Annotated in this window: 52 protein-coding genes and 3 pseudogenes; 28 read left to right on the top strand and 27 right to left on the bottom strand. The window is 69.2% G+C overall.

Features of this window, described 5'->3' with window-relative positions; genetic code table 11:
• The 3 genes from JWP54_RS07135 to JWP54_RS07145 all read left to right on the top strand — a co-directional run.
• A partial coding sequence (locus JWP54_RS07135) for a glycoside-pentoside-hexuronide (GPH):cation symporter (protein ID WP_297369510.1) occupies window positions 1-1,082 on the top strand: 1,082 nt, incomplete at its 5' end.
• 77 nt (window positions 1,083-1,159) lie between these two features.
• A complete protein-coding gene (locus JWP54_RS07140; RefSeq protein ID WP_297369514.1) occupies window positions 1,160-1,891 on the top strand; it encodes a fumarylacetoacetate hydrolase family protein in 732 nt (243 codons plus the stop codon).
• Window positions 1,892-1,950: 59 nt separating this feature from the next.
• Window positions 1,951-2,184, top strand: coding sequence for a tautomerase family protein (locus JWP54_RS07145; protein WP_297369515.1), 234 nt, complete (start codon window positions 1,951-1,953; stop codon window positions 2,182-2,184).
• Window positions 2,185-2,274: 90 nt separating this feature from the next.
• Here the strand turns inward: JWP54_RS07145 and aztD are convergent, their stop codons facing one another.
• The 4 genes and pseudogenes from aztD to JWP54_RS07165 all read right to left on the bottom strand — a co-directional run.
• Window positions 2,275-3,489: a zinc metallochaperone AztD gene (gene aztD / locus JWP54_RS07150; protein WP_297369517.1), complete on the bottom strand. Its 1,215-nt coding sequence runs from the start codon at window positions 3,487-3,489 to the stop codon at window positions 2,275-2,277.
• Window positions 3,490-3,518: 29 nt separating this feature from the next.
• Window positions 3,519-4,466 (bottom strand): annotated as a pseudogene (aztC, locus tag JWP54_RS07155) (zinc ABC transporter substrate-binding protein AztC).
• A 5-nt stretch (window positions 4,467-4,471) separates the two neighbouring features.
• Entirely contained in the window at window positions 4,472-5,764 is a 1,293-nt protein-coding gene (locus tag JWP54_RS07160) for an ABC transporter (protein WP_297369520.1), read from the bottom strand.
• Between the two features lie 44 nt (window positions 5,765-5,808).
• Window positions 5,809-6,189, bottom strand: a pseudogene (locus JWP54_RS07165) (metal ABC transporter permease); the annotation flags it as partial.
• A gap of 49 nt (window positions 6,190-6,238) precedes the next feature.
• On the opposite strand from JWP54_RS07165, the gene aztA reads away from it, so the two are divergent.
• The gene (aztA, locus tag JWP54_RS07170) at window positions 6,239-6,913 is read left to right on the top strand and encodes a zinc ABC transporter ATP-binding protein AztA (protein WP_297369524.1); all 675 of its coding nucleotides are present in this window, start codon (window positions 6,239-6,241) and stop codon (window positions 6,911-6,913) included.
• A gap of 12 nt (window positions 6,914-6,925) precedes the next feature.
• Here aztA and JWP54_RS07175 read toward each other — a convergent pair whose 3' ends face one another.
• Entirely contained in the window at window positions 6,926-7,309 is a 384-nt protein-coding gene (locus tag JWP54_RS07175) for a DUF5655 domain-containing protein (protein WP_297369527.1), read from the bottom strand.
• Between the two features lie 113 nt (window positions 7,310-7,422).
• Between JWP54_RS07175 and JWP54_RS07180 the strand changes: the two genes are divergently transcribed.
• The 4 genes from JWP54_RS07180 to JWP54_RS07195 all read left to right on the top strand — a co-directional run bounded on the left by JWP54_RS07180 (window position 7,423) and on the right by JWP54_RS07195 (window position 9,993).
• Window positions 7,423-8,031, top strand: a complete 609-nt coding sequence (locus tag JWP54_RS07180; RefSeq protein WP_297369530.1) for a hypothetical protein — start codon at window positions 7,423-7,425, stop codon at window positions 8,029-8,031.
• 11 nt (window positions 8,032-8,042) lie between these two features.
• Window positions 8,043-8,558, top strand: a complete 516-nt coding sequence (locus JWP54_RS07185; RefSeq protein ID WP_297369532.1) for an MMPL family transporter — start codon at window positions 8,043-8,045, stop codon at window positions 8,556-8,558.
• A 248-nt stretch (window positions 8,559-8,806) separates the two neighbouring features.
• The gene (locus tag JWP54_RS07190) at window positions 8,807-9,454 is read left to right on the top strand and encodes an MFS transporter (RefSeq protein WP_297369655.1); all 648 of its coding nucleotides are present in this window, start codon (window positions 8,807-8,809) and stop codon (window positions 9,452-9,454) included.
• A complete protein-coding gene (locus tag JWP54_RS07195; protein ID WP_297369534.1) occupies window positions 9,358-9,993 on the top strand; it encodes a hypothetical protein in 636 nt (211 codons plus the stop codon). The genes JWP54_RS07190 and JWP54_RS07195 overlap by 97 nt, the downstream gene beginning before the upstream one ends.
• 94 nt (window positions 9,994-10,087) lie before the next feature.
• On the opposite strand, the gene JWP54_RS07200 is transcribed toward JWP54_RS07195, so the two are convergent.
• Complete coding sequence (locus JWP54_RS07200) at window positions 10,088-10,744, bottom strand: DeoR/GlpR family DNA-binding transcription regulator (protein ID WP_297369537.1); 657 nt, start codon at window positions 10,742-10,744, stop codon at window positions 10,088-10,090.
• Window positions 10,745-10,776: 32 nt separating this feature from the next.
• Between JWP54_RS07200 and JWP54_RS07205 the strand changes: the two genes are divergently transcribed.
• The gene (locus JWP54_RS07205; RefSeq protein WP_297369540.1) at window positions 10,777-11,370 is read left to right on the top strand and encodes an NUDIX domain-containing protein; all 594 of its coding nucleotides are present in this window, start codon (window positions 10,777-10,779) and stop codon (window positions 11,368-11,370) included.
• Here JWP54_RS07205 and JWP54_RS07210 read toward each other — a convergent pair.
• The 3 genes from JWP54_RS07210 to JWP54_RS07220 all read right to left on the bottom strand — a co-directional run bounded on the left by JWP54_RS07210 (window position 11,367) and on the right by JWP54_RS07220 (window position 13,551).
• Window positions 11,367-12,341: an IS481 family transposase gene (locus tag JWP54_RS07210; RefSeq protein WP_297369657.1), complete on the bottom strand. Its 975-nt coding sequence runs from the start codon at window positions 12,339-12,341 to the stop codon at window positions 11,367-11,369. The two genes, JWP54_RS07205 and JWP54_RS07210, sit on opposite strands and share 4 nt — an antisense overlap.
• A gap of 208 nt (window positions 12,342-12,549) precedes the next feature.
• Window positions 12,550-13,035 (bottom strand): SRPBCC domain-containing protein, encoded by a 486-nt coding sequence (locus JWP54_RS07215; protein ID WP_297369543.1) that lies wholly within the window; start codon window positions 13,033-13,035, stop codon window positions 12,550-12,552.
• A gap of 42 nt (window positions 13,036-13,077) precedes the next feature.
• A complete protein-coding gene (locus tag JWP54_RS07220; RefSeq protein WP_297369546.1) occupies window positions 13,078-13,551 on the bottom strand; it encodes an SRPBCC domain-containing protein in 474 nt (157 codons plus the stop codon).
• Window positions 13,552-13,940: 389 nt separating this feature from the next.
• Here JWP54_RS07220 and JWP54_RS07225 point away from each other — a divergent pair, with 389 nt between their 5' ends.
• Window positions 13,941-14,849, top strand: coding sequence for a hypothetical protein (locus JWP54_RS07225; protein WP_297369549.1), 909 nt, complete (start codon window positions 13,941-13,943; stop codon window positions 14,847-14,849).
• Window positions 14,850-14,876: 27 nt separating this feature from the next.
• On the opposite strand, the gene JWP54_RS07230 is transcribed toward JWP54_RS07225, so the two are convergent.
• The 3 genes from JWP54_RS07230 to JWP54_RS07240 form a co-directional block, all read right to left on the bottom strand.
• The gene (locus tag JWP54_RS07230; protein WP_297369552.1) at window positions 14,877-15,698 is read right to left on the bottom strand and encodes an MBL fold metallo-hydrolase; all 822 of its coding nucleotides are present in this window, start codon (window positions 15,696-15,698) and stop codon (window positions 14,877-14,879) included.
• A 153-nt stretch (window positions 15,699-15,851) separates the two neighbouring features.
• On the bottom strand, window positions 15,852-16,544 hold the full coding sequence (locus tag JWP54_RS07235) for a DUF4386 domain-containing protein (protein WP_297369555.1): 693 nt from the start codon (window positions 16,542-16,544) through the stop codon (window positions 15,852-15,854).
• 127 nt (window positions 16,545-16,671) lie between these two features.
• Window positions 16,672-17,220: a TetR/AcrR family transcriptional regulator gene (locus JWP54_RS07240; RefSeq protein WP_297369558.1), complete on the bottom strand. Its 549-nt coding sequence runs from the start codon at window positions 17,218-17,220 to the stop codon at window positions 16,672-16,674.
• On the opposite strand from JWP54_RS07240, the gene JWP54_RS07245 reads away from it, so the two are divergent.
• The 3 genes and pseudogenes from JWP54_RS07245 (at window position 17,213) to JWP54_RS07255 (ending at window position 19,960) form a co-directional block, all read left to right on the top strand.
• Window positions 17,213-17,908 (top strand): FAD-binding protein, encoded by a 696-nt coding sequence (locus tag JWP54_RS07245; protein WP_297369561.1) that lies wholly within the window; start codon window positions 17,213-17,215, stop codon window positions 17,906-17,908. The genes JWP54_RS07240 and JWP54_RS07245 overlap by 8 nt on opposite strands.
• A 37-nt stretch (window positions 17,909-17,945) precedes the next feature.
• Window positions 17,946-18,902, top strand: a pseudogene (locus tag JWP54_RS07250) (FAD-binding protein).
• Complete coding sequence (locus JWP54_RS07255) at window positions 18,899-19,960, top strand: SDR family NAD(P)-dependent oxidoreductase (protein WP_297369566.1); 1,062 nt, start codon at window positions 18,899-18,901, stop codon at window positions 19,958-19,960. Before JWP54_RS07250 ends, JWP54_RS07255 begins: the two are co-directional and overlap by 4 nt.
• A gap of 93 nt (window positions 19,961-20,053) precedes the next feature.
• Here the strand turns inward: JWP54_RS07255 and JWP54_RS07260 are convergent, their stop codons facing one another.
• The 4 genes from JWP54_RS07260 to JWP54_RS07275 form a co-directional block, all read right to left on the bottom strand.
• The gene (locus JWP54_RS07260) at window positions 20,054-21,151 is read right to left on the bottom strand and encodes an acyltransferase family protein (protein WP_297369568.1); all 1,098 of its coding nucleotides are present in this window, start codon (window positions 21,149-21,151) and stop codon (window positions 20,054-20,056) included.
• Window positions 21,152-21,218: 67 nt separating this feature from the next.
• Window positions 21,219-22,034 carry a DeoR/GlpR family DNA-binding transcription regulator gene (locus JWP54_RS07265; RefSeq protein WP_297369571.1) on the bottom strand — a complete coding sequence of 272 codons (816 nt, stop codon included), beginning with the start codon at window positions 22,032-22,034 and terminating at the stop codon, window positions 21,219-21,221.
• Between the two features lie 101 nt (window positions 22,035-22,135).
• The gene (locus JWP54_RS07270; protein ID WP_297369574.1) at window positions 22,136-23,065 is read right to left on the bottom strand and encodes a carbohydrate kinase family protein; all 930 of its coding nucleotides are present in this window, start codon (window positions 23,063-23,065) and stop codon (window positions 22,136-22,138) included.
• 110 nt (window positions 23,066-23,175) lie between these two features.
• Window positions 23,176-25,167, bottom strand: a complete 1,992-nt coding sequence (locus JWP54_RS07275) for a bifunctional aldolase/short-chain dehydrogenase (RefSeq protein WP_297369577.1) — start codon at window positions 25,165-25,167, stop codon at window positions 23,176-23,178.
• 287 nt (window positions 25,168-25,454) lie between these two features.
• Here JWP54_RS07275 and JWP54_RS07280 point away from each other — a divergent pair, with 287 nt between their 5' ends.
• From JWP54_RS07280 to JWP54_RS07315, 8 genes are all read left to right on the top strand, one after another.
• Entirely contained in the window at window positions 25,455-26,507 is a 1,053-nt protein-coding gene (locus JWP54_RS07280; protein ID WP_297369580.1) for a substrate-binding domain-containing protein, read from the top strand.
• Window positions 26,508-26,711: 204 nt separating this feature from the next.
• On the top strand, window positions 26,712-28,274 hold the full coding sequence (locus JWP54_RS07285; RefSeq protein ID WP_297369583.1) for a sugar ABC transporter ATP-binding protein: 1,563 nt from the start codon (window positions 26,712-26,714) through the stop codon (window positions 28,272-28,274).
• Window positions 28,271-29,299, top strand: a complete 1,029-nt coding sequence (locus JWP54_RS07290) for an ABC transporter permease (protein WP_297369586.1) — start codon at window positions 28,271-28,273, stop codon at window positions 29,297-29,299. The genes JWP54_RS07285 and JWP54_RS07290 overlap by 4 nt, the downstream gene beginning before the upstream one ends.
• Before the next feature lie 23 nt (window positions 29,300-29,322).
• On the top strand, window positions 29,323-30,429 hold the full coding sequence (locus JWP54_RS07295; RefSeq protein WP_297369589.1) for an ABC transporter permease: 1,107 nt from the start codon (window positions 29,323-29,325) through the stop codon (window positions 30,427-30,429).
• 89 nt (window positions 30,430-30,518) lie between these two features.
• On the top strand, window positions 30,519-31,001 hold the full coding sequence (locus JWP54_RS07300) for a 6-phospho-3-hexuloisomerase (protein WP_297369592.1): 483 nt from the start codon (window positions 30,519-30,521) through the stop codon (window positions 30,999-31,001).
• A 22-nt stretch (window positions 31,002-31,023) separates the two neighbouring features.
• On the top strand, window positions 31,024-32,760 hold the full coding sequence (locus tag JWP54_RS07305; protein WP_297369595.1) for a dihydroxyacetone kinase family protein: 1,737 nt from the start codon (window positions 31,024-31,026) through the stop codon (window positions 32,758-32,760).
• Window positions 32,757-33,227 (top strand): ribose-5-phosphate isomerase, encoded by a 471-nt coding sequence (locus JWP54_RS07310; RefSeq protein ID WP_297369597.1) that lies wholly within the window; start codon window positions 32,757-32,759, stop codon window positions 33,225-33,227. The genes JWP54_RS07305 and JWP54_RS07310 overlap by 4 nt, the downstream gene beginning before the upstream one ends.
• 318 nt (window positions 33,228-33,545) lie before the next feature.
• Entirely contained in the window at window positions 33,546-34,919 is a 1,374-nt protein-coding gene (locus JWP54_RS07315) for an MFS transporter (protein ID WP_297369600.1), read from the top strand.
• A 45-nt stretch (window positions 34,920-34,964) separates the two neighbouring features.
• On the opposite strand, the gene JWP54_RS07320 is transcribed toward JWP54_RS07315, so the two are convergent.
• Window positions 34,965-35,357 (bottom strand): hypothetical protein, encoded by a 393-nt coding sequence (locus JWP54_RS07320; protein ID WP_297369603.1) that lies wholly within the window; start codon window positions 35,355-35,357, stop codon window positions 34,965-34,967.
• The gene (locus tag JWP54_RS07325; RefSeq protein WP_297369606.1) at window positions 35,354-35,938 is read right to left on the bottom strand and encodes a PadR family transcriptional regulator; all 585 of its coding nucleotides are present in this window, start codon (window positions 35,936-35,938) and stop codon (window positions 35,354-35,356) included. The genes JWP54_RS07320 and JWP54_RS07325 overlap by 4 nt, the downstream gene beginning before the upstream one ends.
• 166 nt (window positions 35,939-36,104) lie before the next feature.
• On the opposite strand from JWP54_RS07325, the gene JWP54_RS07330 reads away from it, so the two are divergent.
• Window positions 36,105-36,761 carry a TetR/AcrR family transcriptional regulator gene (locus JWP54_RS07330; RefSeq protein ID WP_297369609.1) on the top strand — a complete coding sequence of 219 codons (657 nt, stop codon included), beginning with the start codon at window positions 36,105-36,107 and terminating at the stop codon, window positions 36,759-36,761.
• Window positions 36,758-37,981: a DUF6544 family protein gene (locus JWP54_RS07335; protein WP_297369612.1), complete on the top strand. Its 1,224-nt coding sequence runs from the start codon at window positions 36,758-36,760 to the stop codon at window positions 37,979-37,981. The genes JWP54_RS07330 and JWP54_RS07335 overlap by 4 nt, the downstream gene beginning before the upstream one ends.
• Before the next feature lie 20 nt (window positions 37,982-38,001).
• On the opposite strand, the gene JWP54_RS07340 is transcribed toward JWP54_RS07335, so the two are convergent.
• Window positions 38,002-38,616 (bottom strand): hypothetical protein, encoded by a 615-nt coding sequence (locus JWP54_RS07340; protein WP_297369616.1) that lies wholly within the window; start codon window positions 38,614-38,616, stop codon window positions 38,002-38,004.
• A 9-nt stretch (window positions 38,617-38,625) separates the two neighbouring features.
• Complete coding sequence (locus JWP54_RS07345; RefSeq protein ID WP_297369619.1) at window positions 38,626-39,489, bottom strand: endonuclease/exonuclease/phosphatase family protein; 864 nt, start codon at window positions 39,487-39,489, stop codon at window positions 38,626-38,628.
• Window positions 39,490-39,662: 173 nt separating this feature from the next.
• Between JWP54_RS07345 and JWP54_RS07350 the strand changes: the two genes are divergently transcribed.
• Both JWP54_RS07350 and JWP54_RS07355 read left to right on the top strand, forming a co-directional pair.
• Window positions 39,663-42,194, top strand: coding sequence for an MMPL family transporter (locus JWP54_RS07350; RefSeq protein WP_297369621.1), 2,532 nt, complete (start codon window positions 39,663-39,665; stop codon window positions 42,192-42,194).
• A complete protein-coding gene (locus JWP54_RS07355) occupies window positions 42,191-42,829 on the top strand; it encodes a TetR/AcrR family transcriptional regulator (protein WP_297369625.1) in 639 nt (212 codons plus the stop codon). Before JWP54_RS07350 ends, JWP54_RS07355 begins: the two co-directional genes overlap by 4 nt.
• Window positions 42,830-43,013: 184 nt before the next feature.
• Here the strand turns inward: JWP54_RS07355 and JWP54_RS07360 are convergent, their stop codons facing one another.
• From JWP54_RS07360 to JWP54_RS07370, 3 genes are all read right to left on the bottom strand, one after another.
• Window positions 43,014-44,246 (bottom strand): hypothetical protein, encoded by a 1,233-nt coding sequence (locus tag JWP54_RS07360; RefSeq protein WP_297369628.1) that lies wholly within the window; start codon window positions 44,244-44,246, stop codon window positions 43,014-43,016.
• Between the two features lie 128 nt (window positions 44,247-44,374).
• Complete coding sequence (locus tag JWP54_RS07365; protein ID WP_297369631.1) at window positions 44,375-45,418, bottom strand: LLM class flavin-dependent oxidoreductase; 1,044 nt, start codon at window positions 45,416-45,418, stop codon at window positions 44,375-44,377.
• Between the two features lie 101 nt (window positions 45,419-45,519).
• Entirely contained in the window at window positions 45,520-46,215 is a 696-nt protein-coding gene (locus JWP54_RS07370; RefSeq protein WP_367274191.1) for an NADPH-dependent F420 reductase, read from the bottom strand.
• 78 nt (window positions 46,216-46,293) lie between these two features.
• Between JWP54_RS07370 and JWP54_RS07375 the strand changes: the two genes are divergently transcribed.
• A complete protein-coding gene (locus JWP54_RS07375; protein WP_297369637.1) occupies window positions 46,294-46,635 on the top strand; it encodes a helix-turn-helix domain-containing protein in 342 nt (113 codons plus the stop codon).
• Window positions 46,636-46,782: 147 nt separating this feature from the next.
• On the opposite strand, the gene JWP54_RS07380 is transcribed toward JWP54_RS07375, so the two are convergent.
• A complete protein-coding gene (locus JWP54_RS07380) occupies window positions 46,783-47,541 on the bottom strand; it encodes a hypothetical protein (protein ID WP_297369640.1) in 759 nt (252 codons plus the stop codon).
• A 125-nt stretch (window positions 47,542-47,666) separates the two neighbouring features.
• Window positions 47,667-48,392: a type I methionyl aminopeptidase gene (gene map / locus JWP54_RS07385; RefSeq protein WP_297369642.1), complete on the bottom strand. Its 726-nt coding sequence runs from the start codon at window positions 48,390-48,392 to the stop codon at window positions 47,667-47,669.
• A 97-nt stretch (window positions 48,393-48,489) separates the two neighbouring features.
• Here map and JWP54_RS07390 point away from each other — a divergent pair, with 97 nt between their 5' ends.
• Window positions 48,490-48,759 (top strand): helix-turn-helix transcriptional regulator, encoded by a 270-nt coding sequence (locus tag JWP54_RS07390; RefSeq protein ID WP_297369660.1) that lies wholly within the window; start codon window positions 48,490-48,492, stop codon window positions 48,757-48,759.
• A gap of 239 nt (window positions 48,760-48,998) precedes the next feature.
• On the top strand, window positions 48,999-49,340 hold the full coding sequence (locus tag JWP54_RS07395) for a hypothetical protein (RefSeq protein ID WP_297369645.1): 342 nt from the start codon (window positions 48,999-49,001) through the stop codon (window positions 49,338-49,340).
• Between the two features lie 52 nt (window positions 49,341-49,392).
• Here JWP54_RS07395 and JWP54_RS07400 read toward each other — a convergent pair whose 3' ends face one another.
• Together JWP54_RS07400 and JWP54_RS07405 are read right to left on the bottom strand one after the other, a co-directional pair.
• Complete coding sequence (locus JWP54_RS07400; RefSeq protein ID WP_297369649.1) at window positions 49,393-50,328, bottom strand: carbohydrate kinase; 936 nt, start codon at window positions 50,326-50,328, stop codon at window positions 49,393-49,395.
• A partial coding sequence (locus tag JWP54_RS07405) for a glycosyl hydrolase family 32 (RefSeq protein WP_297369652.1) occupies window positions 50,325-51,075 on the bottom strand: 751 nt, incomplete at its 5' end. The genes JWP54_RS07400 and JWP54_RS07405, both read right to left, overlap by 4 nt.

The following is a 51,075-nucleotide window of genomic DNA, read 5'->3' on the forward strand; positions in this document are numbered from 1 at the left end:
GCTGGAAGATCGCCTTCGCCGCCGGTACCTACGCCATCTGGGGCGGTGTCTACTCCTTCGTCAACGGACCGTACGGTTCGCTGGCCTCGGTGATGACCCGCAACATCAAGGAACGCGCCCAGCTCGCGACCTCCCGCCAGGCCGGTTCGCTCGGCGCCCAGTGGATCTGCGGCATCGCCTTCATCCCGATCATGATGATGCTCGGTGGCATGACCGCCGAGAACTACATGTGGGCTGCCCTCGCCATGGCCGTTCTCGGCATGATCTCCTTCGTGCTCTGCTACCGCGGCACCAAGGAACACGTTGTCGTGAACCGCGAAGCCAACCGGGAGAAGACGGGCCTCAAGGACTACGGCCGCGCCGTGCTCACCAACCGCCCGTTGCTCGGCCTCGTGCTGATGAGCCTGTTCACCATCTCCTCGATGAACGTGAACAACATGATGATGATCTTCTTCGCCCAGTTCAACCTCGGCAACATCGCGCTGATGGCCGTGCTCAACTTCGTGATGATCGGTGCCTCCATCGTGGGCATCATGTTCATCCCGAAGCTGGTCGTGCGCTTCGGCAAGAAACGCACCGTCATGGTCAGCTTCGCCGTCGCGGTCGTCGCCAACGGCTTGAACTTCATCATCCCGACCAACCTGTGGACGTTCATGATCCTCGTCACCATCGGTTATGTTGCCTTGTCGATCCCGAACGGCATCACCTGGGCGTTCGTCTCCGACACCATCGACTACGGCGAATGGCACACCGGGGTGCGCCGGGAAGGCATGACCTACGCGGCCTTCAGCTTCTCGCGCAAGGTCTCGCAGTCCCTCGCCGCCCTGGTCGGCGCCGGCATGCTGGCCGTCTCCGGCTATGTGGCGCAGGCCGCGACGCAGTCGGATGCGACGTTGCTGGGCATCAAGGCCGTGATGACGCTCTACCCGGCCGTCGCCCTGACCATCGCCGCCATCATCATCTACTTCATCTACAACATGAGCGACGACAAGTACCGTCGGATCGCCAAGGACCTGAACGAGGGTCGTTGGGAACACGGCGTCATCGGCGAGAGCACCCGCGCCACGCTCGCCATCAAGTAGTCGAGAAAAGCGCTGTACCGCAGGGGGCGCCGCTGGCGCCCCCTGTTCCATGCCCGGCAACGTCAGGAAAGCAGCTCATGCGTATCGCTCGACTCGAAACACCGACCGGCCCCCGCCACGCTGTCGCCGACGGTGACAGCTGGAACGTCATCACCGACCCGTTCGCGGCGCCCCTCGTGTACACCGGGGAGTCCATCCCGGCTGCGGACGCCGTACTGCTCGCCGCGGTCGACCCGCGGGTGGTGGTCGGCATCGGCCACAACCGGCCGGGCAACCCCCTGCCCATGCAGGCCTGGCACAAATCGGTGCACACCGTCGCCGGCACCGGTGACGACATCTACGCCGTGCGCCACGTGGGCACCGTGAACATCGAGGGCGAGCTCGCCGTCGTGATCGGCGCCTCAGCCACGAACCTCACGCTCGACAACGCCTTCGAGGCCGTGCTCGGCTACACCGTGGCCAACGACGTCACCAACGTCGACCAGTGCCCGATCGACCCGCGCAACTTCCAGGGCAAGAGCGGCAAGAACTACACCCCGCTCGGCCCGTGGATCGAAACCGAGGTGGCCGACCCGGAGAACGTGGCCACCGAGGTGGTCATCAACGGCGCCGGCGTGGTCAACTCGGGCTCGTTCAACCTGCCCTCCTCGGTCGCTGCCACGCTCGTCTACGTGACGAAGTGGCTCACCCTCGAGCCCGGTGACGTGGTGCTCACCGGGGCCCCCGGCACCGACCTGCCCGTGCAGCCGGGCGACACCGTCGACATCACTCTCGCCGGCATCGGCACCCTGAGCAACACCATCGCCTAGGCTGCTGCCGCCGGCGCCTTGCCCGCCCAGTCAGCGGGCGACGACACTAAGGAGCACACATGCCCAACTTCACCGTTCAACTACTCGCGGGCCGCGACATCAACCAGCGCCGAGCCTTTGTTCAGGACGTCACCGAGAGCGCCGTTCTGACCCTGGGTGCGCGCCGGGGCGACGTCCGGATCGTTTTTGAGGAAATCACGCCGGACATCGTCGCGAACGGCGGCGTCCTCGCCAGCGAAGACCAGAGCCGCGCAGAGGTCGTCAATCGTCTCGTCCCCGCAGTCACCGCATAGCACCCAGCCCGGCCGGTCGCCTCGCGAGTTGCGGGCAAATGCCCCTTCAGTGTTGCTGAAGGGGCATTTGTCGGCAATCCGGTGCGGGAGTCAGCCGGTGACGACGGCGATCTCGTTCGGGGTGCCGGGCAGCCCGGCAGAGGCGGTGACCTTGCCGGTGGCCACGTCGACGGCGAAGACCGAGTCGGTGGCCGGTTCGGTCACGTAGGCGGTGCCGCCCACGACGGTGAACGCGGGGTGCGCGTCCTGCCATTCGGCCGGGCCCTCCCAGGCGGAGATGACCGGGAAGGAGTCGGTCAGTTCGCCGGTCTCGGGGTCCATCGCGTGCAGCGCGCCGTCGGTGCCGAGGATGAGTGCTCCGTCATCCGCGGTGCGGGCCACGTCGCGCCAGGTGTACTGGATGCCGTCGGGCAGGTCGATGACCTCGGCCGTCTTGGCAACGGTGTCCACGAGCAGGATCTCGCTGAGCAGGCTGCCCTCGGAGTCGGGGTTGGAGTTGTAGTCGCCGACGGCGATGGTGGACGTCTCGGTGACGTAGGCGTTACCGGTGCGGCCGTAGGCATCCGGAGCGGTGATCTTGGTGATCTCGCCCTGGTCGTAGAGGAGCACGCCGTTGCTGCAGCCGAACATCGAGACCTCGTTGGCGGCTGCGCCCTCTCCGTGCACCGATGGGCAGTCGTCATTGCGGTCGATCTCTTCACGGTCGGCGTTCAGAACGCGGATGCCGGTGCGGGCTTCTTCAGTGCCCACGGTGGTGAGCAGGGTGCCGTCTTCGAGCTCGATCGAGACGCCGTGGTGGGCGGCCTCGGCCGGGATGACCTCGGTCTGGGGCAGCGTGTCGGGGGAGGCGAGCAGGGCGGCGGTCTCATAAATGGTGGTGTCACCGGTGCCATCGGCGTAGAGGATCGTCTTGTCGCCGTGCTTGACCACGTGGCCGGCGGCCGGAGCATCCAAGACCAGGTCGGTCAGGACCGGCTCGGCGGTCTCGGAGACGCCGTCGGCGGTCCAGGTGCCGGTGTCGAGCACGCGGAATCCGTCGGCGGTGGTGACGAGCACGTGGCGGCCGTCGCCGGCGGTGTTCACCCGGTTGAAGCCGGCCAGGGGCAGGTCGGCTTCGAGATCGAGGGTCGTACCGTCCAGAACGAGCAGGCCCCCGTCGTAGGTGAGGGAGACCCGCGGGGTGGCGGCGGCAGCGGGGCTGGTGCTGCCGGTCGGGGTCTCGTCGGCAGGGGCGCAGGCCGAGAGGAGCAGGGCCGAGGCGGCGATGATCGCCGCGAATGCGGTGGTGCGGTGCTGTGTTTTCATCTTTTCTTTCATGGTGAGGAGGCCTTCCGTCAGGGAGAGAGCCCGGTGGTGATGCGTTCGGTGTTGCTGCGCATCATGGTGAGGTAGGTGTCGGCGTCGCCGCCTGCTTCGCTGAGTGACTCGGTGAAGAGCTCAACCACGGCCACGTCCAGGCCGGCCTCGTCGGCCAGAACCTGCACGAGCCGGTCGGGTTGGGAGGACTAAGCGAAGATCGTGGGCACGCCGGCCGTGTCGATGGCGTCGACGAGGCTGCGCAGGTCGGATGCGCTCGGAGCGGCGAGCGTGGACCCGCCCGGGATGACGGCGCCCACCACGGTGAAGTCGAACCTGTCGGCGAGGTAACCGAAGACGTGGTGGTTCGTGACCAGGTTGCGTCGTTCGGCGCGAATTCCCGCGAACCGGTCGGTCATCTCCGTGTCCAGGGCTTCGAGCTCGGCGGTGTAGGCCGCGGCGGACTGGTCGATGGCGCCGGTGTCGACGCCGGCGACCTCGTCCCGGACGGCTCCGGTGACGGCCGCCACGACGTCGAGCATCCGCTCCGGATCGGTCCAGAAGTGCGGGTCGTCTGCACCGGTGTCCGACGCGGTGGAGGTGTAGGCGAGCGTCTCGATGATTTCGCCGGCGGCAAGCATCGGCACGCCGGCATCGGTGGCGCTATCGAGCTGCTTCTGCAGACCCTCCTCGGGGCCGAGCCCGTTGGAGATCACCAGGTCTGCGGAAAGGATCCGGGCCGCTTCCTGCGCGGAGATCTCGAACGAGTGCGGATCGGAGTTCGGCCGCATCAGGGTCATCACCTCGACCTGGTCGCCGACGATGTTCTCCACCACGTCGCCGAGGATGTTTGTGGTCACGACGATGAGCGGGCGATCGGCGGTGGCGGGCGTGCAGCCGGCCCGGGCGCCGAGGCCGAGGGCCAGGGTGAGCGCAAGACTGCGGTTCCGGTGACTGGGGGTGCGGCGGGAGCTCGGGGCGCGCATCCGGGTCACCGACCCGTCTCGACGAGGAAGCGGGGTCTGCCGTCGATGGGGAAGGTGCGGGCCAGGCGCGCGGAGTCGGCGAAGTCGATCTCGTAGACCTCGCCCTCTGCCGGCGCGTTGAGGTAGGCCCGGTTGGTGTCCACGGTGAGCGTGACACCGTCGGGCAGAGCGCTGCCCGACCCGCCGCCGGGCGCGCCGTCGGCCAGGGTGGCGGCCAGGAGCGGCTCGGTGGCGGCGGTGGTGGCGCCGCTTTCTGCGTCGAACACGAGTACCCGTCCGTCGCGGGTGAGGGCCACGACATTCTGGTCGGGGTCATCGACGGCGGCCACCTGCGCCAGGGCTGTGTCGGTGGAAAGGAGCGTCCAGGTGCGCTCGCGCGTGTCGAGCAGCCAGGCCCCTCGGTCGCCGGCGACGGCGGCCACGGTGGGCCGGCCGGCGCGGTTGTCGAAGGACATCGCCCGGTCCGTCGTCGCTATGCCGGCGGGGTAGGGGATGCGCTCGAACTCGACCTGGACGTCGGGGGCGGGCAGGCCTGCGGCGGTGGCGAGCACGGCCCCGTCGGCGCAGCCGAACACCACGCCGACCCGGGTGGTGATGGTGCCGGCCGGGTCAAGGCACTCGATGGCTTCGCCGGCGACGACGTCACCGGTGGCGTCGAGAACCTGCAGGGCCGAGGCGCCGTTGCCGGTGCTGGTGGTGATGACGCGGTCACCGAACGGGACCAGCAGGCCGGCGCCGGGCTCACCGCTCACCCGGCCGAGTTCGGTGACGATGCCGTCGCCGAGGGCGCCGTGGTTGAGGATGACGCCCGTGCCGGAGTCGGCGAACCGCACCGTCGTGAGCGAGCCGCCGCCGGAGACGGCGCCGGGTCCCGCATCCGTCACGGTGCCCGCGACGCCGGGGGTGCCGCGGTAGTAGTGCTGGTGGTCGTCGTGGTCGACGGTCCACACGCCGGTGTCGACGATGGTGACGGTGCCCGTGTCGGCCGCGGAGGCGAACAGGTAACGGCCGTCGGTGGCGACCGAGCTGACCCCGTCGACGGTGGCGATGGTCTCCGTGGCGCCGCCCTGCAAATCGAGCACTGCCACCTCACCGGTGGGGTTCACGGTGGCCAGGTGCAGCTGTGGTTCGGCGGCCTCGGTCGCGCCCTCGACGTAGCCGTGCGGCACGGCGTCGTCGGTGGCGTCGGGGGAAGCGGAGGGGTTGGCTGCCGGGCCGGCGCAACCGGCGAGGAGGGCACCCGTCGCTGCGAGGGCGGCGAAAGCGGGACGGGGAAAGTGGGACTTAGGGGAATTCACTGACGACTTTCTGGGCTGGAGCGGATGCTGCGGAAACCAAAGCGGACGTCACCGAACAGGATCGCGGTGAGGTCGGTGGCGAAACTGCCAGAGTGCGAGACGATGATCACCCCGAGGGCGAGCATTCCCACGAACAGCAACCCGATGCTCGTGTCGTGGGAGAGCCGGCCCCGCCGGGTGATGCGCCCCACCCCGAGGCTCATCGCCATGGCGCTCACGGCCGCGCCCAGGATCACGGGCAGGCCCAGCAGGGACGCCAGGGCCACGCCCGGCAACATGCCGTGCGCCATCGCCTCACCGAGGAACGCCATGCCGCGCACGACCACCCAGGTGCCCACGACGGCGCAGAGGGCGGCCACGAGCACGCCGCCGAGCAGGGCGCGGAGCATGAAATCCGCGGTGAGCGGGTCGGTCAGCCAGGTCATGGAAGCGACCCTAACTGATAACGGTTCTCATTCTTGATAAGCTGGCGCCATGCAGTCGACCCAGAACGAGCCTCAGAACCGCGGAATTCCGGCCCCGATCACCCTCCGGCAGATCCGGGTGAATCACGGCCCGGCGGTGGCACTGGACGGCGTGTCCGCCGTTGTCGAGGCCGGCCGGGTGACCGCCCTTGCGGGAGCGAACGGGTCGGGCAAGTCCACCTTGCTCGGCGTCGCGGCGGGCATCCAGCCGGTGCAGGGCGGCGAGCGGATGCTGGCGGCACACGTGAGCATCGCCCTGGTGGTGCAGCGTGGCGCTGCGCCCGACACGTTGCCGCTGACGGTGCGTGACGCCGTGAACATGGGCCGGTGGGCCGCCCGCGGCATGTGGCGGCCGCTCAGCCGCGCCGACCGGGTGATCGTAGCGGAGAGCATCGCGGCGCTCGGCCTCGAGGGGCTGGAGCGCCGGGCGTTGGGGGAGTTGTCCGGCGGGCAACGGCAGCGCGCGCTGGTGGCCCAGGGCCTGGCCCGCCGCGCCGACGTGCTGCTGCTCGACGAACCCGCCGCCGGGCTCGACGGTGAGGCGCTCCTGCTGATCGACCTGGCCATCCGCCGGGAGGCCGCCCGCGGTGCCGCGGTGCTCTGCGCCACCCATGATCCCGAGGTGGTCCGGCGGGCCGACCGGGTGATCCGGCTGGCGGCCGGGCGGGTGGTCGCCGCCGCCTGATTCACCGAGGCGTCAGCCGGCCTTACTCCACGCTTCGCGCAGGCAATCGAAGACCTCGTCGTCGAGTTCTTCGGCGCGCCGCAGCTCGAGGTGGTGCATGAAGTGGTTGAGGGTGGGCTCCGCCACCTCCTTCCACCGGGGCGAGGTGTCGAACCGGTCCAAGTCGATCGAGAGCACCAGCGGGGCCACCGCGCCGGAGAGGTACTGGCCGGGCAGCCAGGTCCACGCGAACGAGCGGAGGCGGCGGAACGCGATCTGGCTCTTCGTCACCCGCATCTCGGTCTCACCGATCGAGAGGATCCTCGAGCGCACCGTGTCGAAGAGCACCGGAGCCAGCGGATCGCACCCCTCGAAGAACTCCTCGAGGGGAATGGTTTTCGCCAGTGCTGCGGTCATGTGCGCCACGGTAGTCCCGTCTGCCGATTCCTGCCCGACCGGAGTATTTTGGGCGGCTGCGGACCGGGGGACCCGCGCATCCGGCGCTTTCACGAACCGAGGAAACACCCGCCATGTTGCGAAAACTGGGCGTGAGCGTCGCCCGCCACCGCCTCCTCTCCCTGCTGTGCTGGTTGCTGGCGCTCGCCGCCTGTGTAACCACGGCCCTGCTGGTGCTCGTGCCGGCGCTGCTCGGCTACCTCGGCGAACGGTTGCTGCAGCCCGGCCTGCTCACGCGCATCCCCGGCGTGGGGCGCTGGCTCACCCGGTTCGGCGACATCGCCCCGGACGAGGGGGTCTTCTCCAAACTGGCCCGCGGGGTGCAGCGCGCCCCGGCGCTCGTCACGCTAGCCGGCACCGCCGTGCTGCTTGTGCTGGGTAGCCCGGTGCTCGCGATGACGGTGTCGAACAGCGCCGCCGACGCCATTCCGCGCTCGTCCACCCAGTACGACTTCCTCAGCACGCTCACCGAGGAATTCCCGCTGGCGACCGCGCCCCGGGTACAACTGGTGTCCGGCAGCGACGAGGCCGCCGCGGCCGCGTGGGCCGCCGACGTCGCCGGCCTGCCGGGCGTGACGGATGCCGCCGCTCCCGTCGACGTGAACGGCTACTGGGTGTCCACGGTCACCGTCGACCCCCACCAGGGGCCCGATGTGGTGCGGGAGATCCGCTGCTGTTCCTGATGACCGGGTCGGTGGTCATCCCAGTCACCGCCCTGGTGATCAGCGCAATTTCGTTGGGCGCCGCGGCGGGCGTGCTGGTCTGGGGCTTCCAGGAGGGTAACCTCTCCGGCCCGCTCGATTTCGACGCTGCCACCGTCGCCGGCGTCGACGCGCTGGTGCTCACCCTCGTGCTTACCTTCGGCTTCGGCCTGGCCATGGACTACGAGATGTTCCTGCTCGCCCGCATCAAGGAGCACCACGACCGCGGCGAGAGCACCCGGCTGGCCATCGAGACCGGGCTGCAGAGCTCGGGCCGCATCATCACCTCCGCCGCGTTGATCATCGTGCTGGTCTTCGCGGGTTTCGCCACCGGTGAGCTGATGCAGATGAAGCAGATCGGTACCGCTCTGGCCGTGGCGGTGTTGCTGGATGCGACCCTGGTGCGCGTGATCCTGGTGCCGGCGGTGCTCACCTCCCTCGAGCGCACCCTCTGGTGGGCCCCGCGCTGGACCGCCCCGCTGCACGCCCGTTTCGGCCTCAGCGAGTAGCCCACCCGGCCCGCCCGCAACCGTTGCCGCACCGGACAATTGCGCCCGGTTCGCGGGACGCAGTTGTCCGCACGGGCACCAGTTGCGAACGGATGCGTGCCCACCGGCATGGTTGACTGGCGCCATGGCTACTCGGGGGGCGCGCGGCGGCGAAGCGTGCGCCGGGCGTCGTCCTCTCCCGATCCGGCCCGTCCCCGTCGGGCCCGTTCGCGTTTGCCCCGTTCCGTTGGCTCCTCACCGCGCGCACCATCGCCACCCTCGGCAACGCCGCCGCCCCGATCGCCCTCGCCTTCGCGGTGCTCGACCTCACCGGCTCGGCCGTCGACCTGGGCATCGTTGTCGCCGGCCGCTCCATTGTCAACGTCGCCGTCCTGCTGTTCGGCGGCGTGATCGCCGACCGGCTGCCCAAGCATGTGCTGCTCGTCGGCACGTCCCTCGCCGCGGCGGCCACCCAGGCGGCAGTGGCCGGGCTCGTGCTCACCGGCTCGGCGACCATCCCGCTGCTCGTTCTCCTCAGTGTGCTCAACGGCGCCGTCGCGGCGGTGAGCTTCGCAGCCTCGGCGGCGATAGTGCCGCAGACCGTTCCGATGGCAGAGCTGCGGCCCGCCAATGCCCTGCTGCGCCTCAGCCTCAACGGCGGGGCGATCCTCGGCGCCAGCCTGGGCGCGCTGCTCATCGCCGGGGTCGGGCCTGGCTGGGGGCTCGCGCTGAATGCCGCATCCTTCGCGCTGGCCGGGTTCTTCTTCGCCCTCGTGAGCACCATGCCGGCCGCCTCGGCCGCCCGGGCGACGTCGCACCGGTGCCGGCCAACGTGCTGCGGGAGCTGCGCGAGGGCTGGGGCGAGTTCGCCGGCCGCACCTGGGTGTGGGTGGTGGTGGCCCAGTTCGCCCTGGTGAACGCGGCCTTCGTCGGCGCGATCGCGGTGCTCGGGCCGCTCGTCGCCGACGTGAGCTTCGGCCGCGCCAGCTGGGGACTGATCATCGCCGCCGAAACCGTGGGCCTGGCGCTCGGCGGGCTGCTCGCCCTGCGCTGGCGGCCCCGGCACGCGCTGGGCATCGGCGTCGGCCTCGTCACGGTGACCGCCCTGCCTATCGTGGGCCTCGCGTTGGTGCCCGTTGTGCCGGTGCTCGTGGTCGCATTCCTGATCGGGGGTCTGGCCATCGAGCAGTTCGGGGTGGCCTGGGACCAGTCCCTGCAGCAGAACATCCCGCCGGCCAGGCTGGCCAAGGTCTACTCCTATGACGCCGTCGGGTCGTTCATCGCCATCCCGGTGGGGGAGGTCCTGGTCGGCCCGCTCGCGCACGTCTTCGGCACCACGCCGGTGCTGCTCGGCTGCGCCGCCGTGATCGTGGCCGCCTCCCTGGCCGCCCTTTCCACCGGAAGCGTACGCCGCCTCACCGTGGGCGTCCCCGCGGTCCCCGCACCCCAGGGCTGACTGTTCCCACTGCGGACAATTGGTCCCGGCACACCGGGTGCAGTCGTCCGGAGCGGTAACAGTTGCGGCCCATCGCCGCGCCGCCGACGGGCGGTCAGGCGCGGGGGGTCAGGATGGCCACGCCTTGGTCGCGCAGGTCGGCCACCGCGCGGGCGTCAGTGGCGGAATCGGTGATGACGCCCGCGATGTCGCTGAACGGCAGCACCCGGTAAGGAGAAGCCACCCCGATCTTCTCGGCGCTGGCGAGCGCGTAGGTGTCGGCGGCCCGTCCGGCCAGGGCCCGCTTCATCGCGGCCTCCTCCACCTCCCCGGTGGCCAGGCCGGCGGTGGCGTGCACACCGGTGACGCCCAGCAGGAACAGGTCGGCCGTGATCGCCTGGGCGGCCTCGACGGCAGCGGCGCCGCAGGTCACCATCGAGTGCTTGAACAGCCGTCCGCCCAGCAGGAACACCTCGATCGCCTCGTGCCGCAGCAGCGCGGCGGCGATCGTCGGGCTGTGCGTGATCACCGTGCAGGCCACGGTGAGGGGCAGGGCCTGCACCACAGCGAGGGTGGTGGTGCCGCCGTCCAGGATCACCGTGGTGCCGGGCAGAATCAGTTCCGCCGCACGCGCGGCAACCCGGTCCTTGCTGGCCGGTTGGACGAGGGTTCTGTCCGGGTACCGGGCCAGTGCCGGCGACACGGGCAGGGCGCCGCCGTAAACGCGCTGACATAGGCCCGCTGCCGCGAGCTCACGCAGGTCCCGGCGCACACTGTCGTCCGACAGGCTGAGTTCTGCGCGGCATGGATTCGCCGGATGGCCGCGGGCGCACCGGGTTGCACTCTGTGGGTCTCGGCCTGGACGGCAACCCGGCGGTCACCGTCGAAGGGGTGGAGGTCACCAGCGACGGCTGGCACGTGCTGCGCCGCACCATTTACCGGTATCGCAGGCACGACGGCCGGGTGGAGACGCATCAGCGCGAGACCTATGACCGGGGCAACGGGGCGACGATCCTGCTCTACGACCCCACTCGGAGAACCGTGCTGCTCACCCGTCAATTCCGGTACCCCGCTTACGTCAACTCCCACCCGGACGGCATGCTCATCGAAGCCGCGGCTGGCCTGCTCGACGATGACGCTCCCGAGGTCGCGATCCGCCGCGAGGCCAGCGAAGAACTCGGCGTCACCGTGGGAGAACTGCACCACGTTTTCGATCTCTATATGAGCCCGGGCTCGGTCACCGAACGGGTGCACTTCTATGTCGCGGAATACGGACCGGCCGATCGGGTGACGGCCGGCGGCGGCCTGGCCGAGGAGGGCGAGGACATCGAGGTGCTCGAGATCTCCGCAGCCGACGCGCTGGCCATGGTGACCGACGGCCGCATCGTGGATGGCTAGATGTTGTTCCCACTGACGTTGTGAGCACGGTCGATGGGTGATTTGCCGCCGATGCCGGTATGGGGTCTGTGGTGATTGTAGCTATGGATCCAGTCTTGGTAGGTCGCTGCTCGGGCGGCGTCTGAGTTGTAGTGATGGGCGTAAGCCCATTCCGCGGCGAGGGTGCGGTGGAAGCGTTCGATCTTGCCGTTGGTTTGGGGTCGGTAGGGCCGGGTGAACTTGTGGGCGATGTCGCCCAGGGCGTCGTTGAAGAACTTCGAGCGGTAGCAGGAGCCATTGTCGGTCATCACACGCAGCACGGTGATGTCGTGGGTGGCGTAGAACGCGTTCGCCCGGCCCCAGAACCCGGCGGCGGTTTCCTTCTTCTCGTCGGTGAGGATCTCTGAATAGACCAGGCGGGAGTGGTCATCGATCGCGGAGTGAAGAAACGAGTGGCCAACGCCAGCTTGTCGGTTGCGTTTACCGACCTGGCGGCCGAGGGTGCGGTGGCCACCGCCGTCGGGGATGCGGCCGAGTTTCTTCACGTCAACATGCACCAGTTCACCGGGGGTTTTCTTCTCATACCGGATCGGTTTGGGTTTGCGCACCGGCAGGCCCGTGTTCTGGTCCAGATGACCCAACAACGGCATCCGGTACCGGTTGAGTACTTTCGAGACCGTCGATTGCGGCAGCCGCAGGTGATAGCCGATGCGGTGCGGTCCCCAGCGTCGGGTGAAGCGCAACGCGATGATGCGCCGCTCGGTGCGCCGGGCGCATTGGTTCGGCGACAAGTGCGGGCGAGACGACCGGTCGAGGAGCCCGACGGCACCGTGGCCTCGATACCGGGACACCCATTTGGCGACGGTCGCGCGGGAGACCTGCAGACGTTCAGCGACGCGGGCTTGGGCCCAGCCGTCGTTCACGACGAGCTGGACCAGCTTGAGGCGGCCTTCGGGAGTCAGTGGGGCGTTGGCATGAGTAACGTAAGAGATGAGGGCCTCCGTTGCATCGGCTTGAGTGTGGTAACCCAATCGATACCGGAGGTCCTCACCTTTTTAGCTCACGCCACGCTCACAACCTGTGTGGGAACAACAGCTAGACCGTCATCCTGCTGCAGTGGGCCGCCCTGGCCGGACTGCTCTGACGACTCGGTTCCGACGTGGCGGCACGCGGTCAGGATGCTCCGTCCCGGCATCGCCCCTATCGCGCCGGATGCTGCCCGCGGGTCACGGCCTCGCTCTCGGCCAGCTCGCTGAGTTTGTCGAGGGACCGTGGCCACATGTCCTCGAACATGTCCGCCTCCTCCTCGTCGACGTCCAGGTCCACGATGAGGGTGGTGACCCCGTCGGTCTCAGTGAAGGTGTAATTTTCGTGCGTGCCCCTGAACTTCTGGGCGTACTCGCTCTCGGTGTCTACCTCACCATTCATGATCAGGCCGGTGTATTCGATGGAAACGAACTCGTGCGGGCGGTGTTCCGCGACCACGCCGACCAGGCCGCCCATCGGTTGAGTGTCATCACTGTCGCCGAGGAACCGGATTTCGCTGCCCGGCAGCCAAGACCCCTCGAAATAGGAACCGGGGCTGAAAACGCTGGTCCACTGACGGTAGCCGGCATCGCCGAGCATGGTTTCGGAGACGACTTCGGCGGGCGCATCAATCTTCGTTGAGAAATGCAAGGTCTTCATGGTTGGAGCCTAGCGCCGCTGAGCGCGGGCCGACAGGGCTGCTCAGGACGCATCGGAGTCGCGGACGGCGGCCTCGGCGAGGTCCTTGAGCTGCGCCAGGCCCTGGGGCCAGAGCTCGCCGAAGAGCTCCGCGTAGGTGTCGGCGGTGTCCACATCGATGGTGATGGTCGTCGCCCCGTCGGTCTCGCTGAACGAGTAGGATTCCCGCGCGCCGATCAGCTGCCGCGCCTCCCTGCTGGTGGTGTCATCCACGTCGTTCACGATCTGGCCCTGATATTCGATCTGCACGAACTTGTACGGCCGGTGCCTCGTGATCACCCCGTACATGCCGCTCATCGTGCCGTCGTTGTTGGTGCCCAGGAACCGGATCTCACTGCCGGGAAGCCAATCGCCCTCGAAGTACGAGTTCGGGTTGAACGCGCTGGTCCACTGCCGGTAGGTGGAGTCATCGAACATGGTCTTCCAGACGACGTCAGCGGGCGCATTGACTCGGATTGAGAAATGCTGCGTCTCCATGCCGCGAGTGTAGCTCCGCGCCCCCCGCGCTTCTAGGGACGCCTCCCGAGCCTCGGGCGCGGCCGCGCTGGGCATTTATTCGAAGCTTTCTTCGGTGGGAAACCTGTGGATAACCCTGTGTACAGCGTGTGGAAACCACCGGGATGACGGGCCGGAGGCTGTGGATTGTGCTGTGGAAAATCTGGGGAGAGCGCTGTGCACTCCGGCCAGGAAAGGTCGGCGCGTCGGGAGCGGGTTGGACCCTCCGCATGTTGGAACTCTCGAAAGTGATGTCGGGCCACCGCCGCGCATCCGCCTGTCAGTTGCTGGTGCCGTCACGGTCTAGCCTGATCATCAACGGCATCAACAGCCGCGGAGCTCGCACCGACGCGAGTCCCGGAAGGCAGCAAGTGAGCGCGACGGATGCAACGAGATCGGCGGAGTTCGACGCCTTCGGCCCGTGGGTGGACGAGGTGCGCACCGCCGGCGAGGTTCCCGGACTCTACCGGGATTATCGGGTGGACTTCGATGCCAGCCGAATCGTGCTCAAGATTCCCCGCAATATCAGCCGCCGTGATGCGCTGCCCACGATGGACCTCTATGACCACCTGATTATCGCGGCGCCACAGGCACTCATCGTACTGAGCCGCGGTGTCGACACGTACAGCGAGAGTTCCATCGCCTATGGCGACATCGTCGCGGTCGCCGACACCGTCGACCTGGTCGAGGGCCGCCTCAGCATCCTTGCCCGGTCGGGGAGAACCCACACCGTGCCATACAACGGGTCGTCACAGCAGGTGATGACCCGTTTCACCGATGTGCTGGCTGAACTTTCGCTCGCGGTGGTGCGTCCAACGCCCGCCGTGGTGTTCCCCGCGACGGATTCCCGGCCTTCCCTGGACCTCCTCGACCTGGGCAAGCAGGACGTGGGCCTGGTCACCGCATATTTCGACCTGACCCGCCATGAGTTCGGCGCAACACTCCTCGCCGCCCACGGGCGTACCGGCCTCGACCCGCTCGGGGGAGTGCTCCGCCGCGCTATGCACGTCCTCTATCCGATGACCCTGCACGGTGCGGTGCTCTGCCGCACCGAACACGCGCTGCACATCCTCGGCCGCAAGGCCTGGCTGGTGCGCGGAAACGCGCCGGACCTGTCGCGCTCACACACGACGATCCCGCTCGCCGCCATCGAGAAGATCAGCGTGGCAACTCATCCCACCTACCGCGCCGCAGTGATCCTCACACTGCATTCGGGACAGGCCCGATTCGACGTCATCCTGCCGGAATCGTCAGCCGCTCAACGAGCCCTGACGGGGTAGCCCGGGCCGACGACGCGGCCCACCCGCTCAGGTGAGGTCGTCGAAGTCGCCGCGCACCCACCCCTGGTGACGGTCGGCCGACCGGCGCACCACCGCACGGGCATCCGCCACGATCACGGTGTCAAAGTTGGCGTACAGCCGGTCGAACTCGAAACGTTCCAGGGTGCGGGCGATGCGCTCCGCCACCGGGCCGGACAGCGGCAGCCGGTTGGGGAAGCTGCGCATGAAGCTCACCGACGTGCGGTCCGGGTTGGCGAAGACGGTGTCACCGCTGAGCAGCACGCCCCGTCCGGCCGCACCGGCCTCCCAGTGGATGACGGCGCTCCCGGGGAAGTGGCCACCCACCTGTACCAGGGTCACGCCCGGTAACAGCCGCACCTCGGACGACCAGGTATCGATCACCGGGTCCGGGCGGGCCACCCAGGCCAGATCGGCCTCGGCCACGAGGACCGGAGGGCCGCCGAGCGCCCGGCTCCACTCCACCTGCGCGCCGAACATGTGCGGATGGCTGGCCACGATCGCGCGCACCGGCCCGTGCTGGAGCACCCGGGTGGCGATGTCGTTGTCCACAAAGCCGATCGGGTCCCACAGCACGGTCCCCCCGGGGGTGCAGAGCAGCTTGGCCTGCTGCCCGATGCCTACCGCGGGGGAGCTCTGGATGCCGTGCAGGTCGGGTTCGAGTTCGCGGAGGTCGGCGTGGCAACCGGCCTCGTGCAGGTCGGCCAGTGTCGTCCACTGCTGGCCGGCGGCGGGTACCCACTGGCGTTCGTCGGCGCAGATCGCGCAGACGCCGGCGTTGTCGGCGTGCTCGACGCCGCAGGTGGCACAGATCCAGAAGCTCACGGGCATCCCCTTCAGACTTCACGTCGCTCGCCGCCAGTATGCCCCGCTCTGCCCCTCGATGTCCCGACGCCGACTTGCCCACCTGCGGACGAGTTGCCCCGCTACACCGGGGCAACTCGTCCGGAACGGGGCAACTCGGGGCGCCCGGCGGCCGGTCGGTCACAACAACAGCGCCACCCCCGTCGCCACCAGCCAGAGCGACCAGACGATGTACGTCATCGGAGTGAGCCGGGCCGCGAGCGGCCAGCCGTGGTTTTCGAAGGAGCCCACGAACTCGAACGAGCACAGCGCAAGCACGGTCCCGACCACGATTCCCACGATGCCCAGCCAGTCCGGCAGCAGATAACTCTGGATGCTGGCGGTGCCGATCAGCATGCTCCACGCGCCGGTGAAGAGCAGGCCCAGATGCTCGCCGACCGCCACGCCCAGGTAGCGGTGGAAGGCCTGGAAGACGACGTCGACCGCCTGTTTGCGCCCGGGCGGGGCGTCCTGGTCGGCGAGGACCCGCGCGAGGTATGGCACCAGGAACGGCCACCGGATCAGTCCGAGAAACTGGACGAGCCCGGCCAGCACGCCCACGATCGTGCTGATCGACAGCACCGTGGCGTCGGCACCCCAGAGGGCGGCCGGCAGCAACCCGGCCAGTACGGCGAGGAGGGCGGGTGTCATCGCGAACGCCCACCAGAGCAGGACCAGGCGAGACCCGCCCCGCCGGAACCGGGAGAGCACCTCCGCGGTGGGTCGCCGCAGGATGTCGGGGTAGTCGAACGAAATCGCGAGGGCCGCGAAGAGCGCATTGAAGACCAGCGGAAGGACGATCAGCAGCACGGCGGCCGCGACGATGTCGGTCATGGGTCCATCTCCAGGGCGCGATCAGCTGAGAAGCGCGATCAACTGTCGTTGGGAGCGTAGGCAGGCCGCGGGACGCCCGCAAGACCCTTGCGCGTGGGCGGCTCGGGACGGGCGGCGAACCGCGAGGCTAGCGCGGGGTGAACGCCGCGTGGAAGAGCCTCCAGGCCCGGCGGGCCACGTCGGGCCGGTCGGGGGCGTCGCTGCGGGCGAGGATTCCGGCCAGCATCGACACCGCGAGGATGACGTCGGCCGTGCTGACGTGCTCGGCGATGCGCCCGGCCGCCTGCTCGCGGGTGAGCAGCCGCGCCACGATGCCGTCCAGCCGCTCGGCCAGATGCACCGCCCGGGGGTCGTGCCGGTCGGCGGTGACCAGATCGATGAGGGCGATCGAGGCCAGGGCCTGTTCGATCACCCGGTCGAGCAGGTCGTCGAGGGTGCTCCCGGGCAGTGCGACGAAGACCTCCAGGACCGTGATGTTCTCGTCGAAGATCTCGATCGCGAGGGCGGTGCGGTCGGGGAAGTGGCGATAGAGGCTGCCCTGCCCCACGCCGGCCCGCCGGGCGACGGCGCTCAGCGGCGCCGAGAAGCCCTCGGTGGTGAAGACTTCCCGCGCGGCGGCCAGCAGGGCCCGGCGGTTCTCCGGGCCGGATCGATTCGAGGAGGAACTTATGGCCACTCAGTGGGATCGCGAAGTGAATGTACTCGTGGCAGGTTCGGGGGCCGCGGGATTGACCGCCGCCATCACCGCCGCAGATGCGGGCCTGACCGCCCTCATCGTGGAAAGCACCGGCCGCTGGGGCGGCACGACCATGCTCAGCGGTGGCGGCCTGTGGATGCCGAACAATCCGCTGATGCGCCAGCTCGGCATTCAGGACTCGCGCGCCGACGCCCTCGAGTACATGGAAGCGGCGATCGGGGATGCCGGCCCGGCCAGCTCTGCCGCCCGCCGGGAGGCATTCGTCGATTCGGTGCCGCGGGTGTTCTCGTTGTTGGCCCGGCTCGGTGTGCGCTGGTGCGCGGCCAAGGACTATCCCGACTACTACCCCGACCGGCCCGGCGGCCGGGTGGGTCGCGGCATCGAGGTGGAGCCGTTCGACGCCAAGCGGCTCGGTCAGTGGGTCACGTTGTCCCGGGCCGACGAAGGACTGCCGGCGCCGCTGAAGACGGATGACGTCTGGCTGCTGTCCCGCGCCTGGTCCACGCCCACGGGGTTCGTGCGCGGCGCCCGTTTCGTCTTTCGCACCATCGGTGGCCTGGCCAGCGGAAAGAAGCTCTACGGCCTGGGCACGGCCCTGGTGATGACCCTGATGGAGATCGTGCAGCGGCAGGGCACCGAGGTGCTGCTGAACTCCCCGGGTCAGTGAGCTGGTGCTCGAAGACGGCCGGGTGGTCGGCGCGATCGTGGCCACCGAGAACGGCTCGGTGCGCATCCGGGCCCGGGCCGGTGGGATCCTGGGCGCCGGCGGGTTCGCCCAGAACAAGGAATGGCGTCAGAAGTACCACGGCATGCCGGGCAACAGCTCGGCAGCGGCCGGCGACCAGGGAACCGCCATCGGCGTGGGCGCCCAGGCCGGCGGCGCGCTCGCCCTGATGGACGATGCCTGGTGGGGCTCGGCCGTGCCGATGGCCGACGGCACCGCCTCGTTCTCCGAACGGTCGATGCCCTACGGCATCATCGTCGACCAGGCCGGCTCCCGATACCTCAACGAGTCCGAGAGCTACATCGACTTCGGCCACGAGATGATCGAGCACCACCGCGAGACCCCGACGATTCCGTCCTGGCTGATCCTCGACATCCGGCACCGCCGGCGCTAGCTGTCGTCGTCGCTGTTGGCCGGCGGCAAGAGCCTGCGGGCCAACGGCACCGTCGTCTCAGCGGACACGATCGAAGAACTCGCCGTGCGGCTGGCGATCGATCCCGCCGCCCTGCGCGCCACGGTCGACCGGTTCAACGGCTTCGCCAGGAGCGGCATCGACGCCGACTTCGGCCGCGGTCGCACCGTCTACGACAACTACTACGGCGACCCGAGCGTGAAGCCCAACCCCAATCTCGGGGCGCTGGAAAAGGGCCCGTTCACCGCGGTCAAAGTAGTACCCGGCGACCTGGGCACCAAGGGCGGGCTGCTCACCGACGAGCACGCCCGGGTGCTCGACGAGGCCGGCGCCCCGATCGCCGGGCTGTACGCGGCCGGCAACACCACGGCATCCGTGATGGGCCGCACCTATCCGGGACCGGGCTCCACCATCGCCCCCGCGGTGGTGTTCGGTTACCTCGCCGCACTGCACGCGGCCACCTACTCCGCTCCCGTGACCCCATCGGCAGTGGATCTCCAGAAAGAAAAGGAACCTCTCGTATGACACAGACCCTCAGCGCCGGCTCCTCCGTCGGCACCTGGCTCGACGACCCCACCGGCGGCCCGATCCTTCGCGACCTTCTCGCCCAGGCCGGCCAGAGCGCCGACGTGCTTCGGCCGGTGCGGAAACTCGCTCTCAAGCGCCTGGTCACGCTCAGCAAGGGCAAGTTCCCGCCCGAGCTGATCGACGAACTCGTGCGGCGGGTCGCCGCCGGCGACGTGCCCGCCACCGCTTCGACAACGGATGCGGCGCCCGTCCCGGCCGCCGGGCCCGTCTCGGTGGCGGCGGCCGAGCGCCCCGAGTGGGTGGAACGGGTCAGCACCGGCCGGTTCACCGGCAAGACCGTCATCGTCACCGGGGCCGGTTCCGGCATCGGTCGGGCCACCGCATCCCGGGTCGCCCGCGAGGGCGGCCGGGTCGTCGCCGTCGACATCTCCCAGGAGCGGCTCGACGATTTCGTGGCCGAGCACGCCGCCGCCGACATCGTTCCCGTCGTGGCGAACATCACCGATGACGACGCCATCGCCGGGATTATCGCCGCCGCGGGCGAGCAGATCGACGCCCTCGCCAACGTCGCCGGCATCATGGACGACATGACGCCGGTGCACGAGGGCAGCGATGCCGTCTGGAAGCGGGTCTTCGCGATCAACGTCGACGGCACCATGAAGCTCATGCGCGCCGTCGTGCCCGGGATGCTCGAACGGCAGTCAGGCTCGATCGTGTATGTGGCCTCTGAGGCGGCGCTCCGCGGCTCGGCGGCGGGCGCGGCCTACACGGCGTCCAAGCACGCCGTCGTGGGGCTGACCAAGAGCAGCGCCTACATGTACGGGCCCAGTGGCATCCGGGTGAACGCCGTGGCGCCGGGCCCCACCATCACCAACATCGAGGCGAACTTCGCCTCCGCGCTCGGGGCCGAGCGGGTGCGTGCCGGCATGGCGCTGCTGCCCAACGCCGTCGAGCCGGATGCGCTCGCCGCGTCGATCACCTTCCTGCTCAGCGACGACGGCGTGAACGTGATCGGCCAGGTGCTGGCCAGCGACGGCGGCTGGTCGGTCGCCTAGCCTCGAACCGGCGCATCCGCCCGCTCCGTGTGGCGGATGCGCCGCGGCACGCCCCAGTCCCGGCGGCACGCGTTCGTACGAGTGCCGCCGCGCTCAAAGCGTGCCGCGAGGATCGGGCGCGGCCGGGCGCGACCGGTACCGGCCGGAGACCACGCCGATCAGCCACTCGATCGGACCCTTGCCCAGGAACCGCCACCAGAGAATCCCCACCAGCGGCACCCCGAGCACCAGCACCAGCCAGGCCACCGGGTCCGTCGTGCCGTAGCTGATGCCGTTGGCATTCATCACCGCAACCACCCCCACCTGGAACACGTAGAGCGACAGCGAGATCGACCCGATCGCCTTGAGCGGCAGGAAGACGGCGTGCACCACCGTGGCCGCGGGCCGCGCCCGAATCGAGGCGAGCAGCATGATCACGCCCAGCGTCAACAGCACCAGCCCAGCGTCGTGCAGGGTGTCCAGATAGCTGCCGGAGGGGCTGAACGCCTGACCGGTGGCACCGCGCCAGAGCGGACCCAGCCACCAGGCCGGCAGCGAGATCGCGAGCATGATCCATGCCGCCGTGCGCCCACCGAACCGGATCCGGAACAGGAGGGCCCCGAACAGGAACCACGGCAGCAGGTTGGTCACCCGGTAGTGCGGGCTGAGGAACAGCCACTCCAGCAGGAAGCCGCCCGGGGTGCGTTCCCCGGAGGTGATGAGCGGGCCGGCCGCCGTCAGGGCGAATTCGTTCAGCGGCGCGCCCAGCACCAGCACCACGGCGAGCACCGCGATCAGGGCGCGACTGCCCAGCAGCACCAGCGGCGTGCCAACAGCGAGGACGATCCCCAGGAACGAGAGCACGACCGCGATCCAGCTGCCCCAGGTGGACAGCAGCAGCCCGAGCAGCACCAGGATCAGGCCGCGGATGACGTTCTGCACGATGACCGTGCGCCGGGCACCGGCGCTGGTCCCGGCCTTGGCCAGCACGATGGCGGCGGCCGCGCCCATCGTCACGGCGAACAGCGGCGAGGCCACGTCGTTCAACTGGCCCTGCACAAACGCGGTCGCGGGCGGCTGGCTCACCAGCAGCGGGCCGGCGTGGGCGATGAGCATCGCCAGGATGGCCACTCCTCGGGCGACATCGGGCACGAGATAGCGGTCTTTCTGCAGGCGCGGCGCGACCGGCGTGACTATGGCGGACCCGGTCATGCGGTCACCTCTCGACAAGAGTCGGGCGGAAGCGGTGCTAGTGCGACCATCGTCCCATGACTCTCCCCTATGAAGCCACCAAGACAACCAGGCCGGCCTCCTCGAAGCTTTTGACCACGGTGCCGTCGACCTTGTCGTCGACGATCACGTGGGTGAACTCGTCGATGCCGCCCAGTCGGTGCAGCGCGCCGTGGTCGATCTTGCTGTGGTCCACCATCAGCACCCGGGTCTGAGCGGCGGCCATCATGGCCCGCTTGGCCGTGACGATGCGCTGGTCCTGGTGGTAGACATCCAGCCCCCGCACGGCCGACGACGACGCGAACAGCACGTCGGCGTAGAGGTCGGCCAGGCTGCGCTCGCACATCATGCCGAGGAAGGATTGGTACCGCGGCGTGAACTCGCCGCCGAGCGCGATCAGGTGCACATCGGGGTGGTTGCTCACCTGCTGTATCGCCGGCAGGAAGTTGGTGATGATCGTCAGCGGCGGCCGGGCGATCAGCAACGGCACCACCTCGAGCGAGGTGGTCGAGTCGTCCACGATCACCACGTCGCCCTCGGAGACCAGCTCGACGGCCATCCTGGCCATTTTCTTCTTCTCGTCGATGGCGCTCATCGCCCGGAACTGCAGGTCGCTCTCGAACTGGGTCGAGCGGTGAGCGGATGCGCCGCCGCGCACCTTGCGCAGCGTGCTCATGCGCTGCAGCTCTTCGAGGTCGCGGTGCACGGTCATGCGGCTCACGCCGAGCTGCTCGGTGAGGTCGTCCACACTCACGAAGCCGCGCTGGTTGACCACCTCGCCGATCAGGCTCAAGCGGGCCGCCTTGGTGCGCGCCCGGTGAGGGGCGTCGTGCGGTTCGGGACCGTCGACCGGGGTGTCAGACATGGCTCACGGGGTGGATTATCGGCATGATCAGCATCCGTCCTTTCCTTGTCGCCAGCTGCATCGCTAGCTTGGCACAGTGCGGGTGGGGGTGACGGGCAGGCTCAGGCTGCGAGCCGGGGCTGGCTGCGCTGGAATTGGGCGACCTGGTCGCGGTCGACGATGCCGGCATCCGAGCCGAGTCCGGTGGCCACCAGGCTGCCGCAGGCCAGGCCGCGCTCGGCAGCGCCGATCACGTCGAGGCCGTCGAGCAGGCCGGAGATGAGCCCGGAGGTGAAGGCGTCACCGCAGCCAGTGGTGTCGACCACGTCGATCTCGTAGGCCGGCAGCACCGTTTCGGTGTGGCCGTTCGCGGCGATGCTCACGCCGTTGCCGCCCATGGTGAGCACGGTGTGGCCGGCGCCCTGGCCGTGCAGCCAGGTGATGATTTCCTGCCGGTCCTCGCTGCCGACCAGCCAGCCGGCCTCCTCGATGTTGGGCATCAGGTAGTCCACGTACTGCAGCGACGGCCCGATCAGGCTCTGCGCGTCGTCACGAGGGCTCATCAGGAAGTCCATGGTGACGGTGAGGCCGATCTCCTTCACCCGCTTGAGTACCCGGGCCATCGGTGCGCCGTCCAGGCCGGGCAGGATGAACGCGCCGCCGAGGTGGAAGATTTCGGCCTTCTCCACGACCTCCCAAGGCACATCCGCTTCGGTGAGGCCGGCGTTGGCGCCGATCACGTGCAGTGCCGGCCGGGAGCCGTCGCGGCGGATCGGCAGCAGGCTGGCCGAGGTCTGCCGGGTGGGGTCGACCACCAGGTGGTCAGTGTTGACGCCGTAGGCGGTCATGGTGGAGCGCACGAAGTCGCCGATGGTGTCATTGCCGATCCGGCCGACAGCGGCTACGTCGACGCCGAGCTTGGCCAGGTTCACCGATGGGGCGGCGGCGGTGCCGGCCACGGTGAACTTGATCTGCTCGATGAATTCGAGGTGCTGGCCGGGCGGTACGGCCGTGAACGGCCAGCCGAGCGCATCGGCGATGTGCGCTCCCATGGAAATCACTCGAGACGTCATTGTTCCTCCGTTGGGTTCGGTGCAGTCAATCTTGCTGGTTCGGTGCCGCCCCGCCGACGACCGGGCGGCGGCGGGGCGGCGGGTGCGATTTAGATGACCCTGTCGTTGCCGCCGTCCACGGGCACCTGAGCGCCGGTGGTGGATTGGAACGTGGCGGTGACCATCGCGCCAACCATGTGGGCCACGTCGAGGCTGGTCACCTCGGTGGAGAGCAGGTTGCGGCGCTTGTACTCATCAATGCTCACGCCGTACTTGGCGGCGCGCTCGGCGAGCAGCTCCGGCGTCCACAGCGCGGTGTCGAAGACCGCGTCCGGATGCACGGTGTTCACCCTGATGCCGTCGCCGGCCCACTCCAGGGCGGCCACCCGGGCCAGCTGGGTGAGGGCGGCCTTCGAGGCCGAGTATGCTGCGGCGCCGGGGCCGGGGGCGGCGAAGTTCTTCGAGCCGATCACGACCACCCGGCCGTAGCTGGGGGACTCGGCCAGCAGTGGTTGGGCGATCGCGAACAACGTCTGCACCGAGCCCACGTTGATGGCCAGGGTGCGGTCCCAGACGGCGCCGTCCAGCGCGGTGATCGGGGCGCTCTCGGCGAAGACCCCGGCGGCGACCACGAGGATGTCGAGCCCGCCGAACCGGGCGACGGTCTGCCGCAGCGCGTCGGCCAGCGCTGCCCGGTCACGCACGTCGACCGGGATGCCCAGCCAGCCGGCGCTGGCGAAGGTGTCGGTGACGCCGGGGGAGATGTCGATGCCGACGACGCAGGCGCCGAGGTCGAGCAGGTGTTTGGCGATGCTGCGGCCGATGCCGGAGGCCGCGCCGGTGACCAAGGCCACCTGGCCGGTGAGTTCGGCGGGGGCGCCACCCATGCGCAGCTTGGCCTGCTCGAGGTCCCAGTATTCGATGTCGAACAGTTCGCCTTCCGGCAGGGCGGTGTAGCTGCCGAGCCGTTCGCCGGCCTCGATCACGTCGAAGGTGTGCAGAGCGATGTCGCGCACGATGTTGGCGTCCTTGATGGTCCTGCCCACCGTGAACATGCCCTGCTCCGGGTCGAGGATGAACCGCGGGGTGGGGTCGAGGATGTCCAGCGGCACCGGCGAGCGGCCCCGGTTGCGGTCGAAGTAGGCCTGGTAGTCGGCCACGTAGCCGTCCACCCCGGCGGCGTCGGCGCCGCTGGCCACCAGCGGCAGGCGCTTGGTGCGGATGATGTGGTCGGGGGTGGCGGGTCCGCGGGAGGCGATCTCGGTCAGGTCGGAGCGGCCGACGAAGTCCCAGACCCGCTCGTCGGTGTGGTGGCCCATGATCATCGGCCGGCCGGCGTGGGCGGAGATGGCGCGGCGCAGCCGGGCAATCGCGAGCGGGTCGACCGTGGCCGGCGCGGGTGTGGCCGGGGCAGCGGATGCGGCGGGCTCCGCGTCGTCGCCGGCGACGGCGGCCTCGGCAGCCGAGATGAACTCGAGGTGCCGGCTGTAGGCCTCGGCCATGGTGTCGCCGAAGGTGAACAGGCCATGGTTGAGCAGCACCATGCCCCGCGTCTTTTCGGTGGCAAGCCTCGGCCAGAGTTCGTTCGCCACTCGGGCCAGGTCGAAGCCGGGCATGACATAGGGGATGAGTACCACGGAGTCGCCGAAGAGTTCGGTCACGGCGGCGGCTGGGTCGGGCTGGTTGGTGAGCGAGACGATCACGTCGGCGTGTGAGTGCAGCACGGCTCGGTATGGCAGAAGGGCGTGCAGCAGTGATTCGATCGACGGATCCGGCGCGGACGCATCCACCAGTGCACAGCGCAGTTCGTTCACCAGCGCGGCGTCGGTGATGCTTTCGACCGTGAGCAGTTCCCGCAGCCGGCTGAGCCGCAACGGGGCGAACCCCTGCGGCTTGATGGTGGCCATGTCCCACCCGCTGCCCTTGACGTAGATCACCTCGAGCTCAGCACCTGTGACATCGGTGATGGTGTCCTTGATCGAGGAGTTGCCGCCGCCGTGCAGCACCAGGGCGTCGTGCGCCCCGATGGTGCGGGACCCCTGCACGCACTCGTCGAGGGCGCTTTGCCCGCCGGATGTGGTCGTCTGCCACAGACTCTTCACTGGAACCCCTTTGTTCGTGTCGCCGCCCCGGCTGATATCTAACCGTTACAAACAGTACGACTGGGGGCGATATAACGAAATGTATCAGAAATGTCACAGTCCGTACTCCTCGGCTTGTGCCCGGACCAGCGCGTAGTGACGGCGATCCAAACGGTTCGCCGTTGTGATCTCGGTAAAAAAGGATTTGCTCGCTTTCGTGACAATCTGTGCTTTACTGTTACAACTGCCCCGGCCAGTGTGACTGCAGGGGCGTCTTGTAACACAGCCACGTTCAAAGGAGAACAGTAATGAAGCGTCCAACCAAGCTTCTCGGCCTCACGGTGACCGCGATCGCGGCAACCGCCCTGCTGGCCGGATGCGGCACCGTGGGGGAGACCGGGGGCGCCACCGCCGCCGGCGGTTCCGACGATGGCGTGTTCCGCATCGCCACGGTGTCCAAGGTCGAGGGCATCTCCTGGTTCGAGGCCATGCGCACCGGCGTCGACCAGTTCAACGAAGACAACGGCGACGTCGTGGAGGCGTGGCAGACCGGCCCGGACACCGGTGACCCCGCCAAGCAGGTGCAGATCGTCGAAGACCTCATCGCGCAGGGTGTCGACGCCCTCGTCGTGGTGCCGAACGACCCGCAGTCGATCGCCCCGGTGCTCAAGAAGGCCCGCGACGCCGGCATCGTGGTCATCACCCACGAGGCCCCGGCGCTGGCCGCCACCGAGAGCGTGGACTACGACCTCGAGGCCTTCGACAATGCCGAGTTCGGCGAGAAGATGTTCGAACAGCTCGCCGACCAGATGGGCGGCAAGGGCACCTTCGTCGGCGAGGTCGGCTCGCTCACCAGTGAGACCCACATGGCCTGGTACAACGCTGGCGTCGCGTACCTCGAGGCCAACTACCCCGACATCACCCCGGTGTCGGCGCAGCCCTACGAAGACGACAACGACGACTCCAAGGCCCGCGACAACGCCCTGGAGATCCTCAAGGCGTACCCCGACCTCGGCGGCTTTATCGGCACCTCGGTCTCGGCCGGGGCGAACTTTGCTGCCGTGCTCAAGGAGAAGAACCTCACCAACATCGCCACCTCGATGCTGAGCCTGCCCTCGGTGGCCGGCCCGTACCTCGAAGAAGACGTGGTGGGTTCGGCCCAGGCGTGGAACCCCGCCGGCGCCGGCTACGCGGCCAACGCCGTGGCCCTGGCCGTGCTGCAGGACCAGGCCGTGGAGTCGGGTAACGACCTCAAGTTCGAGGGCTACGACGACGTCACCGTCGACGGCAAGCTCATCACCGGCGCCGCGATCCTGATGATCGAAAAGGGCCAGTACCCCGGCGGCGAATACCCCTTCTAAGCAATACCCGTTCCCCGCAGCGAACCGCTGCCGCACCACCCGTTTCACCGGATGCCGGTGGTGGCGTCCAGTTCCAGCTGACGCCGCCACCGCCCCGGCCACGCCCGGCCTCACCCCGCTGCGCGACACCCCTCTATTGCGACCCTCCTCTCGAAAGTTTCGGGACCCGGCCGCACTTTTCTTCTACTCACGAATAGAGCGATCATGGGCAACCCCATCCTCATCGCGGAAAACCTCTCCATCGCCTTCGGTGGGGTGACCGCACTCGACAGCATCAACCTCTCGATCGGCGAGGGCGAGATCCTCTGCCTCGCCGGCGAGAACGGCTCGGGCAAGTCCACTTTCGTCAAGATCGTCTCCGGCGTCTACGCGCCCAGCGCCGGCAGCGTCGCCATCGACGGCGGCCGGGTCGACAGCCAGGGCCCGCGAGCCGCGATCAGCGCCGGTGTGCAGGTCATCTACCAGGATCTCTCCCTCTTCGACCACCTCTCGGTGGCCGAGAACATCGCCATGAACCGCATGATGCACGACGGCTCCAAGCTGGTGAAGCGGTCCACGATGCGCACCATCGCCGCCGAACAGCTCGCCCGGGTGGGCGTGGAACTGCCCCTCGATGACCGGGTCTCCACCCTCTCTGTTGCCAACAAGCAACTCGTGGCCATCGCCAGGGCGCTGAGCATGGATGCGCGCATCCTGTTCATGGACGAACCGACCACCGCGCTCACCACCAACGAGGTGAAGCGGCTGCTCAAGATCGTGCTCGAGCTCAAGAGCCGCGGCCTGTCGATCGTGTTCATCAGCCACAAACTCGACGAGGTCTTTGCCATCGCCGACCGCATCACCATCTTTCGCGACGGCCACAAGGTGGGCGACTTCACCGCCGCCGAGCTTGACGAGGAGTCGTTGAGCTTCCACATGACCGGCCGCCGGGTCTCCTACGCCCGCTACCACCGGCAGATCGACGACGAGACCCCGCTGCTGCAGGTACAGGGCCTCGGCCGCACCGGCAACTACCAGGACGTCACCTTCGACCTGCGCAACGGCGACATCCTCGGTCTCACGGGGCTGCTCGGCGCCGGCCGCACCGAACTCGCCCTGTCCCTCTTCGGTCTCAACGCCCCCGACTCCGGCCGGATCCTGATCGGCGGCAAGCCGGTGAGCATCCGCTCGCCCCTGCAGGCGATGGAGCACGGCATCGCGCTGGTGCCGGAAGACCGCAAGACCCAGGGCCTGTTCGGCGCCCAGTCGATCCGCAACAACGTCTCGTCCAACGTGATCGACTCGCTGCTGGGCCGCACCCGCCTGATAGACCGCAAGGCCGAGCAGGCGCTCGCCGTGGCGACGGTGCACGAGATGAACGTGAACAACAAGAACGTCGACACCCTGGTGCAGAACCTCTCCGGCGGCAACCAGCAGAAGGTGGTGATCGGAAAATGGATCGCCCGGCACCCCACCATCTTCATCCTGGACAGCCCCACCGTCGGCATCGACATCGGCTCCAAGCAGGAAATCTACGACCGCATCCACGCCCTCGCCGCCAGCGGCATCGGCGTGATCGTGATCTCCGACGAACCCGAGGAGATCATCGCCAACTGCAACCGGGTGCTCGTCATGCACGAGGGCGCGGTGCTCGACCGGTTCGAAGAAGCCGACCTGCGCGCGCCCGAGTTCAAGGACCGCCTCGCCACCATCATCAGCGACCCGGAGGCGCACGTGAAACATGCCACCGCGGCGCTCACCACGATCACACCTGGAGACCAGCGATGAAGACCTCCCCGTTCCGCGCCGTCTTCAACCGGCGTTCCACCGCGATGGAGAAGTACCTGCTGGCCATCATCATCGGCTACATCGTGATCGTGGCCCTGAAGAACCCGCTGTTCTTCAGTGTGGAGACCCTCTTCGACATGCTGCGCAGCGGCTCGGGCGTGATGATCCTCGCCATCGGCGTGCTCATCGTGCTCGTCTCCGGCGGCATCGACGTATCGTTCACCGCCATCGCCGTGGTTTCGGGCTACACCTCGGTGAAGCTGATGCTGGCGCTCGGCATCGACAACATCCTCTTCGCCTTCATGGTGTCGATCGTGGTCGGGTGCCTGCTCGGCGCGATCAACGCGCTGATCATCTACCGGTTCAACCTGCCCACCCTGATCGTGACCCTCGGCACCGCCAGCGCCTACCACGGACTGATGGCCACGGTACTGGGCACCAAGTCGTTCCCCACCGGCGCGATGCCGCAATCGCTGGTGAACTTCGGCTCAACCGACCTGATCGTGATCAACTCCGACACCGGCCGGTACGGCCTCACCGTGTTCCTGCCGATCGTGATCGCGGTGCTCGTGCTCACCTGGTTCATCCTCTACCGCACCATGCTCGGCCGGCAGGTCTTCGCGGTAGGCAGCAACGAGGAATCAGCCTCCCGGCTCGGCATCAACATCTTCCGCACCAAGCTGTTCGTCTACGCGTACTCCGGCGCCCTCTCCGGCCTGATGGGCATCATCTACTTCAGTGAACTGAAGTACGTCAACCCGGTCTCGCTGGTGGGCACCGAGCTGATGATCATCGCCGCGGTCGTCATCGGCGGCGCCAAGCTCACCGGCGGTGAGGGCACCATCCTCGGCACCATTCTGGGCATTGTCGTGGTGCAGCTGTTCCAGTCCACCCTGGTCTTCCTCGGCCTTGGCTCGTCGTGGAACGACCTGTTCTTCGGCGCCGTGCTGCTGATCAGCCTGGGCGTCATGTACTACCGCCAACGCATTCAGGACCGCAAGAACCTCGTCTTCGCGACGGCCTAACCGGGAAGCCAGAGAACCAGACCATGAACTCCATTGCCCGTCTCGTCGCCCGAGACAAGAACCTGTCCGTGCTGCTTGTGATGACGGCCGTCACCCTCATTGTGCTCATCACCCTGCTCGGCGGCCGGTTCCTCTCCGCCGGCAACCTGCAGTCAATGTCGTCCCAAGTCAGCGAATTCGGCTTCCTCGCCCTCGCCATGGGCCTGGCGATGCTCACCGCCGGCATCGACCTGTCCATCGTCTCCGCCGCGGTGCTCTCCGGCATCGTGGGCGCCACGGTCATGAGCGGTCAGCTCGTGCCGATCACGGCGTCGAACTCGAACACCCTGATGCTCGTGGGCATCCTCGCGGCCCTGGTCACCGGCATGCTCTGCGGCCTGCTCAACGGACTGCTGATCGCCAAGGTGTCGATTCCGCCGATCCTGGCCACCCTCGGCACAATGATCCTCTTCACCGGCATTGGCATGGTCATCACCAACGGACAGAGCGTGCCCATCGCCATCAGCAGCTATTCCGCCCTCGGTGCCGCCACGGTCGCGAACATCCCGATTATCTTCCTACTCATGGTGGCCGCGTTCCTGGTGGTGGGATTCATGCTGCGCCGCACCCGGTTCGGCCGACGCATCTACCTGTTCGGTGAGAACGACGTGGCGCTGCGCTTCTCCGGGGTGCGCAACGATCGGGTGATCATCCTCACCTACGTCAGCATCGGCCTGCTGGTGGGGTTGGCGGCGGTGATCATGGTCTCCAGGGTCAACTCCGCCCGGGTCGGGTTCGGCGAAAGCTACCTGCTGCAGGCGATTCTCGTGGTCGTGCTGGCCGGCTTCAACCCCTACGGCGGCCGCGGCCGGGTGGTCAGCGTGGCCCTCGGCCTCATCCTGCTGCAGTCCCTGCAGAGCGCCTTCACCATCCTGCAGTTCAACCCCTACGTGAAGAACCTCATCTGGGGCTCGATGCTGCTGCTGGTCATGGTGGTCAACTACTACGTGGCCCGGTGGAACCCGCGCGGCGCCGCCCCGGCGAAGGGGCCCGGCACCACCACGGTGATCCCGCCGGAATCGGCGCCGTCGGCCGCGGCCGAGACGCACCGGTCACCGGATGCCGTGTCGACGGGCGGGCGGGCACTGTGAGCACCTTCCGGGGCGCGACTTTTCACGGTCGGGCCGCTACCATCGCGGCGGAACTCGCCGCTACTGTGGCCCGAGTCGACACCGACGACGTGGAGCGCACAGTCGGGGTCCTGCTGGCCGCCGACACCGTCTTCGTGATCGGCGTGGGCCGGGAAGGCCTGGCCGCCCGCGGCTTCGCGATGCGACTGGCGCACCTCGGCCTCACGGTGCACTGGGCCTGGGACGACACGACCCCGGCCGTCACCGCCAGCGACGTGCTGGTGATGGTGAACGGTCCCGGCACCATCGGCCACCTCGACTATGTCTTCGACCGGGTGCAGGAGGTGGGCGCCACGACCATCGTGGTGTCGGCCATCAGGGAGGCACGCACCCCGGCTCTGGCCGACGTGGCGCTGATCGTGCCCGCCACCGTCTACCGTGGCGAGGGCGACCTGGTGCCGTCGATCCAGCCGATGGGCAGCCTGTTCGAGCAGGCCACCCAGCTGGTCTTCGACACCCTGGTGCTGCAACTGGCCGAACGCCTCGGCGTCGCCTTTGCGGACCTCGCCCCGCGGCACCGCAACTTCGAATAACCACTCAACGAGGAGTCCCCCCATGACCCGCATCCACAACGACCCCGCCGACTTCGCCGAAGAAGCGCTGGCCGGGTTCGCTCTCCTGCACGGTAGCTACGTGCGCCCGGTACCCGGCGGCGTCGTGCGCCGTCATCCCGGCCCGCGGGGCAAGACCGTGGTGATCTTCGGCGGCGGCAGCGGGCACTACCCGGCCTTCGCCGGCCTGGTCGGCCCTGGTTTCGGCGACGGGTCGGTGGTGGGCAACATCTTTACCTCGCCCTCGGCCCAATACGCCTACTCGGTGGGCCGGCAGGCCAACCGCGGCGGCGGCGTGATCTTCAGCTTCGGCAATTACGCCGGCGACGTGATGAATTTCGGCATCGCCTGCGAACAGCTCGCCGCCGAGGGCATCGACGCCCGCAACGTGATCGTCACCGACGACGTGCTCAGCGCCTCCGTCGACGAGAGCCACAAGCGTCGCGGCATCGCCGGTGACGTCGTGGTGTTCAAGGTGCTCTCCGCGGCCGCCGAGACCGGAGCCGACATCGACGAGGTCGAACGGCTCGGCCGCCTGGCCAACGACCGCACCCGCACCGCCGGAATCGCCTTCGACGGCTGCACCTTCCCCGGCGCGATCGACCCGCTCTTCACCGTGGCGCGCGGCCAGATGGCGGTGGGCCTGGGCATCCACGGCGAACCCGGCCTGGAAACCGTGCCGCTGCAGACCGCCGCCGAGATCGGCGAACTGCTCGTGCGTACGGTCTTGGCCGAGGCGCCCGCCGAGCATGCCGGCCGGGTCGGCGTGATCCTCAACGGACTCGGCGCCACCAAGTACGAAGAACTCTTCCTGCTCTGGGGCGAGATCGCACCCCGTCTGGCCGCCGCCGGGTTGCAGCTCGTGGACCCGGAGGTGGGCGAACTGGTCACCAGCCTGGACATGGCCGGCGTCTCCCTCAGCCTGGTCTGGCTCGACGACGAACTCGAACCGCTCTGGCGGGCCCCCGCCGACACCCCGGCCTACCGCAAGGGGTCTGCGCTTGCCTGGGGTGATGACGGTGATGACGACGGCGCCGTGGCAGACGAGGTCGCCGACGCCATCGAACCCGGCAGCCCGGTCTCGCAGCAGGCGGCCGCCCAGGTGGTCGCCCTCGTCGCCGCGGCCTCCACCACGGTGCGGGAACACGAAGACACCCTCGCCCAGATGGACGCCATCGCCGGCGACGGCGACCACGGCCGCGGCATGGTGCGGGGCCTGGACGCCGCGCTGACCGCCGCCACGGTGACGGCCGGGCAGGGCGCCGGCGCCGGCAGCACCCTCGCCCGCTCGGGCGACGCCTGGGCCGAGCACGCCGGCGGCACTTCCGGAGTCCTCTGGGGGTCCGCGCTGCGCGCGGCCGGCCAGGTGCTCGGCGACGAGACCGCGATCGACGCCGCGGCCATCCTCGCCGCCGCCGACGCGTTCGCCGGCACCCTCACCCGGCTGGGCAAGGCCACCGTGGGAGACAAGACCATGGTCGACGCCGTCACCCCGTACGTGGCGCAACTCCGCGCCGCCGTCGAGGCCGGCATCCCGGTGGCGGATGCCTTGACCCGGGCGGCCGACGCGGCCTCCCGGGCCGCCGCATCCACCGCCGACCTGCTGCCCAAGCTCGGCCGGGCCCGGCCGCACGCCGCCAAGAGCCTGGGCAGCGCCGATCCCGGCGCCACCTCCTTCGCCCTCATTGTCACCACCCTGGCGACCGCCAACGGACCCGCACGAAAGGTGCACGTCTCATGACTCTTCAGCCCCTCACCCTCATCATCGGCGCGGACGACGCCGGCTACGCCTACAAGGAGATCCTGAAGGCCGACCTTGAGGCCAGCCCGCTGGTCGCCGCCGTGATCGACATCGGCGTGGACGCCGCCAGCCACACGCCCTACCCGAGCGTGGCCATCGAAGCGGCCACCCTGGTGGCCGCGGGCACCGCCGACCGGGCGTTGCTCATCTGCGGCACCGGCCTGGGCATGGCGATCGCGGCCAACAAGGTGCCCGGCATCCGTGCCGTGACCGCCCACGACGGCTACTCGGTCGAGCGCGGGGTGCTCAGCAACAACGCCCAGGTTCTCGCCTTCGGCCAACGAGTGATCGGACTCGAGGTGGCGCGCCGGCTCACCCAGGAGTGGCTGCACTACCGCTTCGACACGGCGTCGGCGTCGGCCGACAAGGTGCAGCTCATCACAGACTTCGACGAAACCACCGCTTGACCTCGCCGCGGACTGGCGTGGTTTGCGGCTCATCAGCTCCGGCGTCGTGGGAAACGGGCGGCGTGGGCGATGGGCATGGACCGTTCCTGTCGGCACCTCCGGACTGAGCCGACGAGAGCAAGTCGACGGAAGCGAGTCGACGGAACTGAGGGGCACGGAGACAGGCCCTGCCGGTACCTGCCCCGGCAGAACCTGTACGGCTTCGGGCGCCACCGCTTGACTGGGACGTAGCCTCACCCGTTCCCACGAAAGCAGAAGCATGACGACGACAAACCCCACGTCGAACCCCCGTCGAGCACCATAACGCCCCCCGGCAGGGTGGGCACCGGCGCGATCCTGGCGATCATCCTGGTCAGTTACTTCATGGTCATCCTCGACAACTCGATCGTGTTCACCGGGCTCGCGCGCATCCGCGACGACCTCGGCTTCAGCACCGCGGGGCTGTCCTGGGTGCAGAACGCGTACACCCTCGTCTTCGGCGGCCTACTGCTGCTCGGCGCCCGCGCCGGCGACATCTTCGGCCGCCGCCGTATGTTCATGGTCGGGCTGAGCATCTTCGCGGCGGCCTCCCTGGCCATCGGGGCGGCGCAATCCGCCGAGTGGATGTTTGTCGCCCGGGCCGTGCAGGGCGTCGGTTCCGCGATCCTCGCGCCGGCCACCCTCTCCCTGCTCACCGCCAGCTTCGCCGAGGGGCACGCCCGCACCCGGGCCGTCGCCGCCTACGGCTCGGTGGCCGGCATTGGCGCGAGCGTGGGCCTGGTGCTCGGCGGCGTGCTCGCCGACCTCACCTCCTGGCGGGTCGGCTTCCTCATCAACGTGCCGATCGGTGTGCTGATGATCATCGCTGCGCTGCGTTTCATCCCCGCGTCGACGCGCCAGTCCGGCCGGTTCGACGTGCTCGGCGTCATCACCTCCACCCTGGGCATGACCGCCCTGGTCTACGGCTTCGTGCGCTCCGCGGAAGACGGCTGGGCCGACCCGGTCACCTTGCTCGCCGTGGCCGCCGGCGCCGTGCTGCTCGCCCTGTTCGTGCTCGTCGAGTCCAAGGCGAGCCAGCCGATCATGCCGCTCCGACTCTTCTGCAACCGGCAGCGCTCCGGCGCGAACGGCGCCCGGATGCTCTTCCTCGGCGCCATGATGGGCTACTTCTTCTTCATCACCCAATACCTGCAGGGCGTGCTCGGCTTCAGCCCGTTACAGGCCGGCCTCGGCTTCCTGCCAATGACCGTCGTCAACTTCGCCGTGGCGCTGGCCATCCCGCGCCTGACCCGCCGGTTCGGCAACTCGGCCCTGCTCGTGACCGGCATCGCCGTCACCTTCGCCGGGATGCTGTGGCTGGGCCGGGTTGGCGTGGACAGCGAGTACCTCACCGCCGTCGCGCTGCCCATGGTGCTGATCGGGTTCGGGCAGGGCCTGGCCTTCGCCCCGCTGACCGCGGCCGGGGTCGCCGGTATCGAGCCCCTCGACGCGGGCGCCGGCTCCGGACTCGTCAACGTGGCGCACCAGCTCGGCGGCTCGCTCGGCCTGGCGGTGCTCGTTGCCGTCTCCGCCGGCGTGACCGGCGGCGGCGGCAGCGCGGCAGCCGTCGCCGCGGAGGCCTCCGCCGCCCTGACCACCGGGGCCCTGCTACTCGCGCTGTCCCTCACCGTCGCCGCGGTCTTCGTCACGTCCCGGAAGCGCGCCCGCAACTGAGGCACCTCACGAGCGCCCTGGGGTTTCGCCGCGACGTCCGGGCGCTCAGCTGAGCGCGACGATGATCGTGAGCGCCGCCAGCACCGCGGAGAGCGGCGCCATCGTCCACCGCTCCGGCCGGGACTTGGAGAGAGCGTTCAACCCGACGCCGAGCACAAAATAGCCCGCCAGCACCCAGGTCGCCACCGCGAGCGCGGCCGGCCAGGGGATCACCTCGGCCAGGCCGGCGCGCTGCAGCACCACGACACCGAAGACCACGTAGAGGCCGATCGAAATCACGCTGCCCACACGCTTCTGAACCGGCAGCACCCGGTCCTGCCCGCCCCAGGCGAAGCGCCCCAGAGGCGCGCCGGCAATGAGGGCCATCTGGAAGAGCGCAAACCCGGCCATCAGCACGCAGAAGAGGACGGCCGCGGCGGTCACGAGGCCTGTGCTCATCGGGACTCCTCGATCCGGGTGGGAGCAGACGACGGCGTCGCCGAAAGGTTGTCGAGCAGCTGAAGCGCCTCATCCGCCCAGGCGATCGAGGCGCGGGCGGAGTGCTCGCCGGCGAGCACGGTGAGCAGGATGTACGGCGCATCCGGGGCGGTCTCGGCCACCTCGGCCGGCAGCTCGGTGCGGATGCGCTGCATCTCAGCGAGCTCGGCCTCGGCCCGGGCCCGGGCATCCAGCACCAGTCGGCGGCAGGTATCGGCGCCCAACTGCCGCCCGAAGAACAGCCGCAAGAGCAGGCCGTTGCGCGGCTGAGCGGTTTGCGGCGCCTCGGCCAGCAACTCGCGCAGCCGGATGCTGCCCGCCGGGGTGATGGTGAACGTGGACGAGCCGGCCCGCAGGGCGGCCTGTCGTTCGATGAGGCCGCCCTGCTCCAGCAGCGACAGCGCGGGGTAGATCTGCCCGAAGCTTTCGGACCAGAAGTGCCCGAGGGCCTCCCGGATCTGCTCCCGCAGGGCATAGCCGGTCATCGGCGCGATACTGAGGCCGCCGAGGACGGCCATCTGGGTCTGCTCGGAAACCGCCATCTGCCACCTCATCTCTCTAGTTGATATATCTATCAGATGGTAGGTGCAGACACAAGGGATTCGCCACGCAAGCGGCCGAGCGTGCTATAACGCTACTGGCAGTAACGAAAAGAGCAGTGACCCACCGAGCAGCAGCACGAGACGGGATGCGATGTCGAACGCAGGCGTGGCCGTAAGCCGGCCGGACGGACAGGAACTGGTTCGGGGGCGCCCGCGGCACCCCGATGTGGACGCGGCGATCATCGCGGCGGCGCTCTCCGTGCTCGTTGACGTGGGGTACCCCCGGTTCACCATGGTGGAGGTGGCCCGGCGGGCCGGAGTGGGCAAGCCCACGCTGTACCGGCGCTGGGCCCGGAAGTCCCAGCTGGTGGTCGAGGCCATGAGAACGCAGATGCCGGGGGAGGCCGCGTTGCCGCCGGATAACGTCTCCGATCAGCTGCTCCACTACGCCACCCGGTTGTCCGAAACGCTCACGCACACGCCCCTCGGCCGGGTGCTGCCGGGCTTGGTCGCCGAGATGGCGACCGACCCCGATCTTGCCGCCGCCTACCGATCTCTGATCATCGAGCCCACCCGGCAGTTGTGGCGGGAGGCGGTCGAGAGGGGCATCCGGACCGGCGAACTACTGCCGGACACCGACGTCGATTTTGTGCTCGATGCCCTCGCCGGCCCGCTCTACGTGCGGCTGCTCATCACCGGTGCGCCCGCCGACCCCGACGCCCCGTGGCTGGCGGTACAACTCGTGCTCGCCCGCTATTCAGCGTCGCCGGCCGTCGGCGCGGCGGACCCGCGCCGCACCATCAGTGCCGGGCCGGCCTCATGAGCGCGGCCCTCGCCGTCACCGCCGGCGACAGGATCGACGCCACTCGCCACTCGGCCCGTCGGCGCGCCGAGGTCGCCCGGGCGGCCGCGCTGGCCGGCGCGTTCGCGCTTGCTGGCCACGGGCTGATCCACCTCATGGGCGTCGCGCTGTTCTGGCGGCTGGGCCAGGCGGGCGAGCTGCGCTATGCGGATGCGCTGCCGGCGGCAGGTTCTCCCGGCGGCATCGCCGTCGGAGGCCTGTGGCTCCTCGCGGCGACCCTCTTCCTGGCCGCTGCCGTGCTCCTGCTGGGTCACTCGGCCCGGTGGCTGCCGGTGGCGGCCGCTGCGGCGGTGGTATCGGTACCGGCCGTGCTGTCCATGGCGGCGGCTGCCGGAGCCGGGCTGGTAGCGGACGCTGCGGTGCTGGTAGCAGTGATCCTGGCCTGGTGGTTCCGACGAGCCGACTCGACGCGGGCTCCCGTGAGCCGCGTGCCGGGTGAGGCGTGGCGGATCCGACAGGCCTGGCTCGATCTGGCTGTGCGGCCGGCGCCATCCGACGTCTTCGCCGCCGAGCTCGTGGCGGAGCTGCCCGAGCCTGCGCAACGTTGGCTGATCCACGCGATCCCCGCCGGCACGCCGCTGTGGAGAACCGCGGACGTGACGATGAGCGGCGAGATCAAGCTCGGCGCCTGGCGCAGGTTCAGCGCCCGGCAGATCGTCGCCCCCGACGCCGGGTACGTCTGGGCCGCGACGGCGTGGGTGGCCGGGCTGCCCGTGCGAGGGTTCGACAGGTTCAGTTCCGGCACCGGCGAAATGCGCTGGCGGATGCTCGGCCTCTTCCCCGTCGTGACCGCTCGGGGACCCGACGTGAGCCGCAGCGCCGCCGGACGGCTGGTGAGCGAGATCGTGATCTCCCCGACCGCCTTCAGGGCCGCTACCTGGACATCCGGTCGCACCAAGGATCACGTCGTCGGCACCTGGCTGCTCGGCGGCGAACAGGAATCAGTGGAACTGGAAATCGGCGAAAGCGGCCAGGTGACGTCGGCGCTGATCTCCCGCTGGGGCAATCCCGACGGGCAGCCCTTCGGCCGGTACCCCTTCGGATGCACGGTCCACTCCGAGCGGGACTTCCACGGAGTGCGAATTCCGGCCACGATCAGCGCCGGCTGGTGGTGGGGCACCGACCGCCAGGCGCAGGGCGAATTCTTCCACGCCCGGATCACCGCGGTGGTCCTGCGCTAGACGCGGCAGAGGCGACCGGCTCAGCCCGGTGACGGTGGCGCTGACGATGCCGCTGTCGATGCCGCTGTCGGGCTGCCGTTGAGGTACCGCATGCAACAGCCGGCGAGCACGGCACCGGCCCCGCCCCACACCAGGTCGCCGATCGAATCGGTGTAGCCGACGTAGATCTCCGGGTCGAGGAAGGTGTGCCCGATCCACTCGAAGATCTCCCAGAACACGCCGAGGGCCAGGCCTAACGCCGTGGTGACAACGACAGTGGAGAGCATCGGCCGGGGCAGGGTGGCGGCATCCGCGACGACGCTGAACTGCACGAGCACGATGTAGAGCAGTGCGGCGCAGAGGCCGTTGGTCACCAGGTGCACCGGCAGGTCCCACCAGCGAGTCGTGATGTAGATGTCGAGCACGCTGCTCCACACCGCCACGAGCACCACGACGCCGAAGGCAATGTCCACACTCGGCCGCACGCCCAGGAGCCGGGGCAGCAGCATCCCGCCGGCGACCAGCGCGAGGCTCGCTCCGGGGATCGGACCCCACCCGACGCTCGCCACGACGATGCCCACCAGGGCCACCGCCCGCAGCGCATCGGCGGTCACCTCCGCGACCCCCGACGGGCGCCGCAGCGGGGTGTTGATCATGCCAGCACCCTAACCGGATCGGCCCGGTGGCGGCGACGGGGCGGGCCGCACAACCGCCTGTACGGGTTCATGGTCCGACGCGGCCCGGCCGTCGTACCGGGCGGCGTTGATGCCCGCGCTCCGCACGTCGACGTCGGGACCCACCAGCACGAAGTCGATGCGCTTGCCGCCGCGATGACGCGGTTTGTAGTGCGAGAGGGTGCCCCATTGCGGCGTCAGTTGCTCGGCTGCGGCGGTCCAGGCGTCCCGCAGTGCGCCCTCCGCCGTGAGCCGCCGGTGCACGGCCGAGTCGGCGCCGGCGTTGAAGTCGCCCGTCACCACGATCATCGCCTCCGGCTCCGCGGCGTGCGCCAGGCGTACCCGGTCCAGCAGGAACGTCGCCGACCTGAGGCGGGACCGCCAGGAGATGTGGTCGAAATGCGTGTTGAATGCCAGCACCCGGCCGCCCGTCGCGATATCGGTGAAATCGGCCGACACCAGCACCCGCCGGACCAGATTGCCCCACGACCGCGACCCGGGGGCCTCCGGCGTAGCCGACAGCGCCCACTGCCGCCAGCCGGTCAGCTCGAGGCGCCGGCTGTCGTAGATGATCGGGTTGCGCTCATCGCGACCGGCCTTCTGGCGGCCGTATCCCACCCACCGGTAGGCCGGTCCGAGTGCGGCGGCGACAACCTCCACCTGGTCGGCCAGCGCCTCCTGGGCGCCGAGCAGGGTTGGTTGCTCGGCGGCGAGCAGCCGGCGGAGCAGCGGTTTGCGGTTGTCCCAGCGGTCGGGGCTGTCCGGGCGCAGGGTGGGCAGCCGGCGGCGGATGTTGTAGGTCATCACGTGCAGGTCGGGTGCCACCACCGCACCCACCAGCGCCGCATCCGTCATGGGTTCACCGTACCCGGGGCGGGCGGGTAGTGGCGGACCGGACCGGCTTCGGATTGCGATAGGATTAGTTGTTGCACTCAGTGCTACGTTGCACCGAGTGTCACTCCGGTGCGCGTCTGTCGAGGGCTGCCGCCGACCACCCGCCGCACCTGCTCCACAAGGAATCGAGAGTCATGGCTTCGCTGCTGTACCGCCTCGGACAGTTTTCTGCCCGCCGCGCCTGGATTGTCATCGTCTCCTGGCTGGTGATCCTCGGCCTCGCCGTGGCCGGCTACCTCTCCTTCGCCGGTGCCCTCGGCTCGGCCGTGACCATCCCCGGCACCGCCACCGCCCAGGTCACCGACCAGCTCGCCGAGAAGTTCCCCAGCGCCAGCGGTGGATCAGGTGCCCTTGTCTTCTCCACCACGGATGGGTCGGAGTTCACCGACGAGCAGCGCGCCCAGATCAGCGAGTTGCTGACCAGCGCCACCGAGGTCGACGGTGTCTCCGCCAGCACCGACCCGTTCGCCACCCAGACGCAGATCGACGAGCAGAACCAGCAGGTCACCGACGGCGCCCAGCTGGTCGCCGATGGCCGCACCCAGCTTGAGGCGGCCCAGGCGCAGCTCGACGCCGCCGCCCCGCAGCTCGCCCAGGGCCAGGCGCAGCTCGATGCCGCGCGTGCCCAGGCCGAGCAGGCCGGCGCTCCCGCCCAGGCGCTCGGGCAGATCAACGCCCAGCAGGCCGCGCTGGACGCCCAGCAGGCCCGGGCCGACGCCGGCCAGGCCACCATCACCGAGAGCCTCGCTGCGCTCGAGGAGCAGAGCGAGACCCTCGAACTCGGCGCCGACCTCCTGGCGATGTCCTCCGGCATCCGCACCGTCTCCGAGGACGGTACCGCCGCCGTGGCCAACATCGTCTTCGACGAGGCTCAGATGGAAGTGACCCCCGAGACCAAGGACGCCGTGGTCGAACACGTCGAGGCGGCCCTTCCGGCCGGGGTCAAGGCAGACTTCTCCAACGAGCTCACCCAGGGCATCCCCGAGATCTTCGGCATCGGCGAGGCCATCGGCCTGGTCCTGGCCGCCGTGACCCTGCTCGTGATGCTCGGCACCGTTCTCGCCGCCGCGCTGCCCATCGTCAGCGCGCTCGTGGGAGTGGGCGTGGGAGTGGTGTCCTCGCTCGCCCTCTCCGGGGCCGTAGAGATGATGTCGATCACTCCGGTGCTCGGTGTCATGCTCGGCCTTGCGGTCGGCATCGACTACTCGCTGTTCATCCTCAACCGGCACCGGCGCCAACTCCTGCAGGGCGTCGAACTGCGCGAATCCATCGGCCTGGCCAACGGCACCTCCGGCAACGCCGTGGTCTTCGCCGGGTCCACCGTGCTGGTGGCCCTGCTCGCGCTGAACATCACCGGCATCCCGTTCCTGGGCATGATGGGCACCGTCGGCGCGGTCTGTGTCGCCGTCGCCATCCTGATCGCCATCACCCTCACCCCGGCGCTGCTCTCACTCACCGGCATGAAGGTGCTCAGCCGCAAGGCGCGCGCGAAGATCGGCCACCCCGACGTCTCGAAGCTGCCCACCAAACCGATGCACACCGGCCGGGCCATCTTCACCCTGATCGCCGGCGTGATCGTGCTTGTCATCGTGGCCCTGCCGGCGCTGTCCATGCGGCTGGGCCTGCCGGACGGTTCCTCCGAAGCGCAGGACTCCACCCAGTACCGGGCGTTCAGCCTCATCCAGGAGAAGTTCGGCGCCGGCGTGAACGGCCCGCTGCTGGTCGTGGCCGAACTGCCGGAGGCCATCACCGATGACGAGCTCCTCGCCGAGCAGGTGCGGATCGGCAACCAGCTGCTCGCCCAGAACGATGTCACCGCCGTCGCCCCGATCGGCGCCTCCGAGGACGACACTCTCATCGCGTTCCAGGTCATCCCCGGCGACGGTCCCAACAGCGAGTCGACCGAACAGCTCGTGCGGGACCTCCGCGACCTGTCCCCGCTGGACGGCGATGTGACCCTCGGCGTGGCCGGCAGCGCCAGCGGCAACATCGACATCTCCGAGAAGCTCGCGCAGGCGCTGCCCGGCTACCTCGCCGTGGTGATCGGCCTGTCGCTGATCATCATGGTGTTCGTGTTCCGCTCGATCCTGGTGCCGATCACCGCCACGCTCGGCTTCGTGCTGTCGCTGTTCGCCACCTTCGGCGGCATCACCGCGATCTATCAGTGGGGCTGGCTCGGCGCGGTCTTCGGCGTGCACGACCCGGCGCCGATCCTGAGCTTCCTGCCCACCATCCTGGTCGGCATCCTGTTCGGCCTCGCCATGGACTACCAGCTGGTCCTGGTGTCCGGCATGCGGGAGGCCTACGCCCACGGTGCGCCCGCCCGCCTCGCCGTGCAGCGCGGTGTGCACGCCGGCCGCACGGTGGTGATCGCCGCGGCGATCATCATGATCTCGGTGTTCGCCGGGTTCATCTTCTCCAACTCCGCCATCATCCGCACCATGGGCTTCGGCCTGGCGTTCGGCGTGCTGGTGGACGCGTTCGTGGTGCGGATGCTGCTGATCCCCGCCGTCATGCACCTGATGGGTGAGTCCGCCTGGTGGCTGCCCAAGTGGCTGGACCGAATCCTGCCGGATGTCGACGTGGAGGGCGCCTCGCTGGAGCGCACGCATCCGCACGCCGGGCAGGCCCCGGTGCCAGAGCCGTCGTTGGTCGCCCGCCGATGACCGTCGCGCCGGCCCCGGACCGCCGAGTCGCGTTGAAGGAGCGCCACCGCCAGGCGATCATCGACGCGGCCAGGCTCCTCATTGCCGAGCGCGGTTCGCCGCGGTTCAGTGTCGACGAGCTGGCGGCCCGGGCCGACGTGTCGAGGCGGACTGTGTTCAACCACTTCGCCTCGATCGACGACGTGGTGCTCACGGTCTGCACCGATGTCCTCGGGGTCGTCATCGACGCCTTCGCCGCGGCCGCTGCGGCCACCCCGGTCGGCGACGGCTCGCGAGCGTCGATGTTCGACGAGATCGCGCAGACCCTCCGGGCCGCCGACCTGGTCTCCGCCATCGCCGCGCTCGCCCCCGCCGTTGGCCTGGACAACGGACCCCGAGCCCAGCAATTCATGCAGGAGGCGTTCGCGCGCACGGCGACGACCCTGGCCGTCGAGGTGGAGCGGCGCACCCCCGGCGCCGACCCGCTGGACGTGGAACTGTTGGTCTCGTCGTTGTTCAACGGTGTGACCGTGATCGCCCGGCACTGGGCGATCCGGACCGGCATGGCCGTGGACGCCCAGTCCCGGCAGGCCTGGACCGATCTGCTCGACCACCTGATCAGCAGCGTGCAGAGCGGCTACCTGCGCACGCCGTAGCCCCTCCGCTGCGGATGCGCAGCCCGTCTCGGGCGCGCGGGGTGGCGATGCGCGGGTCAGGCGCCGTTACGCGGGTCGGGCGCCTTCCTGCGGATGACGGATGTGGCGATGCGCGGGTCAGGCGCCGCTAAGCGGGCGGCGCGCCACCCGCGTAACGGCGCCGCACCCGCGTGGCACGGTGAAACTAGTCGGTCACGCCAATCCGCGTACCCGGGCGCGGCTTAATGCTCACGATCCGGGTGGCCTGGGCGAAGGTGTCGATGGCTGCCAGGAGTTCGTCGCTCCGTGCGGCGGGAATGTCGTCGGCGGTGATCAGCACATCGATGCCCTTCGCCCGCCGGGCGTACCGGGCGGTGAGCATCGGGTTGTTCTTCGAGCGGTTGGCGCCGTCGTTGTGCAGCGAGTGGATGCCGGTGCCGAGCGTCGGCGTGACCCGGGGCTTGATGCTGGCGGTCCCGGTCGGCGCATCCGTAGCAAGGACCTGTTCGAGCGAGAGCTCAGTGCGGGATTCCCCGTGCCGCACCCTGACGAACACCAGCGGGAGCACCAGGTCGGTGCTGTAGATGAACCGGCTCTCGTTCTCCGGGCACTCGGCGGCGATGGTGCGCAGCTCGGCGACGAGCAGGCGGGCGGTCGCCTCGTCGACACGGTTCGCCGTGGCCAGGTTCTCGCCCACGAAGGTGGCCCAGTCGTCCGCGTCGGGGTAGTCCCAGCCGGCCACCGGCCACGGCCAGTATTCCGGTACCTGGATCCAGGCCAGGTAGTCGTAGCGCACGCGGACGCTCGCCACCCTCGTCGCGCTCCCTCCGGCCGCCCCGGCCGCCCCGGCCGGCCCGGCCGGACCGGTTGCGCGGAAACCAGTCACCGTGACCGGGTGCAGAACGGGCGGGGCCGGCTCGGGCAGGTCCGGCCGCCAGGACCAGGGCACGAAGTCCAGGCTGCCGAGGAAGTTGCGCACGTGGAAGAGCACCCCCGCGACCACCAGCAGGCCGGCTGCGACGAGACCCACCAGCGCTCCCGCGCCGGCATCCGGCGCATCCTGGAAGGCGATGCTGGCCAGGAAGCCCAGAACTGCCATGCCGTAGCTCGTGACATACAGGGTCGGGCGGTCGACGGCGCTCCCGCTCCCCATTCCCATCGGCATCGTCACGACGGACAGGACGAACATGGTCACGGCGGGCGGCACGAGCAGCCAGGCAGCCTGCGGGTGGAACACCGGATAGCCCTCGGCGGAGGCGAGCAGGTTCCAGGGGTCGGCGGCCGACGTCCTGCCGGTGACGAGACCGATGACCATCACCAGAACAGTGGGCAGCAGGCACACGACGACGAAGAAACCCGCGGTGCCCAGGGCGATCCGGAATACCAGGCCCTCGGTCTTGGCGACCTCGGCCTCCTTGGCCTTGCGGGCGCTCACCATGACGCGTCGATGTCGAACATGCGTGCCGTCGGCTTTCCAGTTGGTGTCGGCCGGAGGGAAACAGCGGTGCTCGACCGCTCGGGAGCGACCGACCCCCGTCAGGTGCAACCCTAGCGACTCCCGGGCTCCTATTTGGCGGCGAGCAACCGGGCCACCCGCGGCTTCACCTCGGTGGCAAGCAGGCTGATCGACTCCAGCAGGTGCTCCTGCGGCAATCCGCCGAAGTCGGCCTGGAAGAAGTGCCGCATGTGGCCCAGGTAGCCGTGCAGGTGCGCGATGCGCTCGGCCACGTCATCCGGGTCGCCCACGTAATACGCGCCGGGCGCCGCGGCCTGGGTGTCGAACTGCCGCCGGTCGGGCGCGCCCCAACCGCGCAGTCTGCCCATCTCTACGTTGAGGTTGTGCCAGCCGGGGTAGAACCGCTCCAACGCCTCGTTCTTCGTCGGCGCGACGAGGCCGAACGTGGCCACCGAGACCTTGATGTCCTCGCCCGTGTGCCCGGCCTGCGTGGCGGAGCGCCGGTACAGCTCGGCGAGCGGGGCGAACCGGTGCGGCTCGCCGCCGATGATGCCATACGACACCGGCAGGCCGAGCTTGCCGGCCCTGGCCGAGGAGGCCGCGTTGCCGCCGGTCGCCAACCAGATCGGCAGCCGCCCGCGCACCGGCCGGGGCACCACGGCCAGGTCGGTCAGGGCGGGCCGCACGGTTCCCGACCAGCTGATGCTCTCGGTGGGGCTGTCGTTGATCGTCATCAGCAGGTCGAGCTTCTCCGCGTAGAGCCGGTCGTAGTCGGCCAGGTCGTAGCCGAACAGCGGGAAGGTCTCCACCGAGGAGCCGCGGCCGGCGGTGATCTCCACCCGGCCGCCGCCGGAGATCGCGTCGGCGGTGGCGAGTTGCTGGAACACCCGCACCGGGTCATCCGTGCTGATGATGCTCGCCGCGCTGCCCAGGATGATCCGGTCGGTCGCCGCGGCCGCCGCCGCGATCATCGCGCCCGGCGAGGACGCCGGCATGCTCACGGTGTGGTGCTCTCCGATGCCGAAGTAGTCGAGCCCGACCTTGTCGGCGGCGACGATGGCGTCGAACAGGTTGCGGATGCCTTCCGCGGTACTGCGCGGGCTGCCGTCCGGGTCGAGCGGGGTATCGCCGAAGCTGTAAGCGCCGATTTCCATGGTGGTGTCCAATGTCTGGTGAAGCGGGTGAGCGTGGAAATGTGCCCGAAGCGGACTTCTGCGCCCGGCACAACGGCCGCAAAAGTCCGAACGGGGAACAGCTAGGCGGCCTCGGCCAGGCCCAGCTCGATGGCCAACTCGTCAGCGGTGTGCCGGCCGCCGAAGATCGGCGAGCCCGGCTCGAACGCCGCGCCGGCCACGAGCGGGCCGGCGTACACCGGGTCGAACCCGAACCGGTTGAGGACCTCGGCCACCACGGCCGCGGTCTCGGCCTCCCCGGCGAGGGCGAGTCCGTGCCGCTGCGGGTCGCCGGCGGGCCTGGCGTCGGTTTCAAGGTCGTGGTAGCCGATGTGGTTGAGCGTCTTTACGAGGTGGGCGCTGGCGAAGTAGTCGGCCACGACCTCGCTACTGCTGCGGGCATCCGTCGTGAACTCGTCGAGTGTGCCGTCGATCGGCTGCCAATAGTTCATGGTGTCGATCACGATCTTGCCGGCGAGGGTGCCCGGGTCCACGGTGCGGAACTTGTGCATCGGCACGGCGAGGATCACCAGGTCGGCGGATGCGGCCACCTCCGCGGCCGTCATCGCCACAGCGCCGGGAATGACGATGTCCACGATCAGTTGGATGTCGGCGGCAGGTCCGGATCCGGAGATGTGCACGGCATACCCGGCCTTGAGTGCGGTGCGGGCGACGGCGGAGCCCACGCGGCCCGCCCCCAGGATGCCGATCGTGGTGACCATGGTGGCCTTTCTGCGGTTGTGCCGGCGGCGCCCAAGTTCGACCCGCCGAGGTCTCAACTATGCACGCTCGCGCGCAGAATCACCACCGGGCGGTAAGCTGCTAACCATTAGTTAGCGAAACAGGAGGTGGAGCGGATGAGCGATTCGAATCTCGCCCTCGAGGAGGAAGAGTGCCGACGGTTCCAGATCTCCGTGGAGCTGGCCGGTCGCAAGTGGAGCGCCGCGATCCTGATGGCCGGCGCCCGCGGCGCTCGCCGCTTCTCGGAGTACCGCGCTCTCGTGGAGGGCATCTCCGACCGGCTGCTCGCGGCGCGGCTGAAGGAGCTCGAGCAGGAGGGCCTCATCGAACGCGACGTGCAGCCCACCACCCCGGTGTCGATCAGCTACAACCTCACGCCGTCCGGCCGCCAGCTGATCTCCCTGCTGCACCCCCTGGTCACCTGGAGCCGCACCCGACAGTCCGCCACAACCCACTAGTTCCCGTCGCTGGTCGAGCTCGTCGAGACCCCTCGACCTACCCACGCGTCGCTCCCAGGCTGCTACTTCTTGCGCGCCAACGCCGCCGTGGACCACAGCGCCCAGGCAATCAACGCCGGCTGCCCGATCGCGTCGACGGCCGCCTGGCTAACGCAGGCCCGCGATCCGCTCCAGCCCGGCACGCAGAATGAGTTCTTCCGGATCGGCCAGCAGGTGGTGGTTCAAGTAGAGCCCCTCCAGCCACTCGAGAACCTCCTGCTCGGGCAGGCCCACGACATCCCAGTTCACGAACGGTTTGGCCAACACGGCCGGCTGACCCGTGGTGGGGTCGGTCCAGGCGGTGGCCAAAGGTTCATTGGGCTCGGCGTGATCCACGTTCCACAGCAGCGCGATCGGGTGGTTGGGACCGTCGATGTGGTCATGGCCCACGTGGCCGGCGCCCAGCCAGGGCAGCATCAGCTGTTCGCCCTCGAGTTCCAGGTCGACGACTTCCAGCTGCACGGGTTCGGGCGGGCTGGTGGCGTAGACAGTGAGCCCGAGCGCGCTCCATTCGGCGGCCTCCGCGGCATCCATGGTGAGTTCTTCGAGCAGTCCGGCGACGTGCTTGACGAACGGCACGGCCCAGGCCAGCAGACCGGCGGTGTCGGCGGGCGGCCACGGGCTGTTGTCGGTATCGGTGCCGTCGGCGTCGTGGAAGTGGTGCTGGATGGTCGTTTCCGAGACGTCGAAGTGCAGCTCACCGCCTTCGAAGCCGATGTAGACCGCGGCGCCGTCTTCAAGCCACTGGGCATCCAGAACGGGGTGCGCGAACCGCGGCGGCAGCGGCGGGGCCTCGAGCGGCAGCGCCCCCAGGTTGAGGACGGCGCAGAACTGCGTGTTGGGCAGGCGAAGGCTGGGGTCTGACACGATCTCGTCTCCGGGTAAGGGGCGGGCCGTCGCCCGCAGTCCAAGTATGCCGCAGCCCCACGACATGCCCGCGAGTCGGCCGCCGCCGCCGCCGGCCGCCGACCTGCCTGTGGCGGCCGAGGGGATCAGCCGGTCAGCACCATAGGCCCCTCCGGCGTGACGGCGATGGTGCGCTCGGTGTGCGCGGCGCGGCTGCCGTCAGCCGACCGCACCGTCCAGCCATCCGGGTCCATGCGGATGCGCGCGGTGGTGGCGGCCCACCAGGGCTCGAGGGCGAAGACGAGCCCCGGGCGGATGCGGAAACCCCGGTTGGCGCGACCGTCGTTGCAGATGAAGAGATCGCCGTGCATCGTTCGCCCCACACCGTGGCCGCCGAACACGTGATTGACCGGGTAGCCATAGGCTGCTGCGACGGCGCCGATGGCCGCGGAGATGTCGCCGATTCGGTTGCCCGGCTGTGCGGCGGCGATTCCCGCCGCCAGGGCCTCCTGGGTGGAGCGGATCAGTCGCTGGTCTGCCGGATCGTGGCGCCCGACGATAACGGTCACGGCGGCATCCGCCACCCAGCCGTCCACCGACACCGCGAAGTCCAGGCTCAGCACGTCGCCGTCGCGCAGCCGGTAGTCGTGCGGGAGCCCATGCTGGGCGGCGTCATTCACGGACAGGCAGATGACGTTCCGGAACGGGCCATTGCCGAACGATGGCGCGTAGTCCCAGTAGCAGGAGACCGCGCCGCGGTCGGTGACCGCCCTGCGAGCGGCGAGTTCGAGGTCCAGCAGGTTCACCCCCACCGTGGCCTGCGCCGGCAGGGTGGCCAAAGTGTCTCGAACGAATGCGCCTGCGGCGCGCATCTGCTAGATTGCTGCAGCTGTGTGTATCTCGACCATCTTGGTATAATAATACCGACGGTATAGTAATACCAACCTGGGTCGATGGAGGAGCACAATGATGGTTCGCGCGCCGCTCACGCCGCAGCAGCTGGAGGCCGGCCGTCGTTTGGGCGAGACCCTTCGGCGGGCCCGGGGTGCTCGTGCGCTCACCGAGGTCGCGGCTCAGGCCGGGATCTCTCCGGAGACGCTGCGGAAGATCGAGACGGGTCGGCTGCCGAGCCCGGCCTTCGGTGTGGTTGCGGCCCTGGGCGGCGCCCTGAGCCTGTCGCTGGACGACCTCGCCGCGGACTGGGCCGGCGTGATGGACCGGGCCGACCGCATCGCCTGACCCGCCGCCGCCCGCCTCGCAGCGCTTTGTCCTTTCGCCGAGAACGGTTTCATGAGGTGACCCGTGAGGTGTCTCGTTCTGGGTGGCACCGGGATCAGCGGTCGCAGCCTGCCCGGCATTCCTGGAGTCTTGTTGAACGGCCGGACGCTGACGTATGGTGTTAGCGAGAATCCTAAAGACACCTATCGAGATGTCATCTTCATGCGGCACAACGCAGATGTGTGAGGCTCAAATTGGGAATGTTGATTTACGGAACGGAAACCGCAACGCTCGTGGTCGACGACCGCACGTTGTGGCACCTGAAGATCGTCATTCTCGACAAGCTGCGCAGAGGTGAGAGCCACACGTTCACCTGGACGACGTCCCACGGCGACCGTGAAGGCATGGACTGCGTCTGGTTGAACTCGGCTACTCCGTTGCATTTCATATTCGACGACAGCACCGAGATTCCGCTGAATTGGTTGTGGATCGAAGCGCTCGTGCGAGCGGCGAACTCTCCGACCGGCCTGCAGATCCTGCCCGAAGTGCCGGCAAAGCCGAAGCCCCGGTCAGCCCACGAGGAGGAGACCGGGGTTCTCTAGCTGCTCAGGTGATGCACTTGTTCGGATGACGCGCGCGTTCAGGCGCCACGCCCTACGGCCGCTGTTCCGGCGTTGCGCCGGCCGCATCGAGTTCGGCCAGCGTCGGCGGATCCGCTCCGGGCCGGGAGACCGTGATCGCCGCCGCGTCAGCGCTTCGCCGAAGGATGCGCTCGAGCACCCCCGCAGGCATCTCCCGCAGGGCGTCGCGCCGGTCGGCGCCGATCAGGTCGGCCTCGAGCAGCCCGTCGAGCAGCGCGCCCATGAAGGTGTCGCCGGCACCCACGGTGTCGACCACCGTGGTCGGCGGCGCCGGTAGTGCGATCCGCGCCGAGGCGGTGAGCGCGAACGCGCCCGCACCGCCGAGCGTGACGACCACGAGGGCCGGCCCGGCGGCCAGCCAGGCGGCCGCCCCTTCTTCCAAGCTCCGTTCTGGGTGCAACCAGTGCAGGTCCTCGTCGCTCACCTTCACCACGTCGGCCAGGCCCACAAGCTGCTCCACCCGGGCCCGAGCGGCCGCGGCGTCGTCGATCAAGGCCGGGCGGATGTTGGGGTCGAAGCTGATCGTGGCCGTCTCGCGCCGCTCGGCCACCAGGCGGGCCACCTCGGTGGCACCCGGCTCGATGACGGTGGCGATCGACCCGACGTGCACCACGTCGGCCGGGGCTGCGAGCCTCGCGTCCACCGACCAGGCCAGGTCGAATTCGTACGTGGCGGCCCCGCTCGCGTCGAGCACCGCCGTAGCGGTGGAGGTGCGCCCTGCGCTCGCGGCGGTCACCCGCACCCCGGACTCCTCGAGCCAGGCGCGCACAATGCGGCCGCGGTCGTCGTCGCCCAGGCTGGTGAGAAGCTGCGGATGCCGGCCCAACCGGCCCAGGGTGAGCGCCACATTGGCGGGGCTGCCGCCCGGCGCTTCGTCGACGGAGCCGTCGACCCGCTGCACGAGGTCCACGAGGGCCTCGCCCACTACCAGCACCGGGCGGCCGGTCATGCCTGAACCGCTGCCAGATCCGCGTCGCGCTGCTCCAACGCCTGGGAGGGCCGATGCACGAGCCCGAGAACCGGGTCGGCGGTGACCGGAATCGGATCGCTCAGCGTGCCGACGAACTCCCCGTCGACCATGTTGAGGAAGCCGAGCAGTGCCCAGCCGCCATCGGCATCCTGCAGCAGCCGCGCGGCGTAGAGGTCGGTGCGGTCGAACAGCACCGAGCCGGTGAAGTCCACGCGATCGAGCCGGGCATCCACGGCCACGCTGTACACGCCGCCCACCTCGCCCGCCGCCTGCCGTTCGGGCGAAAGTTCGGAGACGCCGCAGCAGAAGAGCAGGATCGGCACGCCGTCCACGATCTCGAACTGAAACACCTCGAGCTGGCCGAAGCCCTGGCCGGGCTGGCTGAGCGGCGGTTGCACCGTCCAGGTGCGCAGGTCGTCGCTGGTGGCGTGGCCGAGCACGCCGCGTACGCGCGGGTCGCCGGATGCCGCGCGGGCGGTGATCAGCATCTGCCAGGTGCTCTCGCCGGGAAAGCGGAACACCCAGGGGTCGCGCCAGGCCTCGTCGTGCCAGATCGACAGGTCGAGCTTCTCATAATAGGCGGGGTCCGCCTCCACGAGCGGTTCGGTGGAGACCTTGGTCCAGGTGAGCAGGTCGGCCGAGGTGGCCGCGCCCACCCGCTGCACCATGGTGTTCTCGGCGCGGGAGGTGCCGGTGTAGAACATCCACCAGAGGCCGTCGTCGGCC

It is taken from the genome of Cryobacterium sp., assembly GCF_025463825.1.
In the GTDB taxonomy this organism is placed as follows: domain Bacteria; phylum Actinomycetota; class Actinomycetes; order Actinomycetales; family Microbacteriaceae; genus Cryobacterium.

Coding starts and splice junctions, on each gene's coding strand:
- JWP54_RS07140 (WP_297369514.1), top strand. CDS start 1,160: ATGCGTATCGCTCGACTCGAAACACCGACCGGCCCCCGCCACGCTGTC.
- JWP54_RS07145 (WP_297369515.1), top strand. CDS start 1,951: ATGCCCAACTTCACCGTTCAACTACTCGCGGGCCGCGACATCAACCAG.
- aztD (WP_297369517.1), bottom strand. CDS start 3,489: ATGAAAACACAGCACCGCACCACCGCATTCGCGGCGATCATCGCCGCC.
- aztA (WP_297369524.1), top strand. CDS start 6,239: ATGCAGTCGACCCAGAACGAGCCTCAGAACCGCGGAATTCCGGCCCCG.
- JWP54_RS07175 (WP_297369527.1), bottom strand. CDS start 7,309: ATGACCGCAGCACTGGCGAAAACCATTCCCCTCGAGGAGTTCTTCGAG.
- JWP54_RS07180 (WP_297369530.1), top strand. CDS start 7,423: ATGTTGCGAAAACTGGGCGTGAGCGTCGCCCGCCACCGCCTCCTCTCC.
- JWP54_RS07205 (WP_297369540.1), top strand. CDS start 10,777: ATGGATTCGCCGGATGGCCGCGGGCGCACCGGGTTGCACTCTGTGGGT.
- JWP54_RS07215 (WP_297369543.1), bottom strand. CDS start 13,035: ATGAAGACCTTGCATTTCTCAACGAAGATTGATGCGCCCGCCGAAGTC.
- JWP54_RS07220 (WP_297369546.1), bottom strand. CDS start 13,551: ATGGAGACGCAGCATTTCTCAATCCGAGTCAATGCGCCCGCTGACGTC.
- JWP54_RS07230 (WP_297369552.1), bottom strand. CDS start 15,698: ATGCCCGTGAGCTTCTGGATCTGTGCCACCTGCGGCGTCGAGCACGCC.
- JWP54_RS07235 (WP_297369555.1), bottom strand. CDS start 16,544: ATGACCGACATCGTCGCGGCCGCCGTGCTGCTGATCGTCCTTCCGCTG.
- JWP54_RS07245 (WP_297369561.1), top strand. CDS start 17,213: ATGGCCACTCAGTGGGATCGCGAAGTGAATGTACTCGTGGCAGGTTCG.
- JWP54_RS07255 (WP_297369566.1), top strand. CDS start 18,899: ATGACACAGACCCTCAGCGCCGGCTCCTCCGTCGGCACCTGGCTCGAC.
- JWP54_RS07260 (WP_297369568.1), bottom strand. CDS start 21,151: ATGACCGGGTCCGCCATAGTCACGCCGGTCGCGCCGCGCCTGCAGAAA.
- JWP54_RS07265 (WP_297369571.1), bottom strand. CDS start 22,034: ATGTCTGACACCCCGGTCGACGGTCCCGAACCGCACGACGCCCCTCAC.
- JWP54_RS07270 (WP_297369574.1), bottom strand. CDS start 23,065: ATGGGAGCGCACATCGCCGATGCGCTCGGCTGGCCGTTCACGGCCGTA.
- JWP54_RS07280 (WP_297369580.1), top strand. CDS start 25,455: ATGAAGCGTCCAACCAAGCTTCTCGGCCTCACGGTGACCGCGATCGCG.
- JWP54_RS07285 (WP_297369583.1), top strand. CDS start 26,712: ATGGGCAACCCCATCCTCATCGCGGAAAACCTCTCCATCGCCTTCGGT.
- JWP54_RS07290 (WP_297369586.1), top strand. CDS start 28,271: ATGAAGACCTCCCCGTTCCGCGCCGTCTTCAACCGGCGTTCCACCGCG.
- JWP54_RS07295 (WP_297369589.1), top strand. CDS start 29,323: ATGAACTCCATTGCCCGTCTCGTCGCCCGAGACAAGAACCTGTCCGTG.
- JWP54_RS07305 (WP_297369595.1), top strand. CDS start 31,024: ATGACCCGCATCCACAACGACCCCGCCGACTTCGCCGAAGAAGCGCTG.
- JWP54_RS07310 (WP_297369597.1), top strand. CDS start 32,757: ATGACTCTTCAGCCCCTCACCCTCATCATCGGCGCGGACGACGCCGGC.
- JWP54_RS07320 (WP_297369603.1), bottom strand. CDS start 35,357: ATGAGCACAGGCCTCGTGACCGCCGCGGCCGTCCTCTTCTGCGTGCTG.
- JWP54_RS07325 (WP_297369606.1), bottom strand. CDS start 35,938: ATGGCGGTTTCCGAGCAGACCCAGATGGCCGTCCTCGGCGGCCTCAGT.
- JWP54_RS07335 (WP_297369612.1), top strand. CDS start 36,758: ATGAGCGCGGCCCTCGCCGTCACCGCCGGCGACAGGATCGACGCCACT.
- JWP54_RS07340 (WP_297369616.1), bottom strand. CDS start 38,616: ATGATCAACACCCCGCTGCGGCGCCCGTCGGGGGTCGCGGAGGTGACC.
- JWP54_RS07345 (WP_297369619.1), bottom strand. CDS start 39,489: ATGACGGATGCGGCGCTGGTGGGTGCGGTGGTGGCACCCGACCTGCAC.
- JWP54_RS07350 (WP_297369621.1), top strand. CDS start 39,663: ATGGCTTCGCTGCTGTACCGCCTCGGACAGTTTTCTGCCCGCCGCGCC.
- JWP54_RS07355 (WP_297369625.1), top strand. CDS start 42,191: ATGACCGTCGCGCCGGCCCCGGACCGCCGAGTCGCGTTGAAGGAGCGC.
- JWP54_RS07360 (WP_297369628.1), bottom strand. CDS start 44,246: ATGGTGAGCGCCCGCAAGGCCAAGGAGGCCGAGGTCGCCAAGACCGAG.
- JWP54_RS07365 (WP_297369631.1), bottom strand. CDS start 45,418: ATGGAAATCGGCGCTTACAGCTTCGGCGATACCCCGCTCGACCCGGAC.
- JWP54_RS07375 (WP_297369637.1), top strand. CDS start 46,294: ATGAGCGATTCGAATCTCGCCCTCGAGGAGGAAGAGTGCCGACGGTTC.
- map (WP_297369642.1), bottom strand. CDS start 48,392: ATGCGCGCCGCAGGCGCATTCGTTCGAGACACTTTGGCCACCCTGCCG.
- JWP54_RS07390 (WP_297369660.1), top strand. CDS start 48,490: ATGGTTCGCGCGCCGCTCACGCCGCAGCAGCTGGAGGCCGGCCGTCGT.
- JWP54_RS07395 (WP_297369645.1), top strand. CDS start 48,999: ATGTTGATTTACGGAACGGAAACCGCAACGCTCGTGGTCGACGACCGC.
- JWP54_RS07400 (WP_297369649.1), bottom strand. CDS start 50,328: ATGACCGGCCGCCCGGTGCTGGTAGTGGGCGAGGCCCTCGTGGACCTC.